This is a genomic window from Acetobacter papayae (genome assembly GCF_047721125.1).
Lineage (GTDB): Bacteria > Pseudomonadota > Alphaproteobacteria > Acetobacterales > Acetobacteraceae > Acetobacter > Acetobacter papayae.
In genome coordinates this window covers 1-51,403 of record NZ_JBDNWF010000016.1, presented here as the reverse complement: position 1 = coordinate 51,403, position 51,403 = coordinate 1, and the positions used below count along the sequence as shown (strand labels likewise).

Genomic DNA, 51,403 nt, shown 5'->3' with positions numbered 1-51,403 from the left:
CCCCCTGCCCGCCCGCCGTCATCCGACCTGACCGAAGCGGCGGAAGGCAGCCTGCGCCGCAAGATCACACGCCTGACCCATGAGCGCGACGCCATGGGGCCGGTCAACCTCCGCGCGGAGCTGGAAGCGCGCGAAGCCACGACACAGGCCGAAACTCTGGCCACCGAAATGGCTGATCTGGAAGCGGCAATAAACCGGCTGCGTGGCTCTATCGGCTCGCTCAATCAGGAAGGCCGCGAGCGCCTGATGGCTGTATTCGCGCAGGTGGATCACCATTTTCAGTCGCTGTTTACCCGCATGTTTGGTGGTGGGCGCGCGCATCTGGGGCTTGTCGGCAGCGATGACCCACTTGAAGCCGGGCTGGAAATTTACGCCCAGCCGCCGGGCAAGAAACTGGCCACCCTCTCGCTCCTTTCGGGCGGAGAGCAGGCTCTGACAGCGCTCTCCTTGATTTTTTCGGTGTTTCGCTGTAACCCCGCGCCGATATGCGTACTTGACGAGGTTGACGCACCGCTTGACGATGCCAATGTAGGACGTTTCAGCACCCTGCTTGCCGATATGGTTAACGAAGCAGGTACGCGGTTTCTGGTGGTGACTCACCACCAGCTTACAATGGCCCATATGGACCAACTGTTTGGCGTGACCATGCAGGAACGCGGCGTAAGCCGGGTTCTCTCCGTGGATCTTGCGCGGGCAGCCTCCATGGTTGGCCAGAATGACAAGGAAGCACCACATGTCGCATCCTGAACAGGAAGCTGACATTACATCGTCGCTCCGGATTACACCCCGGCGCGGGCGATGCCTGAAGAAAATGGCTCTGGTGATCTCGCTCTGCATGGCAGCGGGAACCGCCGTTATCGTTCAGCACGCCAAGGCTTACGGCGTCATGGCGAGTATTCACCATGGACAAGTCATCTGCCACGCCAGCGCCGGAACCGGCCCCTTGCAGGCAGATTTCGACCAGCGCCCAGCTATGGTGCGCCTGAGCGTGAACAGCATGCCTGATGGTCAGATCACCGTCGGCACTAACGGCAGAACACTGGCAGATGTGCTGAGCACGGCCTACCGGGCCAACACGCTGCTGATGATCGACCTGCACGGTGCAAGCCCCACCAGCGTCGTGCAGCTTGTGCGCAAGGCGCGCATGCGTGACCGGGTTATTCTCATGGCCTCGGACCGCCAGAGTCTGGAAGCCGCCCTACAGGCCGATTCCAAGGTAATGGTGGCCTTTGCCGTGCACTCAGCCCGCGAGGCGCATATCGTGCACAGGCTGGCAGGCCCACACCCCTATGCGGTGTATCTGCCCCCCACAGCGGAACCCAGCCTGTTCATGCAGGTTCACCATGATGCCGAAGCCATCATCAGCGAAAACCCGCTGACAGCACGCGCCGGTGGACAGGACCCGCTGGCTGAAAAGCCGGTCGATATCGTGATTACCCCCCTCGCCACCGCCGCAGCCCCCTTCCAGCACAGCAATAGCTGAAGCTCATGCTCCGGCATGCCGGGGTTGAGGCGCCTTGAAACAGAAAAAGGCCCTGCCTCCATTACGGAAGCAGGGCCTTTTTCTATACCCCACCGGCACCCGCAAAACGGGCACCGGTTAGGTTTGGGCGGTTCAGCCAGGCAGCATTGAGCCGGTTTCCACAAAACGCTGATGCCAGGCCAGCGCTTCGTTCAGCAGATGCGGGGTGTGCTTGCCAAAGGAATCCTTCAGCGCGCGATCCAGATAATCCTCCAGCATCGGGCGGTAATCCGGGTGCGCACATTTGGCGATAATGGTGCGTGCACGCTGCACCGGTCCCAAACCACGCAGATCGGCCAGACCCTGTTCCGTCACGAAAATCTGGGTGTCCTGCATGATGTGATCAACATGCGCCGCCATAGGCACGATAGCCGAAATCTTGCCTCCCTTGGCCGTGGAGGGCGAAAGGAAGATGGACAGATAGGAACTGCGGGCAAAGTCACCCGAGCCGCCAATACCGTTCATCATCTTCGAACCCATGACGCGGGTGGAGTTTACGTTGCCGTAAATATCCGCCTCGATCATGCCGTTCATGGCGATACAGCCAAGCTGGCGGATAACGCCGGGCGCGTTGCTGACATCCTGCTGACGCAGAATCAGCTTGTCGCGGAAGAAATCCATGCGGCGGTTGATTTCCTCAGCCGCTTCCGGGCTGAGAGAGAACGACGTAGCCGAAGCCACCCGCATACGGCCGTTATCCAGCATGGCCAGCATGCCATCCTGAATGACTTCGCTATACCCGACCAGATTTTCGAACGGCCCTTCGTTCAGGCCTTCCAGCACGGCGTTAGCCACATTGCCCACACCGGACTGAAGCGGCAGCAGCGAAGGCGGCAGGCGGTTCTGCTTGACTTCATGCTCGAAGAAATCGAGCAGGTAGCCCGCAATGGCCTTGGCCGAGGCATCTGGTGCCGCAAACGGGGCGTTACGGTCACTGTCATTGGTGCGGACAATGGCCTTGATCTTGGCGGGGTCTACCTTGAGGCTGGAACCGCCGATGCGCTGGTCAGCCCGGGCAAGCGGGATAATGTCACGCGTGGGCGTGGCGCTGGTATTTCCATGCCAGATATCATGCGTGCCCTCAAGGCCGGGGTGCTGCCACTCATTGATCTCAATAATGACCGTATCGGCCAGATCAAGGAAGGCCTGCGAGTTGCCAACGGATGAGGTGGGGACGATGCCACCCTCTTCCGTGATGGCCGTCGCCTCAACCACCGCGACATTAAAATGGCCGTAATTGCCCTGATAGGAGCGGCTGGCCACCTGACCCAGATGGTTGTCGAAATAGTCGGTCTCGTTGGCGTTGATACGGTTGCGCATGCCCGCATCGGTATTGAACGGCGAGCGGAAATACACACCGTTGACCTTAGCCAGTTCGCCATCAAGCTGCGGGCCGGTGGAAGCACCGGTAATCAGGCTGATGCGATAGCTTTCGCCACGGTCCTGAGCCGCCTGCATCCGCTCGGCCAGCGCCTTGGGCACGGCCTTGGGATACCCCGCCCCGGTAAAACCGCTGGTGCCGACAACATCCCTGTCCCGGATCAGCTCTGCCGCGGCCTCGGCCGGGCAAACCTTGCTACGCAGCGCGACGTTCCGAATGCGCTCTGTCATGAGAGGCTTTCCTGTTTCTTTTTGTAAACCGTTGCGAACACCAGAGTCGTAACACTGCGCACTGTCCTGCTTTCACCCCGTTTCAGTCCAGGATTTCTGCAGTCTTTCACGCAGCCAACACCCTCCGTGCCGTCCAGATCCGTTGCCGGGCCTGAATTTCACCCTAACCTATGCAGAAACATATGGTTCTGGCGCGTCACATACTTGTGCATGAATGAAAGGGCCGAAAAAAAACCATCCGTAGCGTTCCTGTTTGGACACGGAAAGCCTACATGAAGACAAGGAAGGAACAGGTAACAACGGAATGCACACACTCACCCGGCATGACGAAAACGTGAAGGAGACCATGGCCCACGGACTCCGCATTATTGGCGATGTCCATGGCGATCTGGACGCCTTCCGCCATGCCGTAGCCACCAGACGTTTTATCATACAGCTTGGCGATCTGGTGGATTACGGGCCGGACAGTGCGGGGGTGCTACGCCTGATGCTCGAAGTGATGGAGCAGGAGCGCGGGCTGTTCCTGATCGGCAATCATGACCGCAAGCTGGGCCGGGCCCTTATGGGCAAGCGGCTACGCTCATCCCCCCATCTGGAAGAGACGCTCGACCAGCTTGCTCGACCAGAAAATGCCGATCTCCACACGGCCCTCCTGCCCGCGCTGGCCAAGGCTCCGGCATGGCTTGTCATGGGGCGGACTGTGTTCGTGCATGGTGCCTTCGACCCACGAATGCTCATGGAAGCACCGCCGCCCCCCCTTGAACGGGTAACCTTCCTGCTCTCGCGCGCGATGTTCGGGGAGACGACAAGCCGCATCCAGCCCGATGGCTACCCCGAGCGCACGCTAAACTGGGTCAACCACATTCCCGCCGGCTACACCATTTACTGTGGACACGATCAGCGCTCCACCAATGGCTGCCCGCTCACCCTGCCCGGCCGGGCCGGTGGACAGGCGGTTTTTATGGATACGGGCGCTGGCAAGGGTGGCCATCTGGCTTGGCTGGACCTGCCCGCCCCGGCCATGGATGAAGTCGCGGCTTTCCTGTGAGAGAACAGGTCTGTAAAAGACCTGTGGGGCAAACCCCCGCCATGAACCCATAACCCGCACCCGCCAGCACAAAGAGTACCGACCGTGACAGAGCAGCCGCATCCCTCAGACATCCTTGCCGATCTGCGCCGCAGTATCGACAATATCGACGCGGCTCTGGTGTTCATGCTGGCCGAACGATTCCGCTGCACAAAAGCCGTCGGCGCGCTGAAGGCCCGCCACGCCATGCCCCCGGCAGACCCCGAGCGCGAGGTGCGCCAGATCGCACGCCTGCGCGGGCTGGCACAGGACGCACATCTCGATCCGGATTTCGCTGAAAAATTCCTCAACTTCATTATTCATGAAGTCATCCGCCACCATGAGGCCATTGCACGGGATGCAGTGTCGGAAACCAGTGAACCCTGATCCGTGCGCCCGGCGGCTGATCCTGCTGCGCCACGCTGAGGCCACACCAGCCCCCGCAGGCAATTTCAGCACCGAGGCCGATCTGGCCCGCCCGCTCAGCACGGCAGGTATGGCCGCGGCCATACGCTGTGGCCACTGGCTGCGGGATAACGCCCTGCTGCCCGACCTTATTCTGTGCAGCCCGGCCCTGCGCACCCGCCAGACCATGCAGGGCATGCTGGAAGGACTTGGCACGGCTACAGCCGACACCCAGCTCCGGCCCGATATTTACGAAGCCGAGCCCCCGGCCCTGCTGGCCTGCCTGCAAACTGCCCCGGCCAGTGCCATGACCCTGATGCTGATCGGGCATAATCCGGGCATTTCAAAGCTGGCGCACCAGCTCGACCCCCTTGCCCAGAGCCTTGATGAAGGATTCGCTCCGGGGGCTCTGGCCGTGTTCAACCCCCATGCTCAGGCCCCCGCATCCAGCCTGACAGACTGGCCAGGCTGTGTGCCTGATATGGTCTGTTTGCACACATTCACGCGACCCTGAGGCAAAAAAGCCCGGTTTTCTGCGGCAGGCGTGCATGATAACGTGCGGTTTATCAGGATCAACCTTCCTGTTTCCATATGAATGAGAGACAAGATGGAATTCAGGAGGCCGCAGCCGCGACCGAACCCACATAGCAAAAGGAAACACTATGAGCGTGTCGCAGAACGAAGGTAAGCAGACCACCGCTACCATTTCGATCGGTGGCAAAACCGCCGAGATGCCTGTCCTGTCAGGCGCTCTGGGACCGGACGTGATCGATATCCGCAAGCTGCCCGCGCAGTTGGATGTCTTTACCTTCGATCCCGGCTATGGCGAGACAGCCTCCTGCACCAGCAAGGTGACCTTCATTGATGGAGACAAGGGCATTCTGCTGCATCGCGGTTACCCGATCGCGCAGCTGGCGGAAGAAGCCTCTTTTGAAGAAGTCATTTACCTTCTGCTCAACGGCGAACTGCCCAACGCTGCCGAATACCAGCAGTTCCAGCAGACGCTGACCAACCACACCCTGCTGCATGAGCAGATTCGCAATTTCTTCAACGGTTTCCGCCGTGATGCCCATCCCATGGCCATCCTGTGCGGTACGGTTGGCGCGCTGTCGGCCTTCTACCCGGATGCCAACGACATTGCCGTGCCGGAAAACCGCCAGCTCGCAGCTATGCGCCTGATTGCCAAGGTGCCGACCATCACCGCATGGGCTTATAAATACACGCAGGGCGAAGCGTTCATTTACCCCAATAACGGGCTGAACTACGCTGAAAACTTCCTGTCGATGATGTTCGCGCGTGAAGTCGAGCCCTACAAGGTCAACCCGGTTCTGGCCCGCGCCATGAACCGAATCCTGATCCTGCATGCCGATCACGAGCAGAATGCCTCCACCTCCACCGTGCGGATGGCGGGCTCGACGGGGGCCAACCCCTTTGCCTGTATTGCTGCGGGCATTGCCGCACTGTGGGGACCCGCCCATGGTGGCGCTAACGAAGCCGTTCTGAAAATGCTTGCCAATATCGGCAAGAAAGAAAACATTCCGGCCTTTATCGCACAGGTGAAAGACAAGAACAGCGGCGTGAAGCTGATGGGCTTTGGCCACCGGGTTTACAAGAACTTCGACCCGCGCGCCAAAATCATGGAACGCACCTGCCACGAAGTGCTGGGCGAACTCGGCATCAAGGACGACCCGCTGCTGGAACTGGCGATCGAACTGGAAAAAATCGCCCTGAACGATCCCTACTTTGTCGACCGTAAGCTGTATCCGAATGTTGATTTCTATTCGGGTATCATTCTCAAAGCCATGGGCATTCCCACCAGCATGTTCACGCCGCTGTTTGCTCTGGCACGCACCGCCGGCTGGGTCAGCCAGTGGAAAGAAATGATCGAGGAGCCGGGCCAGCGTATTTCCCGCCCCCGTCAGCTTTACCTCGGCCCAGCCCAGCGTGATTTTGTCGCGCTCGACAAGCGCTGAAACAGCCAAAAATATTGTTTCAATAAAACTGGCCCGTTAAAAAGCGGGCCAGTTTTTTTATGCCATCCACCAACGCGGAAGGCACGGGCACACGCACCCTTTTTACCCGCCATGTCGGTAACACCTGACAGGGCAACGCAGATGGAATTGCTATAAAGGATTAAAATACATACTTATTGGAATTTACCGAGGGATAGCGTATTTGAAATCCCAAGTGGTTTTACAAGGTAATTAGTGATGATTCAGAAAACAAAAAATATATCACTGTATTTGATCATATGCTCACTAGTCGTCGCGGTCGTAATTCTTGGCGCCCAGTGGCATAGACAGCACGAGATTACACTTATCAAACAATGGGCAAAGGAACAGGGTCTGTCCACTTATACCTATTGCGATGACAACAGAAGCAAGTGCGAAGTTCTTAAAATAGACTGATTTTATTACATTCAAACTGGCACAATGCCTTCATACGCCAGCCGGTATGAAGGCAGGGCCTTACTTGGCCCGACCGATTACGAAGGGGGGCAGTCGCAACCCTTGGTGGGGCCGGAACGTTCGCGCACCACATGATGATCAATCCACTCGGAGACAAGCCGACGCGCTTCATTAAGCGACGCTTCGGGATGGTGGATGCGGTAGAGAGTCGTGCAGGCGTTAAACGCCGCAACATCCGCAGTACCAACATCGCGCAGTTCCCGGTAGGCCGTTACCACGGCCCGCTCACATGTACGCGAGATCCGGTTCGGTTCAGTAACCACAGCGCCCCATCCTCAATTGATAATTAATCTCAACTGCTTTTTATTTAACGCCACATTCCCCATTCTTGCAAGTCGGAAAAGAATTTCCTTACAACAATATAATCAACCCACGCAGAAAGTGCTTATACTCAGACACGAACAAGAAGCATGGATTTTCAACGCTACTGGGGGTATTGCAGGCCGGACTCCCTTCTCATGATCTCAAGGAATCCATCATGACCCTTCTTTCCGGCCTTTCAGCTGACAGCCGCGGCGAAAACAGCGAGTGGGACCGTGACGCCGCCCTGACAACAGCGCGCCTGCTGCTGGAAATCAAGGCCGTGAACTTCCGTCCCGAAGACCCCTATACCCTGACATCGGGCTGGAAATCTCCCGTTTACATCGATTGCCGCCGCATCATCTTCTTCCCGCGCGCACGTGCAAAGATTGTCGAACTGGGCGTGGAAAAAATCGGTCGTCATGTCGGCTACGAAAGCCTTGAGGCCGTTGTGGGTGGTGAAACGGCGGGGATTCCCTTCGCCGCATGGATGGCAGACCGTATGCTGCTGCCCATGGCTTATGTCCGCAAGAAGCCCAAGGGTTTCGGCCGCAATGCCCAGATCGAAGGTGATGTGCCCGAGGGCATGCGCACCCTGCTGGTGGAAGACCTGACAACGGATGGCGGCTCCAAAATCCAGTTTGCCAATGCCCTGCGTAGCGCTGGCGCACTGATCAACCATGCCTTTGTCGTTTTCTACTACGGCGTTTTCCCCGGTGCGCAGGACACGCTGGCGCAAATGGATGTTACGCTGCACTCGCTCTGCACATGGTGGGATGTGCTAGAAGCCTGCTCCACCCGCCCCTATTTTTCAGAAGAAGCCGCAGCCGAAGTGCGCCGCTTTCTGGAAGACCCGTGCGGCTGGTCCGCCCGCCATGGCGGCGTAGGCAGCATGGAAGAGGCTATCGCCTTCAAAGCCAACAAGGACAAATAACACGGTGCTGCAGGCCCGTTCCGTACCGGACTCCCCGCACCATGTCCTTGCATTTGATTCGGGCATAGGCGGGCTAGGTATCGTACGGGCACTGCGGGCACATGCCCCGGCGGCCAGAGTGGATTATCTGGCCGACACGGCGGTTTTTCCTTACGGCGAGCAGGAAGACCAGTTTCTGGTCAACCGGATCGTTACCCTCATTGGTGAGGCCATTACCCGCCACCGTCCGCAGGTTGTCGTTATTGCGTGCAATACGGCCAGCACGCTGGCGCTGAGCGCCTTGCGCGCCGCCTATCCGGCAACACCCTTTGTAGGCTGTGTGCCGCCCATCCGCTGGGCAGCACGCCAGACCAAAACAGGAGTGATTGGCCTGCTGGCCACACGGGCCACCATTCGTCGCCCTTATCTTACGGAACTGCACGCCCAGTATGCGCCACGCTGCACATTGCTGGCGCATGCGGCCCCGCTTCTGGCGAGCTATGCGGAACGGCTTTTCCGGGAAGAGACCGTGCCCGACCAGCTTATCGAGCAAGAAATCAGCGGGCTATTTGCTTCTCCAGCCGCTACCGAGCTTGATGCCATAGGCCTTGGCTGCACCCATTACACTTTTGTGCTGGAGCGATTGCGCGCACTCACACCGCCGCATATCGCATGGCTGGACCCGGCAGATGCCGTGGCACGGCATACCTGCACGCTGCTGCAGACACTGCCTACAGCCCTTCCGGCACCGCCCTCACCCGCCCATGCGTGGTTTACGGCCATGCCGGAAAACCCGGCAGCACTGGCGGCACATCTGCCGCCTTTTGGTTACGATGAAATAGAAGTCTGGTCAGCCCCGGCCCCTCTCGACGCGCTGGGCTGACCGGCTTCAGTTGCTGTATCAGTGTTCCCGGCTGACGGAATAACTGGCCGTATCCAGCAGCAGGGTCTTGATTTCACATTCGGCGAACCCGGAGAGCGCCTCACGTGCCTTGGCCGCGTAATCTTCCGCACGGGCAAGGGTAATGGCTATGGCATCCGTGTGCGCAATACGCTCCAGAGCCGCAGGCAGGTCATCAGGGGTTTGTTCGCTGTCTTCAATCACCCGACGCCAGAAGGTGCGATCCGCCTCATCTCCGGCTGCATAGGCAGCCAGAACCGGCAGCGTGACCTTACCTTCGCGGAAATCGTCACCCACTTCCTTGCCCAGCACGGCCTGATCCGCCGCGTAATCCAGCGCATCGTCCACAAGCTGGAACGCCATGCCCAGATTAGCACCATAAAGCCGCAGGGCTTCACGCTGCTCCGGCCCGCATGCGCCAATGACAGCCCCGGCCTCGCAGGCAGCGGCAAACAGAGCCGCTGTCTTGCCATAAATGACCTGCAGATACTGATCGACCGATGTGGACAGATCGTTCTGCGTTGTCATCTGCATGACTTCACCCTCGGCCAGCGTGGCGGAGGCGGCGGAGAGAATCGCCATGATGTCCAGCGAGGCATCTGCTGTCAGAATCTGGAAAGACCGCGCGAACAGAAAGTCCCCCACGAGAACGGAGGCCTTGTTGCCAAAAATGGCGTTGGCGCTGGCCAGACCGCGACGTAACTGGCTTTCATCCACCACATCATCATGCAGAAGGGTAGCGGTGTGAATGAATTCGACGCAGGCAGCAATTTCAACATGCCGCATCCGCCCGTCCTGATTATCATACCCGCACAATCTGGCGGCTGCGAGCGTCAGAAGCGGGCGAAGGCGCTTGCCACCGGCTGCGACCAGATGGGCCGCAAGCTGTGGAATAAGCGCCACCGAGCTTTGCATTCGCTCGACAATCACCCGGTTGCAGGCGCTCATATCAGATTCGAGATAATCAGCCAGGCCCCTAAGGCCGGCTTCTCCTGGTTTGCTCACGAAAACTCCAGATCCATCCTGGCTTGTGGCTCTGCCCGACTCTGGCAGGCTGACTGCAACGTCCAAATGCTATATCCCCCCGCCGTGGGATGAGTTGACGATCCCTTATATGCGAGTCACCAGAAAAACGGTCAAGCACCAACAAATTCAAGCCTGCCTGTATAGCAAAGATGCCCCCTGCACTGCCCTCTCCTGCCGCTCCCTCCGCTCCCCCCACCACGCAGGGCTTTCTGCTGCGTGGCAGGGTCAGCTACACGCAATTCGCCCAAGGCTACCGCACTGGGCTGGAACCCGTGCTGATGGCCGCGGCGGTTAATGCACGCGCAGGCCAGAACGTACTGGAAATCGGCTGTGGCGCAGGAGCAGGCCTGCTCTGCCTGATGCACCGCGTGCCGGGCCTTGCCGCCACGGGAATGGAAAAAGACCCCCAGACAGCGGAGCTTGCACGCCAGAACCTGCAAGCCAACAGCTACCCGCACGCCACAATCCTGACCGGCTCGTTTCCTGAGGACTGGCACCGTGAAGAAGGAGTTGAAGCCCCCCGCTTCGATCACTGCATGGCCAACCCGCCATGGCATGCGGATAATGGTGCCCCTTCGCCCGAACCCCGGCGCGATCTGGCGCGCAGGCTCGGCCAGCACACCCTGCGCCGCTGGATAGAAGGCTGCGCCACCGTACTGCGCCACAAAGGCAGCATAACACTGGCCCTGCCCACCAGCCTTGCTGATCAGGCTCTGGTGGCCCTAAGCGCATCAGGTTTTGGAGGCAGTACGCTGTACCCGTTCTGGCCCAAAAGCGGGCGGGAGGCACGTATCATGCTGGTGCAGGCCCGGCTGGGTGTCAAAAGCCCGGCACGGCTTCTGCCCGGTCTGGTCCTTCATGAGGCGGATGGCGCATTCACCACCGCCGCCCGGACCATCCTTGAAGACGCCGCGCCGCTGGGTATTGGTTAACCCGCGCGGCGCGGCCCTGCCTGTTTACTCGAATACCGAGCTTTCAAACGCCTCTTCCCATGTCCCCACGGTGGAAGCGCGGCTGTATTCGGTAGAACGGTTTTCAAAGAAGTTTGCGTGTTCGACCGCGTTGAGCATGTCATCCAGCCATGGCAGCGGATTGACAGTGGTGTTGTAGATCGGGTCAAGCCCGAGCTGACCAAGCCTGCGGTCCGCAATGAAGTGGATGTAGGTCTTGACCTGATCGGCATCCAGCCCTTCCACCGCGCCCATTTCAAAGGCGAGGTCGATAAACGCTTCCTCATGCTCGACAATGGTGCGGCAGATTTCCGTCAGTTCATTGCGCAGCTTATCTGTCCAGATTTCCGGATTTTCCTGCACGAACACACGGAACAGGCGGATGACGGACAGGCAGTGCAGCGTTTCATCACGCACCGACCACGATACGATCTGCCCCATGCCCTTGAGCTTGTTGAAGCGCGGGAAGTTCAGCAGAATGGCGAATGAAGCAAAAAGCTGAAGCCCTTCGGTAAATGCCCCGAAAGCAGCCAGCGTTTTGGCGATTTCATGCTTACTGTCCACAGAGAACGTCTGCATGTAATCGTATTTGTCCTTCATTTCCTTGTATTTGAGAAATGCGGAATATTCGTCCTCAGGCATGCCCAGCGTATCGAGCAGATAGCTGTAGGCCGCGATGTGGATTGTCTCGATATTGGAAAAAGCCGAGAGCATCATCAGCACTTCAGTGGGTTTGAACACCCGGCTGTAGTGCTTCATGTAGCAGTTGTTCACTTCCACATCGGACTGCGTGAAAAAGCGGAAAATCTGGGTAACCAGATGGCGCTCGCCCTCATTCAGCACCCGGTGCCAGTCCTTGACGTCGTCAGCCAGCGGCACTTCTTCGGGGAGCCAGTGCAGGCGCTGCTGCGTCAGCCACGCATCATAAGCCCATGGATAGCGGAACGGCTTGTAAACCGGATTGGCTGTCAGCAGGTCAAAATGCTGTTCCTGCGGCTCCTGCCCCGTTGCGTTTTCGCTCATACTGCCCTCCCAGGCGCATTACTGGCGGCACCCGGGCCAGCCTTGGCCTCGGGGTTCCACCTTATACCTGATTGAAAAAAACCGTTGTGCAGGCCTGCCTGATTACTGGCAGGCCAGACATTCCTCGTAATTGCCACTGCCAGCACCCGTATCTGTCCGGGGGGCATCGACCGAAGGGGTCATCACATCATTCTTGTCCAGCACGTTGCTGACCGTATCGGCCCGCTGGATGGACAGGCTGCGGCAGTAGTAAAGGGATTTGAGGCCCTTTTTCCATGCCTGAAAGTGAATCTGGTGCAGGTCGCGCTTATGCACGTCCGCAGGCAGGAACAGATTGACCGACTGCGCCTGGCACACATAGGGCTGGCGATCTGCCGCGTGTTCCACAACCCAGCGCTGATCAAGCTCGAACGCGGTCTTGAACACGTCCTTTTCCTGCTGATCCAGAAAATCCAGATGCTGGACACTGCCTTTGGTGGTGGTGATGGACGACCAGACCTCTGGCGTATCGTAGCCCTTTTCCTCCAGCAGTTTCTGCAGGTGGCGGTTGCGGACGGTAAATGAACCGGACAGCGTTTTTTGCAAGAAGACGTTGGCCGCAATCGGTTCGATACCGGGGCTGGCATTGCCCGCGATAATGGAAATGGACGCGGTGGGGGCAATCGCCATCTTGTTGGAGAAGCGCTCCATGAAACCGTATTCTTCGGCATCCGGGCAGGGGCCGCGCAGTTCGGCCAGATGGCGCGAGGCCGCATCCGCCTGCTCGCGGATATGCTTGAAAATCTTGCGATTCCAGACCTTTGCAATCACGCTTTCAAACGGAACGTTCTTGGCTTGCAGGAAGGAATGGAAGCCCATGACCCCCAGCCCCACCGAGCGTTCACGCATGGCGGCGTATTTGGCGCGCTCCATGTCCTCGGGAGCCCGATCGATGAAGTCCTGAAGCACGTTGTCCAGAAACAGCATCACGTCTTCAATGAACTGTTTGTCGTCGCACCACTCATCCCATGTTTCGAGATTGAGAGAGGACAGGCAGCACACGGCCGTACGAGCCTTGCCGTGATGATCGACCCCGGTAGGCAGGGTGATTTCCGAACACAGGTTGGAAGTCTTGACCTCCAGCCCTGCCAGCTTGTGGTGTTCCGGCCGGGCGTTATTCACATGATCGGAATAAACGATATAGGGCTCGCCCTGCTCCATGCGGGCTGTCAGGATTCGGATCCACAGCGCACGGGCCGACACCTTGCGAACGACCGCGCCATCCTTGGGGGAAAGCAGCGCCCATTCATCGTCCTTTTCCACCGCGCGCATGAAAGCATCTGGCACCAGCACGCCATGGTGCAGGTTCAGCGCCTTGCGGTTGGGGTCCCCCCCGGTGGGGCGACGGATTTCAACAAATTCCTCGATTTCGGGGTGCCAGACCGGCAGATACACCGCCGCCGAACCGCGCCGCAAAGACCCCTGAGAGATGGCAAGGGTCAGGCTGTCCATAACGCGGATGAACGGAATAACGCCCGAAGTCTTGCCATTGCGCCCGACATTTTCACCGATTGAACGCAGGTTCCCCCAATAGGAGCCAATGCCACCGCCCTTGCTGGCCAGCCACACATTCTCGTTCCACAGATCGACAATGCCCTTGAGGCTGTCATTGGCTTCGTTCAGGAAGCACGAAATCGGCAGGCCGCGCGTGGTGCCACCGTTGGACAGAACCGGCGTTGCGGGCATGAACCAGTGGCGGCTGATATAATCGTAAATGCGCTGGGCGTGGGCAGCATCTGCCCCGTAATAGGACGCCACACGGCCAAACAGATCCTGATAGCTTTCATCAGGCAGCAGGTAGCGGTTATCCAGCGTCGCTTTGCCAAAGGGCGTCAGAAGGGCATCGCGGCTGCGATCCACCCGCACCTGATGGTGGCCGGGGAGTTGCACCATATCTTCCATCCGACCGCCTTCAAACAGGTCGGGCTCGCCTTCGGCGGTGGGTGCCCCGGTGAGCGGGCGACGGCTTTCATTTTCATGCACGTCGATCAGACTCATGACCAGGGCTCTCCATTTTCCATGTTTTTCTGTGTCTGGTTATACCCGCTACCTGAGTAGCCTCAGGGGTGTATCGGGGTCACACCATATGTCGTGTTTCTGCTCCATCTGACACACCATATCTAGTGAAATTTATCCTCAAATCTCCAAAAAAATACTTGATTTCGTGAAACTACCTGTTTTCTCTGGTTTTTCAGCCCGCACCGATAAGCCCGGACAGTTCCATCCGCTCGCGGGAGTCGGTAATGCTCTGCGCCACCGCCAGTGCCGCCGCCAGCGCCCGCCGCCCCGCCATGGCATCCACCACCACAGGGGCGCCCTCAAGGCAGGAGGCGACAAAGGCCTGATGCTCGGCAAAAAGCGAATCCTGTTCGCGCCATGTAATATGCTCACGCCGGAATCCGTTGGTGCCCGGCAAGGGCAGGCCGCGCTCGCGCCCGATCAGAGTCAGTTCACGCTTCATGAAATCGGCCGACAGATAGCCTTCCTGCGAAAACAGGCGCATGCGCCGCTCGGTCTTGAGCGAAATGCGGCTGGCGGTAATGGTGGCAACGCAGCCGTTCTCAAACCGCACGCGAGCATTAGCGATATCCTCATGCGCGGAGCTGACCGCCGCCCCCAGCGCATCCACCTGCGCTATGGGGCTGTCCACAATGGCCAGAACCAGATCCAGATCATGGATCATCAGATCCAGAATAACCGAGACATCCGTACCGCGGGGCTTGTACGGCGCAATGCGCGTTGCCTCGATATAGAGCGGGCGCGACATGCGCTGGGTAATGGCCGCATGCTCGGCGGAATAGCGCAGCAGGTGCCCGACCTGACAGACAAGCCCGCTCTCACGCGCGAGGGTAACAAGAAAATCCGCCTGCTCCAGCGTGGCGGCCACGGGTTTTTCCACCAGCACATGCCGCCCGGCCCGCAAGGCCCTGACTGCAAGCTCGAAATGAAACTCGGCAGGAGCTGCCACCACCACCGCGTCTGATACCGCCAGCAGCGCGTCCACATCCTCCATTACGGGGCACCCGGCCTCACGCGCAACTTCCGCTGCACGCGCGCTATCGGGGTCGAACAGGCCAGACAGTGTCTCGTTCGGCACATCGCGGATTTTCAAAGCGTGATAGCGCCCGAAATGCCCGGCACCGATAACCCCTACGCGCAAAACTCCGGCCATGCCGTCCACTCCCCGCAAACAACCCGGCCCGTAACGCCGGTTCCAGCAGGGGTAGCAGTCCTGCCCCTGAATGCAAACCACCGGCCATATCGCGCCGTACCGCCCCTGCCACAAACCCCCGCCAGAGCCCCCTGCGCGCCCGTCTCCCACGCACAATACGCGCACAACGGTTGCATCGCGCGCACTTGACCGGCATGTTCCGGGCAACAGAACTGCAAACGATCAGGTAAGAATGTATTACAGCCGCCTCAAACTGGCCTCGGTACTGGGCGTGTGCCTTTTGGGCCTGCTGTTGTGCCTGCCCAACGGCATACGCAAGCCCGCCCTTTCCATTCCGTGGAGGCAGATCCATCTGGGGCTGGATCTGCGCGGCGGTTCATACCTGCTCATGCAGGTGGACCTGCCCAGCCTGACCCATGACAGGTTGCAGACCCTTTCGGAAAACATGCGTGAAGCCCTGCTCAAGAACCATCTGGGCTATCAGGACTTCCGTATTGATGCGGATAAGGCCGTTGTGTCCTACCTGCCCCGCACACCGGATGAGGCACAGGCAGGCCTGACGGCACTCGATGCCCTGCCGCGCCTTTCCGCGGGGGAATTCACGGTCACGAAGCTTGAGGATGGGCGCATTGCCCTGACCCTCTCGCCCGAATCCATTGCGGCCCATGCGCGTGAGGCTGTTACGCAGTCGATCGAAATCGTGCGCCGCCGTATTGACGGCACGGGCGCTATCGACCCGGAAATTACCCGGCAGGGTGATGACCGTATCGTGGTAGAACTCCCCGGTATCAGCGATCCCGAGCGAATCAAGGCGCTGCTGGGCACCACAGCCAAGATGAGCTTCCGGCTGGTCGATTCCAACCCGCTCCACGCCACCTATCCGCCTACGGGTGTCAGCCTGCTGCCCATGGCCAACCCGGCCGACGGCCCTGCCCTACCTGTTTACGACCATGTGGATGTAGACGGTGCCGACCTGACGAATGCCGGGGCCACACTCGACCAGAAAACCGGCGAATGGGCTGTCAGCTTCACCTTTGATTCGGTTGGCACGCGCTCCTTTTCCAGCGTGACGCAGGCCAATGTCGGCCAGCGCTTTGCCATTGTGCTGGATAACAAGATTATTGAAGCGCCGGTTATCCGCACCCCCATTACCGGGGGAGAAGGCCAGATTACCGGTGGCTTTACCGCCCAGAAGGCCACTGACCTCGCCCTTATGCTGCGCGCGGGCGCGCTGCCCGCCCCACTGGCTGTGGTGGAACAGCGCAGCATCGGCCCCTCTCTGGGGGCGGATTCCATCCGCGCAGGCATGATCAGCCTTGGCGTTGGCTTTGCTCTGGTGGTGGTGTTCATGGTGCTGTTCTATGGCCGATTCGGCTGGTACGCGGATATCGCGCTGCTGGCCAATCTGGTGCTGATGGCCGCCATCCTCTCGCTGTTTGAAGCCACGCTGACCCTGCCGGGCATGGCGGGTATGCTGCTGACACTGGGTATGGCGGTGGATGCCAATATCCTCATCAATGAGCGTATCCGTGAGGAAGTGGCCCGTGGCCGCACACCGCTGGCTGCCATGCAGGCTGGGTTTGAGCGCGCCACCTCCACTATTGTGGACAGTAACGCAACCGCCCTGCTGGCCCATGTCATGCTGTTCGTATTCGGCACTGGCCCGGTGCGTGGCTTCGCGCTCACCATCACCATCGGTATCGTGACAACCCTGTTCACGACCCTTCTGCTCTCCCGCATGCTCATGGCCCGCTGGTACGCGCTCACCCGCCCCGCCAGCCTGCCCGTCTGAAACGAGGCGCATATGCTTGGACGTCCTCTTCTGCGCTTTGTCCGCAAGGATACGCACATTAACTTCATGCGGGGCCGCTATATGGGCCTGCTGGTTTCGGCCGTGCTGTCACTGGCCTCCCTTATCCTGTTCATCCACCCTGGCCTGACGCTGGGGCTGGATTTCAAGGGCGGGATTGTGGTGGAAGCCAAAACCCCTGCCCCGGCTGATTTCGGCACCCTGCGCGCGGCACTGGCTGCCCATGGCCTACCGCATGCCTCCATCCAGTCCTTTGGCGCACCCGATGATGTCCTGATCCGGCTGGATGCGGGAAGCGGCAAGGAAACGCAGACCCTTGTGGACACCGTGCGCCATACCGTGGCCGATGCCCTGCCCGGCACCACCATCCTGCGCGCCGATGCGGTTGGGGCCTCGGTTTCAGCCGAGCTGTTCCGCAACGGCATGCTTGCGCTGGGCATCAGTCTGGCGATGATTCTGGGTTACATCTGGGTGCGCTTCGAATGGGAGTTCGCACTCAGCGCCGTGGTGACCCTGATCCTTGACCTGACAAAGACCGTTGGCTTTCTGGTGCTGACCGGCTTTGAGTTCGATCTGGTCATGGTTGCGGCTATCCTGACCATTCTGGGCTATTCCACTAACGACAAAGTGGTGGTGTATGACCGCGTGCGTGAAAACCTGCGCAAATACCGCACCATGCCGCTGATGGAACTCATTAACCTCTCCATCAACGAAACGCTCAACCGCACGCTGGGCACATCTTCCACGGTGTTTCTGGCAGCCCTGCCGCTGGCCCTGTGGGGCGGCGCCACACTGTCGGGTTTTGCATGGACCATGCTGTTCGGCATTGTGGTGGGCACTTCTTCCTCCATCTTCATTGCAGCACCACTGCTGCTGTTCATGGGGGAAGGCCGCCTCAAGCGCGGCGCTAAAACAAAAACAGGAACGGCCACCGCCTCCTGAAAAAAAAGCTCTGCCGGGCTGGGAAAAACTCCCGCCCCGGCAGGGCTTTTTTAGGGTGCCACTAGCACCCTGCCTCTCTCTGATTATACGGCCCTAATGCACGATCCGCATGACCGGCCCCGGCTCCGGTGGGGCTGATGCCTGAATATTGTCGGGCGTTACGACCGCTGGCGGGCTGTTAATGAGGCTAATGAAGTCCTCAACCCTTTGCCCTGCCTTGTTCAGGTTTTCATTACTCGGCCTGTCGCGCAGCTGCATAATGGCTGTCAGGGCCTCCCTGTCCGACTGGAGAATACGCATATATTCCCCAACCGTAACCCGGTCTGACATCAACCGCCCACGCGCCATGCCATTGGCAATGACGTAGCTATAAAGGACGGTCTTGGGGGTTGGGCGGACAACCAGCCCGCCACTATGGGACTGGCACCCCGCCAGCAAACCGAGCAGGGCAACAGCCCGCACGCCCATACCCGCCAGACGGACAGAGCGCCTATCCTGCGACTTCGTGCGTAAAGCGGATAAAAAAAGGAATGCCGGACGACTCATGACCGGCATTCTATTCCACATTCCACGCCACATGGACAGAGCGTGCATGCTCAGGCTGCGGGTGGAGCCTTGGCGGCCAGTTCATCACGGATCTGCTCCAGCAGTTCCTCCGTGCGGGTGGGCGCGGGCGGTGCCTTGGGCTGTTCGTCTTCACGGACATGCAGGCGGGTAAGCGCCTTCACAACCCAGAAGATCACCAGTGCGACAATAACGAACTGGATGACCGCATTCAGGAACAGGCCAATGTTCATGGTGACAGCCCCGGCCTTCTGGGCTTCAGCCAGTGTCGCCAGATGCGGCCCCTTGAGGGTGATGAACAGGTTGGAAAAATCGATCCCCCCGATCAGCAGCCCCAGCAGCGGGTTAAAAACGTCCTTGACCAGACTGTTGACGATGGAGGTGAACGCCGCACCGACGATCACACCAACCGCCAGATCAACCACGTTGCCACGCATAATAAAGGCGCGGAATTCCGCTACCCAGCCAGGAGTATGAAGGGGAAAACCCTGCTCGGCCATTTTGATGTTCCTCTTTGTTATCTGGAATATAGCGCCTGAGTATGGCGCCAATTGCCGATCTGTCACAGCCTCAGAACGCACGGGAGCAGCAAAAAGCACCAGCAACCGTAGGCATTCGGGCCTGATCGAGCATAAAACACACATAGGAAATGAAGTGTTGATCCGATCTCCATGGATCGCTATATGCTGCCCACAAAAGCCCGGTCGGCATCGGGCCATCCTGTGACAGAGAAAGATTGACAGCCATGAAGCCCGGCATTCACCCCGACTATCACGAAATCACCGTTGTCATGACCGACGGCACCGAATACACGACGCACTCCTGCTACGGCAAACCCGGCGATACCCTGCGTCTGGACGTGGACACCAAGTCCCATCCCGCATGGACCGGCGTGCAGCGTATGCTCGACACGGGAGGCCAGGTGGCCAAGTTCAACAAGCGCTTTGCCGGTATCGGCACGCGCACGAAGGGCTGATTCTGCCCCGGCCGGGCCATGTAGGGTCCGGCTGGCTGGCGCGAGCCTTTTCGGGACGAACGAATGTGAACCCCATCCCCTTGAAAAAGGGGGTGGGGTTTTCCACGTTCAGGGGTGGCAGATGCCCGCAAACCGGGGTTTGCCGCACAGACTGTCGGGCGGGGTCGCCATAACGGGGCCCGGGCCAGCACGACAGGACCTTGCCAACAGAGAAGGTTCCCTGATCATGACATACGATTTCTCCCCCCTTTTTCGCACAGCCATTGGTTTTGACCGCTTGGCGCAGGTGATGGATAGCGCTGCACGCGCCAATGGCGCCCCCAGCTACCCGCCTTACGATATCGCCAAGACAGGCAGTGACAGCTACGCCCTGACCATGGCCGTGGCCGGTTTTGGCCCTGAAGATATTGAACTGATTGTGCAAGATAGCACGCTGGTTGTATCGGGCCGTGTTGGCGCACCAACGGCGGAAGGCGAAGTGCTGCACCGTGGCATTGCCCGCCGGGCGTTCGAGCGCCGCTTTGCTTTGGCGGACCATGTGGAAGTTACGGGGGCCGACATGCATAACGGGCTTTTGCGTATCACGGTACGCCAGATCGTGCCCGAAGCGCTCAAGCCACGCCGTATTCCAGTACGCAGTGCCGAAAGCGGCGCGGTACAGCTCCACAACCGCTCGGCTGAAGCCGGACAGACCAACGCGCCGGAAGAGACACCCCCCGTGGCAAGCGCTGCCTGAACCACAGGCAGGTAAAGGGCCTGAGGAGAGCCGCCGTAACACGCGGCCTCTCCAAACGGCCTTCCGGCCTGCCTGTCGGGCACAAAAAGGGGAAAACACGGGTGTTCCCCTTGCCTGTTGTGCATTTGCGGCTTGACCTGCGTGGGTTGCTCCCGCCATATCGTGCCCCATATGCGCGTCGGCAGGCACGCAGGGTTTGGGAAGCCACGACTCTTCCAGGCCGTCAACTTACGGGTGCCTGCGTAACGCGGCCCGAATGACAGGATGGAAGCCATGACAACCTTACCGCTTATGCCCAAGGCGACCGCCGTGTGGCTGATTGAAAAAACCGCCCTCAGCTTTGAGCAGATCGCTGCATTCTGCGGCATGCACCCGCTGGAAGTGCAGGCTATCGCGGATGGTGAGGTCGCTCAGGGGATTGTCGGTTACGACCCGATTGCCAACCATCAGGTAACAGCCGAGGAAATCCGCCGCTGCGAGGCCTCGACCACGGCACGGCTGAAGATTCTGACGGTCAATAATCCGGTGCGCCGCCGCTCCAAGGGCGCGCGTTACACGCCTATCGCCAAGCGCCATGACCGGCCGGATGGCATTGCCTTTCTGCTGCGCAACTACCCGCAGCTCAATGATGTGCAGATTGTCAAACTGCTGGGCACCACCAAGGACACCATTGCCAAGGTGCGTGACAAGCAGCACTGGAACACGCCCAACATCAAGCCGCGCGACCCGGTGACGGTTGGCCTGTGCAGCCAGACAGACCTGAACGCCGCCATTTCGGAAGCGAATACCCGGCTTGAGCGGGAAGGGGCGGAAATTCCTACCCCCACCCTTGAAGCTGGCGATTTCAATTTTTCAGAAGAATAACGCCACCCACCCCCGGCGCCTGTGCGCCGGGGGTATGGTTATGTCGCGAGCTTCTCTATTTCTTCCTTGAGTCGCAGCTTCTGCAACTTCAGGCACATGAGCACGCGCTCGTCCGGTCTGGGTCTTCCACCTTCGTTGACAATCTGCTGGTCAACACGGAAATGGCGGGTCTTGAGACTTTCAATCCTTGTAAGGCGCGTCATGGCGGCCTCCATTCGGTTGTGGACCTGACAACGGTAACGTACTGTCGGCCGTTAATTTCATGCTAATTTCATTATTCACGACATGATGTCATGCGCTGGGTTCATGGAACTTTTTTGTATCTGTGGGCTGGCCTGATGCGCCGGGTTGGTCAACACTGCTGGAAATACGTGCGCGGGCAAGGCCCCGATGCTACGCAGGTTCCTACCTTGGTGTAAGGAGAGTAACAGAATGCTGCATGACCGTGATTCAGTGCTTGGCCAGCTTCATGAACTCCGCAGCGAACACCGCGACCTCGATACCGTCATCAACCGCATGACATCCGAAACGGCTTTTATCGACCAGCTTTACCTCCAGCGCCTCAAAAAACGGAAGCTTCAGCTCAAGGACCTTATCACAAGGCTTGAAAGCAGGCTGATCCCGGACAATATTGCCTGACCTTTTTCAACCGGCCTGCCGGCCTTTTGCCAACCTCCTTGCCAACCGGCCTGAACGCGTGGCCCGCGCATCTGGCCAGACCAAGTGGATAGACCGCCCCCGTGAGCACGCAAGACCAGTTCCCACCCGACGCCCCGTACGATAACGAGACGGATACCCGTTCCGCATCCGAACAGACCAGCACCATCATGGCAGATGGCGCCAAGGTGCGTGTCGGCATTATTATGGGCAGCCAGTCCGACTGGGAGACCATGCGCCATGCGGATGCAATCCTGAACGAACTGGCCATCCCGCATGAGGTGAACATCGTCTCCGCGCACCGCACGCCAGACAGGCTGGCGGATTATGCCCGCACGGCGGCGGATCGCGGCCTGCATGTCATTATCGCCGGTGCGGGCGGGGCAGCCCACCTGCCGGGCATGTGTGCGGCATGGACCCGCCTGCCCGTGCTGGGCGTGCCGGTGGAATCCCGTGCGCTCAAAGGCATGGACAGTCTGCTCTCCATCGTTCAGATGCCCGGTGGCGTGCCCGTGGGCACGCTGGCCATTGGCGCGCCAGGGGCCAAGAATGCGGGCCTGCTGGCCGCCTCCATTCTAGCCGTGCAAGACGCGGCCCTCGCGGCCCGGCTGGAAGCATGGCGCGCCTTGCAGACCGCCTCTGTTCCCAACACCCCCATGACCGAACTGCCATGAACGACACAGCCGCCCTGCCCCCCAACGCAGTCATTGGTATTGTCGGCGGTGGGCAGCTTGGCCGCATGTCGGCCATTGCCGCAGCCCAACTAGGCTACCGCACCCATATTCTGACACAGGATGCCAGCGGCCCCGCGGCTCAGGTGGCCGACGCCATAACCCTCGGCGCCTATGATGACCCTGCGGCACTGGAGGCCTTCGCCCGCGCGGTGGATGTTGTCACTTTCGAGTTCGAAAACATCAGTGCAGATGCGCTGGACCATCTCTCCCGCCATTGCCCGGTGCGTCCCTCGGGGCATATCCTGCGTATCAGTCAGGATCGGCTGGCAGAAAAAACCTTCCTGTCCGAGGCGGGTATTCCCCTCGCCCCGTGGCATGCCGTGCTCAACCGGGCTGACCTGCATGACGCGGCCAAAAGCCTCGGCCTGCCACTCATTCTCAAAACCACCCGTAATGGCTATGACGGCAAGGGCCAGATTCGCGTGCATGACGCGGCGGAACTGGACAACGCCTTCGATACGCTGGCCCCGCACCCGCTGGTGGCCGAAGGTATGGTGGATTTCGCCAGCGAACTCAGTGTGATGGTCGCACGCGGCACGGATGGCACCATCCGCTGTTTCGATACGGTGCAGAACAAGCACTGGCAGGGTATTCTGGACCTAACGCTGGCTCCCGCCCCGGTGATGGATGCCATCGCTCAGGATGCCCAGACTCTGGCGACAAATATCGCCCAAGCCCTCGACCTGGTCGGGATCATGGGTGTGGAGATGTTTCTCTCACGCTCTGGCACGTTGCTGGTCAATGAAATCGCGCCCCGCCCGCATAATTCGGGCCACTGGACGATGGATGCCTGCCCGCAGGACCAGTTTGACCTGCATATCCGCGCTGTGGCGGGCCTGCCCCTACCCCCGGCCGTGCGCCATTCCGACGCGGTGATGAAAAACCTCGTCGGGCCGGAAGACATGGCACTGTGGCCTGATATCGTAGCGACACCGGGCCATATCCCCCATCTGTACGGTAAGGAACAGGCCCTGCCCGGCCGCAAGATGGGCCATGTGAACCTGCTCTTTCCGTTCGGTAGCCTGCCCGGTGAATTCGGAATCCGTGCGGCGCTTGGGTCTCTGGCCACACGCTGCGCTGCTCCCGATCTGGCTGAGCAGGATAGCTGAGCGCTACAGCAACCCCTCCGCCTTGAGGCTGAATATCCGCCCGCCGCCAACAATCACATGGTCAATGACAGCCATGTCGAATACGGCGGCGGCGGCGATCACACGGCCCGTCATGATAATATCGGAATCGGACGGAGCCGGATTGCCGCTGGGGTGGTTATGCACAAGAATCAGCCCGGCAGCCTCCAGCTCCAGCCCGCGCCGCACGACCTCGCGCGGGTAAACCGGCGCATGATCCACCGTGCCCTGCCCCATTAGAACATCTTCGAGCAGATAGTGCTCCTTATCCACATACAGCACGCGAATCTGCTCCACACGCTCATGCGCCATGACAGTGTGCAGATAGGCATGAAGCTGCGGCCCGCTGGTTAACAGGCGCTGGGCGCGCAAGGAGGCCTCCTGCACCCTGCGGCGCGCTTCATGCACAACCAGCAGCATAACCCTGAGCGCATCTGGCCATTGCTGCCACGCCTCCCCCGCACTACCCGCCGCCGCGAACACGCCTGCCAACGAGCCATGTGCGGCCAGCAGGCGCTGGGCCACGGCTTCGGGGCCTGCAAGCCGGGGCACTGCGAGGCTAACAAGACGTGCGAGCAGACCCACTTCATCCGCGCCAACTGCCAGCAGCGGCTCTCTTGGTGGGAAAATTTCCGCCCCTTGCGGCCCACCGTGCCCGAAACGGAAGAACGCGGCATCATCCAGTTCGCCTGAGGGGTTTCGCCGTGCGGGATCGGCCGATTTACGCCGGTTCACGCTTCATCCCCGTCGTAGCTGAAGCTCAGCCACTGCGCGCGCCCCACTGCCAGATGCCCATGCGCACTTAAAGCAAGCCGTGGAGCCGCCTGCCCTATGGCAACCGCCAGCGGTCTGGCCTGCGCCAGCGCCAGATCGAGCTGGGTATCATCACGCACGAGATGCACCGTCAGCACCGCGCAGGCATGCAGCGCCACGGCCCGGCGCATAAGGGTGGCCACAGCCTCCGCAGCATCCTGAAACGGCTGCCCCGGCAAAGCTTCATCGGCCAGAAGGTTGTTATGGCTATCCAGAAACAGGGCCCGAACCTGCCCCGGCGGACTGAGTGCCAGACAGGAATTGGCGTATAAAAAAATACTGCCCCAGCTATCGAGCATCAGCCGCTCGGCTTCGGCCGCACGCGGCGCTGTAGCCGCAAGCTGCGCAACACAGCCGAACACCCCGGCACCCCGCTCAGGCGCGCCGGCTGCCCGCAAGGCTTCCGGTGGAGCCCCCAGCACAGCGGATAACGAGCCAAACTGGTTTATAAGCGCTTTGGCCAGTGGCTTGGTGTCGCGCCGTGGCACACCTGAAAACAGCAGCATTTCAATAATTTCGTAGTCAGCCAGACCGGCGGGACCATGCCGCAGTACGCGTTCGCGCATGCGCTGCCTGTGCCCCTGTGGGCCAGTGCTGTCAAAAACGCTCCCGCTCCGCCCCTGCCCCGTAAGCCTGCCACTCCGCCGTCTTTCAGCCTGTTCATCCGGCGGCCCGTTATCCATGATCCTGCTCCGATTGGCCTAATGCCCGACATCATTATATAAGGGTCTGGTGACGACATCCGAACCCCCTTCCTCACCGCTTTTTGCGTCCCTGCCCTCTGAGGGCGAGTCCTATCTTGCACGGCTCAACCCCGAGCAGCGTGCGGCCATTGAAACAACGGATGGCCCGCTGCTGGTGCTGGCCGGGGCTGGCACGGGCAAAACCCGTGTCCTGACAACCCGCTTCGCCCATATCCTGCTAACAGGTCGGGCAAAGCCGTGGCAGATTCTGGCGGTAACCTTTACCAACAAGGCCGCGCGGGAAATGCGCGAGCGCGTGGGCACCCTGCTGGGCAGCCCGGCGGAAGGGCTGTGGCTGGGTACCTTCCACGCCCTGTGCGCACGCATGCTGCGCCGCCACGCGGAAACGGCGGGCCTGACATCCAGCTTCACCATTCTGGACACGGACGACCAGTTGCGCCTGCTCAAGCAGGTCATGGAGCCATGGCGGATCGATACCAAACGCTGGCCGGCACCGGGGCTACTGGGCGTGATCCAGCGCTGGAAGGATCGGGGCCTGACACCCGCGCGCGTAACCCCGGCGGAAGACACGGATTTTGCCAACGGCCATGCTCGCGCCATTTACACGGCCTATCAGCAGCGCCTGATACAGCTCAACGCCTGCGATTTTGGCGATCTGATGCTGCATGTAACGGAAATCCTGCGCACCCACCCTGATATTTTAGCCCAGTATCACCGCCTGTTCCGCTATATTCTGGTGGACGAATACCAAGATACCAACACCGTCCAGTATCTGTGGCTGCGCCTGCTGGCCAAGCAGCCTGACGGTTCGGCCAATATCTGCTGCGTGGGAGATGACGACCAGTCGATCTACTCATGGCGCGGGGCTGAGGTTGAAAACATCCTGCGGTTTGAAAAGGATTTTCCCGGCGCGCAGGTAGTCAGGCTGGAGCGTAACTACCGCTCCACCCGGCATATTCTGGGAACCGCCGCCGGACTGATCGCCCATAATGGCGAACGCTTGGGCAAGACCCTGCGCTCTGGCCGTGAGGATTCCGAAGGCGAGAAGGTGCGTGTCATCGGCGTATGGGATTCGGATGCTGAGGCCCGGAGCGTATGCGAACGCGCCGAATCCCTGCGCCGGCAGGGGCATTCACTGACGGAAATGGCCATTCTGGTGCGCGCCGGTTTCCAGACCCGCGCTTTTGAAGAACGTCTGGTACAGACCGGCCTGCCCTACCGTATTGTTGGCGGTGTGCGTTTTTATGAGCGGGCCGAAATACGCGACACCCTCGCCTATCTGCGCGTGCTCAACCAGCCTGCGGATGATCTGGCGTTTGAGAGAATCGTCAACACGCCCAAACGGGGTGTAGGCCCTGCGGCGTTGCAGAAACTCCATGCCAGCGCACGCGAGCACAACCAACCCCTGACCGCCGCCGCACGTATTCTGACCGAAAACGGCACGCTCAAAGGCAAGCTAGGAGAGCAGGTCAGCACCCTGCTGGCCACGCTGGAAGCCACGCGCGAACTGCTCGCGCGTGAAGGCCATGTTGTCGCCACCGAACACCTGCTGGAAGAAAGCGGCTATCTGGACATGTGGCGGCAGGACCGCTCGCCCGAGGCGCCGGGCCGTCTGGAAAACCTTAAGGAACTGGTGCGCGCACTAGCCGATTTCCCGACATTGGGGGATTTTCTCGAACATGTAGCCCTTGTCATGGAACAGGATGAAAACGCGCAGGAAGCGCGCCTGTCCATCATGACCCTGCACGGCGCCAAGGGGCTGGAATTCGATATCGTGTTCCTGCCCGGCTGGGAGGAAGGCGTGTTTCCCTCGCAGCGCACGCTGGATGAAGGCGGGCTGAAAGGGCTGGAAGAAGAACGCCGCCTTGCCTATGTCGGTATTACGCGCGCGCGCAAGCTGGCCCTTATCTACCACGCAGGCAGCCGCCGGATATACGCGAACTGGCAGCCTTCCATGCCCAGCCGCTTTCTGGATGAACTGCCTGAAGAGCATATTACCCGCAAGAACGAGGGCGGCACGCGCCAGCACGGCCTGCGCAGCACCGAATCCCTTTTTGCCGCCGGGCCGCTCAACGCCACACCCGGCCTGTCCTCGCCGCGCAGAACACCCGCCACCCGGCCTGTAGCCACGGCCCCCGCATTCTCGCTGGGCCAGCAGGTGCGCCACCCCCGCTTTGGGGAAGGCACCGTCATTGCCGTTGACCGACACCATGTTGAGGTCGTGTTCGAAGGCGTTGGCACCAAACGACTTCTTTCCTCCTTTATCGAGAAACTCTAATGGCCCCCACCACCCGCCGCCACGCCACCAGTCTGGAAACGATTGCTGTCACCGTACCCGAAGCCGCCGTGCCGTTTTTTGAAAACGCCATTGGCAGTGTGTGCACCACGGTCGGCATTTTCGAGGCCAACCCGGAAGGCACGCTCTGGCGGGTTGAAGGCGTGCGCGACCATGGCCACCGCGATGATGAACTGACCACCGCCCTGCTTCTGGCGCAGCTCGCCAGCGGCGAAAATGCTGAGCTTGAGCGTAGCCCCACCGAGGCAGAAGGCTGGCTGGCCCGCACGTATGAAGCTTTTCCCGAGCAGGCAGTCGGTCGCCGTTTCGTCATTCGTGGCACGCACCTGCCGGAACAGGCTGATAGCACACGCATTGCCCTGACCCTGGATGCCGGGGTTGCGTTCGGCTCGGGCGAGCACGGCTCCACCCGTGGGTGCCTGCGTGCGCTGGAACGGATCGCCCACCGTGCGCCCCGGCGCATTCTTGATCTGGGCTGCGGCACCGGCATTCTGGCCATGGCAGCAGCGGCCCTGCTGCACAGGCCGGTTCTGGCCGTGGATATCGAGCCGTGGTCGGTGCGGGTTTCAGCCCATAACGCCCAGCGTAATCAGCTAAGCCGCCTGCTCACCTGCCGACTGGGCAATGGCTGGAACACGCCTGCCATCCGCCGTGCGGCTCCGTATGATCTGGTGTTTGCCAATATTCTGGCCCGCCCGCTCTGCCTTATGGCCAAAGACCTTGCGCGCAACCTGAGCCCCGGCGGCACTGTCATTCTGGCAGGGCTTCTGCGCACGCAAATCCGCATGGTGCTGTCTGCCCACAGGCGGCAGGGGCTGGTGCTTGAACAGGTTCTGACCGAAGGCGACTGGGCAACGCTCGTGCTCCGCAAGCCCAACCGCCCGACACTTCGCGCCAAAGGACAATAAGCATGGCTCCTGCCCATCCTTTTCCCCACCGCCTTGCCGCCCTGCGCGCAGCGCTGACAGAAAACGGACTGGATGGGCTTCTGGTCCCCCATAGCGATGAATATCTAGGGGAATACACCCCGGCCTGCGCCGAACGTCTGGCCTGGCTGACCGGCTTTACCGGCAGTGCGGGAAGCGCTGTGGTGCTGGCCACCAAAGCCGCTGTTTTTTCCGATGGCCGCTACACAACCCAGATGGCGCAGGAGGTTGATTCAGTACTCTGGTCATGCCTGCACAGCCTGAACACGCCGCCCGCCACATGGCTGGCCACCACCGCAACGCCGGGCAGCCGGATCGGTTATGACCCACGGGTAATGAGCCAGTCGGCCCTCAGGCCGTTCCTGTCCATACCGGACATCACGCTGGTACCAACCGACCACAACCTTATCGACAGCCTGTGGGCCGACCGCCCCACCCTGCCCACGGCCCCAGCCTTTATCCACCCGCTAGACTATGCGGGCGAGGAATCCGCCACCAAGCGGGCCACCATTGCAGCAGAACTGAAAACGCTCGGGCAGAGCGCCGCCATCCTGAGCGACAGCGCCTCCATTGCGTGGCTGCTCAACATCCGTGGCGCGGATATTCCCTGCACGCCTGTCGTGCTGGCATTTGCCATGGTCCATGCGGATGCCACGGTCGATGTGTTTGTCTCTCAAGCCAAAATACCAGCAGATGTAAAAACATGGCTCGGGCCGGATATTCGCCTGCATGAGCCAGAACACATGCAGGCAGTACTGAGGCGCATGAGCGGCGCACGCATCGGGGTAGATCCGGCCTCTAATGCAGTCTGGTTCACGCAGGTTCTTGAAAATGCCGGGGCCACCGTGTGCCCCACGCCAGACCCGTGCCTGCTGCCAAAAGCCCGCAAGAACGCTACCGAGCAGGCTGGTATGCGCGCGGCCCATCTGCGCGACGGCGTGGCCGTATGCCGCTTCTTGCACTGGCTCGACACGCAGGGACAGGGCTGCACGGAGCTTGAAGCCGCCGACCGACTGGAGGCCTTCCGGGCTGAGCATGCGCTTTACCGGGGCGCATCTTTTCCCACCATTTCCGGCTCCGGCCCTAACGGGGCCATTATCCACTACCGGGTAACCCCGCAGAGTGATCGCAGGCTGGGCGAAAACGAAGTCTATCTGTGCGATAGCGGCGGCCAGTATCCTGATGGCACTACCGACATTACCCGCACAATCTGGACCGGGCCGGGCACACCGCCCGATGCCCTGCGCGCCACGTTTACCCGTGTGCTCAAAGGCAACCTGACACTGGGCCATGCGCGTTTTCCCGCAGGCACCACCGGCACGGCGCTGGATGCGCTGGCCCGCTACGCTCTGTGGCAGGACGGGCTGGAATACGACCACGGCACCGGGCATGGAGTCGGCTCTTTCCTGTCCGTGCATGAAGGGCCTGCGCGGATTGCCAAGGCGCCTTCCGCCATTGCACTGGAAGCGGGCATGGTTCTGTCGAACGAGCCGGGCTTTTACCTGCCGGGTGCGTATGGAATCCGTCTTGAAACACTGGTTCTGGTACGCCCCGCACAACGGGTACAAACCGAACGTGTCTTTTTGGAATTTGAAACACTGACGCTGGCGCCCTTTGACACGCGCCTGATCGACCCTGCCCTGCTGGGTGCGGAAGATACGTCACGACTGAATGCCTATCATGCGCAAATTCTGGGGCAGATCGCACCATTTCTGCCTCAGGACGCGCAAAACTGGCTAGAAAACGCCTGTGCGCCTCTCAACTGCCCGTGAAGACGAAACCCGACGCGGATTGTCACGCAAATGGGAATCGCCTGACCGGCGAAAGAGGCGCAGAACAGGCAGCGAAGTGAAAGGGAGCTTCTCAGAATGACAGCAGACAGCAAGACCATTCCCGCCACTCTTATCGCTGGCGATGGAATTGGCCCTGAAATTGTTGAATCGGTAATCGAGATTCTGGATGCGGTTAACGCCCCATTCGCATGGGATCCCCAACTGGCCGGCATGGCTGGCGTTGACGCCGTAAACGATCCTCTGCCCAAGCAGACGATCGAAAGCATCCGCCGCACCGGCCTCGCCCTGAAAGGCCCGCTGACCACGCCGGTCGGGGGTGGTTTCAAGTCCATCAACGTGACGCTGCGCCAGGAATTCGGGCTGTTTGCCAACCTGCGCCCCACCAAGACCATCGTGCCCGGCGGCAAGTTCGAAGATATCGATCTTGTGCTCTTCCGCGAGAACCTTGAAGGGTACTACGCGGCGATGGAACACTACATTCCGGTGGGTGAAGACCCCAAGGGCATCGCCCTCAGCTCGGGCTTTACCTCCCGCGCGGAATGCCGCCGTATCGTCAAATACGCTTTTGAATACGCCGTGCAGAACAACCGCAAGACGGTTACCATCGTGCACAAGGCAAACATTCTCAAGCTGCTGACCGGGCTGTTCCTTGAAGAAGGCCGCAAGGTGGCCGAAGAATACAAGGGCCGCATCGAGTTCAACGAACGGATTGTCGATGCCTGCGCCATGCAGCTTGTCATCAACCCGTGGCAGTTTGACGTGATCGTCACCACCAACCTGTTCGGCGATATCCTGTCCGACCTCACGGCTGGTCTGGTCGGCGGTCTGGGTATGGCACCGGGTGCTAATATCGGTGAAAAGGCTGCTGTCTTTGAAGCCGTGCACGGCTCTGCCCCCGATATCGCAGGCAAGGGCGTTGCCAACCCGCTGGCCCTGCTGCTGGCCGCCGTGATGATGCTGCGCCATGTCGGCCGTGGCGATCTGGCAGACCGGATCGACAGCGCCATTGCCAATGTCATCACCAAAGGTTCCGTGCGCACGCGTGATCTGGGTGGCAAGGCTGGCACCAAGGAACTGACGGCTGCTCTCAAGCAGGCACTGGTCTGATACCACTTTCGCTTTCCCGCCGTGGCAACAGGGCGGGAAACAGAAAAGGGAGCCTTTCGGCTCCCTTTTTTTATGCCCAAACGGCCATGGGCCTTAGCCCACGCCAATACCAATCTGCTTGATGTCATGAAAGCGGATATCGGGGTTCTGTTCTTCCGTACGCCGCATCATGAACGAAGACGTAGCGAGAAACACCGGATCGTCATCCAAATCATCCGCCATGGCAGCACGGTTGGCCCCGGCAAAGGCTTCGATTTTATCGCGCGGGCCGGTAATCCAGCGCGCGAGCGAATAAGGCGTTGAGTCAAAGCCAATACCAACGCCGTATTCCGCCTTCAGCCGCGCCTGTAGCACGTCAAGCTGGAGGGTACCCACCACCCCCACAATCGGCGGCGCGCCATCCTGAGGGCGGAAAAGCTGTACCACGCCTTCTTCCGCAAGCTGCACCAGAGCCTGCTTGAGCTTCTTGGCCTTCATTGCGTCATCAAGGCGAACGCGACGCAGGATTTCAGGCGCAAAATGCGGCACGCCGGTAAACTGGATGTCTTCACCCTCAGTCAGCGTATCGCCAATGCGCAGCGTGCCGTGGTTGGGAATACCCACCACATCGCCCGCAAAAGCTTCCTCTGCCAGATGCCGGTCCTGCGCGAAAAAGAACTGCGGCGTATGCACGGCAAAGCTCTTACCCGTACGAGTATGCTTGAGCTTCATGCCCCGCGTCAGACGGCCCGAGCAGACACGCGCAAAGGCAATACGGTCGCGGTGGTTGGGGTCCATATTCGCCTGAATTTTGAACACCAGCGCCGTCATGCCAGTTTCATCCGCCGTAACGGTGCGGCTTTCGGCTGCCTGCGCACGAGGGGAAGGCCCAAAGGCCACCAGCGCATCCAGCAGGTCCGTGACCCCGATTTCCTTGATCGCACTCCCGAAGAACACTGGGGTAAGGTGCCCCGCATCAAAGGATTCGCGCTCGAAAGGCGGCAGGGCGGCGCGGGCCAGTTCCAGTTCCTCTTCCAGTTGTGTCAGGCGCGGGTCGTCCTGCGGCAGAGGCGTTGGGGTGTGCAGCGTATCGTTCAGCAGGTCATACGTGCCTGCAAAATTTGCCGCACGGCCAACCGGCCATGTCGCGGGCGATGTATCGAGCGCCAGTGACGAGGCAATTTCATCAAGCAGTGCAAAGGGGTCCTGCGCTTCACGGTCCATCTTGTTGATGAATGTGACAATGGGAATATCGCGCAGGCGGCAGATTTCGAACAGCTTGCGCGTCCGGTCCTCGATCCCCTTGGCGGCGTCGATCACCATCACGGCGGAATCCACGGCTGTCAGGGTGCGGTAGGTATCTTCCGAAAAGTCTTCATGTCCGGGCGTATCGAGCAGATTGAACACGCAGCCGCCGTAATCGAACGTCATGACCGAGCTGACAACCGAAATGCCACGATCCCGCTCGATTGCCATCCAGTCAGACCGTGTCCGGCGGCGCTCGCCCTTGGCGCGCACATTGCCCGCAAGCTGAATGGCCCCACCTGCACGCAGGATACGCTCGGTCAGCGTCGTTTTACCGGCGTCAGGATGGGAGATAATGGCAAAGGTGCGCCGACGGGCAATTTCCCTGCCCAGTTCGGCCATGGCGGGATCAGACATGCGAAAACCAGTTCCAAGACGGTGCGCGCAATAAAGGCTGGCACCGGTAAAAACGGCAAACGCCGGGTGGAGAGCAGGCCCTCCACCCGGCGTAGCACAAACCGAATCTGTACGCCCGGATTAGCGGGAGTAGAATTCGACCACCAGATTGGGTTCCATCTGCACCGGGTACGGCACATCGGAAAGCTGCGGGCCACGCAGGAACGTGCCCTTCATCTGGCGATGATCGACTTCCATGTATTCCGGCACGTCGCGCTCAGCGGACTGTGTTGCATCCAGAACGATGGCAAGCTGCTTGGACTTTTCGCGCACTTCAATCACGTCACCATCTTTAACGATGTAGGACGGGATGTTCAGCTTGCGGCCGTTGACCAGAATGTGGCCATGGCTGATGAACTGGCGAGCCGCAAACGGAGTGATTGCGAACTTCATGCGGTAGATCACCGCGTCCAGACGACGTTCGAGCAGGTTGATCAGGTTTTCAGACGTATCGCCTTTGCGACGCACGGCTTCCTGATAGTAGCGGCGGAACTGCTTTTCCGTGATGTTGCCGTAGTAGCCCTTGAGCTTCTGCTTGGCCATCAGCTGCACGGAGAAGTCGGAGGGCTTGCCCTTGCGGCGCTGGCCATGCTGGCCGGGGCCGTATTCACGACGGTTAACCGGGGACTTCGCACGGCCCCACAGGTTGACGCCGAGGCGACGATTGATTTTGTACTTGCTCTCGAGGCGCTTGCTCATAGTGCGCTCTTACTCTCAACAGGCGGGCGGCGGCCTTGCGGTTGCCTGTCCCGTCATTACACCGGTAGTCTCCGTCCACCGCGGACTGGAGCGGGCGCGAAACGCATTACCAGCCGTAGCGTGCTGGCCGTTTCGTCCTCATTCCCGGCAATGGTGGCAGCCTTTACGGAAACTGCCGCGTTCTGTCAAGAAACCGACACACTCCCGATGGAGCGGCATGCAGGAACAGGGCTGTGCATTTTTCCCTTTCTCCTTACCCCAACACCATATTATGCCCAAAGGGGCATGACCGGATACCGCATGCCGCTGCCATCATTCCGGCCAAGATCAGGCCACCGACCGTATTCAAGGAAAATATTTCATGCCGTTTGCACGCAAATGGGGCCTGTTCGTAGGTATAGGCGCCCTGCTGATCGCTCTGGGCTTTGTCTCCTGTGTGGAGGCTGTCGCCGTAACGCTGGCCAGCACTATCTTTATTGGCGCCCTGCTGATTTTCGCAGGGTTCATGCAAGGCGCGCACGCTGTGGCCGTGCGGGACTGGGGCGGCTTTCTGCTGGCTCTGCTCTGCGGTGCGCTTTACGTTATCGCCGGAGGTATCCTGATTGCCGAACCCGTTTCCGGCTCTGCGGCCATAACCCTGTTTGCGGCGGCCTGCTTCATGGTGGTGGGCATCAGCCGCGCTATCATCGCCCTCCGGCACCGTGCGCTGCCGGGCTGGGGCGTGATCCTGTTCAGCGGGCTTATCAGCTTTGTTGTGGGGCTGTGCCTGTATCTGACCCTGCCTTGGTCGGGCCTGTGGCTGATCGGCACGTTCGTGGCCGTGGAACTGATTGTCAGTGGCGTAAGCTGGGTGCAGTTTGGCCTCGCCCTGCGCGCCACACAGTCATAACGCCTCTCTAAGCCACAACATGGCAGCCGGAAGCAGCCCTGTGCTTATAGGGCCTCGCCTCCGGTTGCCGGTGCGTCCAGCAAGGGCGGTGTGGGATTACCCTCGATAGCCAGTGGCGCGGGGTCTTCCTTCGGCTCAGGCGGCGCACCATTCAGGCCCGGCTTGCGGCGTGGCAGCAGGCTGAGGGGACGCTCCCCCGTTTCGCGCTTGCGCAGGTTGGCCTGAATATTCTCCAGCACCACCGGATAATCCTCCACCAGCCGCCGAAAGCGTGAGGCACGGATTGCCATAAGGTGTCCGAACTGCACGGCCCTGACGGTGCCAGCACAGCGCCAGCGCTTGAGCGCCTCCTGTGCACCAATCAGATCGCCCGCGCCAAAATGCATGTCTTCACCCACCACATGCGCTTCCGCCAGACCGGCACTGATGAAATAGACATATTTCACCTTGCGGCCCTTGCGGCAGATCACTTCCTGCGGGGTAACAAAGCGCAGGGATGTGGTGGTTGCCAGATCATGCAGTTCTGCCCCTGACAACCCCTTGAAGATAGTGGCGTTTTTGATCCGCTCCTCAATCCCGCTACGCAGGTCGAAGCTCAGGCGCTTGTCCAGCCGGTGGCGGCGGCGTTCGACTTCCTTGATCAGTTCCCGGCTAAGTTCTTCGCTCACCAGAGATTCCGACAAAAGGGCATCATATTCCTCACCCTCAAGGCGTAGGACAATCTGGCGGAAAATGCGGTTTTCCAGCGCTTCGGCATAGCCATGGTAATGCAGGCGCATGGTTTCCAGCGCCTCATCCAGCAGCTTGCGCTGGCGCGACAGCACCTCGGCCACGATCTCGCCAATACGGCTGCCCAGCGTGGGCTCCAGCCGCACACGCATGAAGCGGGTGAGCGAGATGGAAACAAAATGCGCCACCATGAGCATTTCAAACCGTTCGGCCATGCTCAGCATCAGCGGCCGGTCGAGTTTGAGATAGTTATGGATCGCCTGCGCCATTTTGAAACGCAGCGTGGGGCTAAGCCTGCGGCGGATAGCCCGCACATAACCCAGACGCCCTTCCAACCGCGCTCCATCAACCGCTGCCTCGGCCGAGCGCAGCAGGTTTTCCATCACCCGGCGCGAAAGCCCTTTCATGCGGAACAGATCGAGCAGCAAGGAGCGCTCCTGACTGGCGATGGTAATCAGCGCCAGATTGATGCGCTGCGTATCAGACAGGGCATTGTCGAACTCGTTAACCGCCTGCTCCTCTTCCGAGCGGCGGGCCACCTGTTCCAGCACGGAGCGAGTGGCATCGGCGGAAAAGCCAAGCTCATCGCCCAGCGCTTTCGCCCGTCTCTGCACATTGCCAAGCCCGATCCCCAGAACCTGATGGCGCATGGCCTCATCAATGGGAGAAAGCTGGTCGAGCTTGAGAAACAGCACGAGCGAGCGCAGCGTGGTGCCGTTGACCAGCAGCGTGATCAGCACGAAGCCAGTGGCGATAATCCCGATAAAATGGGCCGTAGGTGTGGCTACGTGGTCGTTTTCCGTCACGGCCAGCGCCAGTGCCAGCGTAATGGCGCCACGCAGACCGCCCCACACCATGGTAACCTTGAAAGGTGTGGGAACGGGGGGCGACAGGCGGCTCCATGCCAGAAGCGGCAACATACCAAACACCACAGCGGCACGCGCGGCCATGCCCGCCACACTGGCAATAAGGATCAGCACCCAGTCCCAACGGTTCATGCCCACCAGCAGATGCGGCACCAGCATGGAGGCCAGCACGAACACCAACGACCCCGCCCAGAACACAAGCTGTTGCCAGAGCTGGTTAAGGAATAGCCATGTCTGTGGTCGGATGGTCGAAGGCCCGTAAACCGAAACCGTCAGCCCGGCGGCGGCTGTCGCCACCACACCGGATACGGACAGGAACTCGTCCGAAACGATATAGGCCACGTAAGGCAGCGCCACCGTAAGCGTAATTTCGGCGGCGGAACTGCCGATAGCCGACATCATGGCCAGTGTCAGCCGCCCCAGTACCATCCCGACAATGACCGCACCGCCAAAGGAGATGAAGAACGAGATAACCGCCTCACCGGGGTGGATGGCCTTATGCAGCGTGACCGAGGGCAGCAGGATGGAAAAGATCGAAATAGCCGCTGCATCGTTCAGCAGCGCCTCGCCCTCCACCAGACGGGTCAGGCGCGTGGCGGCCCCGATATCACGGAATATCCCTGCCACGGCTGAAGGGTCTGTCGTAGCCACGATGGAGCCGAGCAGCAGACACACCACAAGCGGCATCTGCGCAAACGGGTGCAGGGCAAAACCGATCATGGCGGTGGACAGCACCACCGCCACCACGGCCAGCAGCAGAACCGTGGCTGCTTCATGCGCAAGACGCCGCACGTCAATGGCCAACGCCCCCTGAAACACCAGAACGGGCAGGAAGATCAGCAGAAACGCTTCGCTGTTAATGGGAAAATCAAGCAGGGTTTCGGCAATGCCACTCAGGGCCGAGGCATGGGAAGAACGCAGCGCAAAATCCGCCACCGAACCGATAATGATCCCGACAATGGCGAGCAGAACGGTTTCGGACAGCTCCAGCTTGCGGGCCAGAGGCTGCACCGCGCTCACGACAACCAGCAACAGTGCAATAACCAGCAGCGCTGCTGCCAGACCCGTTAACGCCATACCCGTCCACTCCCCCGTTCCAGACACGCCCGCCAGTCAATTTTACTTAATAGACAGAACGGTAAGGCAAAGACATGGCAACTCACGCAGCCAGTGACCGTGTGGTCTTCTAGCAGACGGCTTGCTGCCACACCATCGAAGAACACGCACACAAGGCAGACTGGCGGGGCAGCCCCTCTCGGCAACGTGACTACAAACAGACCTGCCGGGGCTGCATCGCGCGCCCTGCTGTTCCCATGTTCATACAGGAACGCTTACGCATCCGCCACCGCACGCGCCCTGTTATGGACGCCCGGCACCACGCGCCCGGAGAGACACGCAGATGACCGACACCGCAGCCCAGCCCCCCATGCCAGACACCACCCTGCCCGTAGGCATTGCCGCACAGGGCACCCGCACAGAACAGGATTCCATGGGGTCGATCGCCGTTCCCGCCGACCGCTACTGGGGTGCGCAGACACAGCGCAGCCTTGTCCATTTTTCCATTGGCACGGACCGCATGCCCCTGCCGCTTTATCATGCCTATGGTATTGTCAAGAAAGCGGCGGCTCTGGTCAATGCCGCCGAGGGCCGCATGCCACAGTGGAAGGCCGAACTGATTGCCCGTGTAGCAGACGAAGTCAGCGCAGGCGCGCTGGATGCGCATTTTCCGCTCTCGGTCTGGCAGACCGGCTCAGGCACCCAGACCAACATGAATGTCAATGAAGTCATAGCCAACCGGGCCATCCAGCTTGCGGGGGGAGATATTGGTAGCAAAACCCCGGTTCACCCGAATGATGACGTGAACATGGGGCAGTCGAGCAATGATTCCTTTCCCACCGCGATGCATGTCGTAACCCTGCTGGAAATAGAAGACCGCCTGCTCCCCCGGCTGGAAGAACTGGCCGATGCGCTGGACGCCAAAGCCGCGGAATGGAAAGACGTGGTCAAGATTGGCCGCACCCACCTGCAGGATGCGGTGCCCCTTACTGTCGGGCAGGAATGGTCGGGCTGGGTGCAGATGCTGCGCGATGCGCTGGACGTGCTGAAAAACGCCCGTCTGGGCCTGTTTGAACTCGCTGCCGGTGGCACAGCCGTTGGCACGGGGCTGAACGCGCCCCCCGGCTTTAGTCAGGCTATTGCAGAGCGCATTGCCTCGCTGACCGGCAGGCCGTTTGTAACGGCCCCTAACAAGTTCGCAGCCCTTGCCGGGCTGGACGCCATGGCCCGAGCCTCTGCCGGGTTGCGGGCCGTGGCCATTGTCTTGCTCAAGATCGCCAACGACATGCGCTGGCTGGCCTCTGGCCCCCGCTGCGGTCTGGGCGAACTGCTACTGCCTGAAAACGAGCCAGGCTCCTCCATCATGCCTGGCAAGGTCAACCCGACCCAGTGCGAGGCACTGGTCATGATTGCAACGCAGGTGCTGGGGCATGACAACACCATCGCCTTTGCCGCCAGTCAGGGTCAACTGGACCTGAACGTCATGCGCCCGGTTATTCTGGCCAACTGTCTGCACAGTATCCGTATTCTGGCCGATGGCTGCCATAATTTCCGTATTTTTTCAGTAGAGGGAACGCGCCTCAACCACGCGCGGATCGAACGCTACGTGGCGGGCTCCATCATGCTGGTAACCGCGCTCAGCCCCGCCATAGGCTATGACAAGGCTGCAGAAATTGCCCATATCGCACTACAGGACGACCTGAGCCTGAAAGAGGCGGCGCTGAAATCCGGCTATGTTGACGCCCCCACCTTCGAGCGGCTGGTCAACCCGCTGGATATGGTCGGCCACGGCACCGCTGGTGCCTGAGCCCCGTAGGGCCGAAAAGCCCACAGCCTCTTGCGCCCGGCAGGATTAGGGGTAGAAGAAAACAAAGGCTCCGTGGCCCGGTTTCCGGCTCGCATAACCAGCAGATGGCAGGTTTTTTCCGATGAATGAGAATGCAACCCGTATCGGTATCATCATGGGCGCGATCATGGTCGGCATCGTCGTCTTTTGCACCATGTTCCAGAATTTCCGTGCACTTCTGCTGAACAAGCCCGAGCCTACCGCTATCAGCCGGAACGCGGGTGAGTAACGGCACAACCGGATTATCCGCCCTCCCCCTTGGCGGGCGCTGCGTCAGGCTGTGGGCATTACTGGCGGGGTTGCCGCTCGCACTGGCGGGCCAGCCTTCCCTCTCCATGGCGCAGGCTGTCGCTCAGAAAGAACCGGAGCAGGCCGTAGCCTCGGACAGCCCAGCCGACGACACCCATAAAGGGGGCACTCTCCGCCTTGTGGCCTCGGCCTCCGGCGGCACGCTGGACCCGCAGATCAATTACGGGGCGCGCTTCGTCAACCTATTTGCCAATGTGTATGACGGGCTGACGGCCTTCCGCAAAGTAGCCGGGCCAGAGGGTGCCCAACTCGTGCCGGATCTGGCGGAAAGCCTGCCAACCCCAAGCAATGGCGGGCTGACCTACAGCTTCACCCTGCGGCCGGGACTACGTTTCTCCAACGGCCAACCCGTGACCGTGCAGGATGTGCGCGCCTCTTTTCAGCGGCTGTTCAAGGTGGCCTCCCCCACGGCTGGTGCGTTTTACGGCACCATTGCCGGGGCCGATGCCTGCCTGAATGCCCCCGCCACCTGCACGCTGGAAAAAGGGCTGGAAATCGACCCCGCACAACGGCGCATTACCTTCCACCTGACGGAACCCGACACCGAATTCCTGCACAAGCTCGCCTTTATTCATGCCGTGATCCTGCCTGCCTCAAGCCCCCCGCACGATACCGGCAATACGCCCCTGCCCGGCACCGGCCCCTACCAGCTTGAAACCTATGACCCCGCCACCCGTCTTGAACTGGGCCGCAACCCGTATTTTGCCCCATGGAACCCGCAGGCCCAGCCCCAAGGTTTTCCCGACAGGATAACCTATACTTTCGGTATTCCTGACGAGACCGCCGTAACGGCCGTGGAAAACAACCAGTATGACTGGATGGCTGACCCCATCCCCCTCGACAGGCTGGGCGAAATTGGCAGTCGCTTTACCAGCCGCACCCATGTCATGCCGCACCCGTCCATCTATTTCCTGTCCATGAACATGCAGGAGCCACCCTTTACGGAACTGGCTGCCCGGCAGGCGGTCAATTACGCGCTTAACCGCAAAGCGCTGGTTATCCTGTATGGGGGGCCGGGTATTGCCCGCCCGCTCTGCGGTATGGTGCCAACCTCCCTGCCCGCTTCCGATATCGGGTGCGACTACACGGTTGGTGCCTCGCCCGAAAACCCCGCCCCCCAATGGCGTGGGCCAGACCTTGAGCGCGCCCGTGCGCTTGTACGCGCCAGCGGCACCGCTGGGCAGAAAGTAACCCTCATTACCGCCAACACCAGCACCGATATCGCCATGGGAACATGGCTGCGCGACATGCTCGAAAGCATTGGCTACAAAGCCACCGTGCGGCCATTGAACGGTAATATCGCTTTTCCCTACATGCAGAACACCGACAACCATGCACAGATCGGGCTGACAGGCTGGTCGGCGGATTATCCCTCTCCCTCCAATTTTTTAGATGCACTGTTAGGCTGTGAGAATTTTCACCCTCACTCAGACAGTTCGATCAACCTGCCCGGTTTCTGCGACGGGCCGACACAGGCCCTGATGGATCGCGCCCGCTCCGATACAAGCCTGAGCGATGAAGCACGCAACGCCATCTGGCGTCAGGTCAATGAGCGTGTCATGGCGCTTGCCCCCATGGCTCCGGCATTTGAAACCGAAAGCGTGGTGCTGACCTCCGAGCGGGTAAAACACTTCATTTACACTACCATCAATCAGGTTCTGTTCTCGCAGGTCTGGCTGCACTAGCCCTTCAGCCCTGCCCCCTGCACCGGGGACAGAATGGCTGTCATGCCTGATCTCTCTACCCACAGGCTCATCCACGCCGTAAAACGCGGCCTGATACACTGGGGAGGATAAGCCGGAATGGCCGTGACATGGGGTGATTTTCAGGCTGTGGTGCAGCTTTCAGCCGGGCTTAACGTCGCCATTCTGAGCTTTGTGGATATCAGCCTGCCCGCCATCAAGGAGCGTCGGCGTGTTTTTGCCAAGGCCCGGCAGGAACTCGAAATTCACCGAAAAAACCCGCACAAACGCACTGCCAAGGAAAAAGAGGCCCATGCCGAGGCCGTGGGCGATGTGGACCGCAAACTATTCGACCTGTGGCAAGAAACATCGGCCTTCGAAAACATCGAAGATTCCCTGATGAAATCCACCGGCGTGTTCGGTTTTTTTGGCGCGGTGCTGAGCGTCACCCTGCTGTGGTATTCAGCCCTGTACTATAACGACACCATTCGCGTGACGGGCGAGATGCTGATTATCGTTTCCTTCTGCTCGCTCATAGGCGCGTTTCTGATCAATTTCTTTACTGCCTCCAAAGCATCGCATTATGCCAAGCGGTGTAACGACCTGCGCGAGCATATGCGCAAACACCTGTAACGTGGCATTTTCCAGCGCCTTACCAACGCTGGGAAATGGTAACGAACATGGCGCGGCCCGGCGCGTAGGCACAAGCGACCGAACGCGTACAGACAGACACGTATTTCTGGTCCGTTATATTGGTGCCATTAAACTGCACGCGCGTTTTCCGGTAATCGAGATGCGCCACCAGATCCCCCACCAGTTGCGATGGCACGGTAAAGGTTTCAGGCAGCGCGCCCGCCGTATTGCCGGTATAGCGAAGCCCCCCGCCCACACCGGCTGACCAGTTCTGCCCGAACCGGAAATCCCGCTTGAGAAACAGCGATGCCATGTGCGACGGCACGGCCACAGGCCGCTGCCCAAGCTGTGCCTCTTCCGTTGTGCGGGTAATGCGCGGGTCCTGATACGTGTAGGACGCAATAAAATCGATCCGCCCCGGCAGCCGCCCTATCCCTTCAAACTCGAAACCGCGGGTTCTCTGCTGCCCTGTCTGGATATCAAAGGCTGTATGATTGGGGTCAGAGGTGAGCACATTATTTTCAACAAGATTGAAAAAATCTGCCGTGAGCATGAAATTTTCCAACCCCGGTATCTCTTTCACCGGTCGGTATTTAACCCCTGCCTCGATCTGCTTGCCCGTAGTGGGCACATAGGGGGTGTTATCATAGGTCTGCCCCACCTGCGGCTGGAAGGATGTTGCATAGGCAACATACGGGTTAAGCCCGATGGAAGACGCGTAAAGCAGCCCCACGCGCCCGGTAAAAGCATTATTATTCTGCGGTGTGCTGCCTCGGGTCAGATTATTGACCGTAAGGCTCTGCGTAAAATCACCACGGCCGGACAGGGTCAGATAGATATGTTTCCACTCTGCCTGTTCCTGCAAATACAGGCCTGTATCTGTCTCAGTCTCGTTGGTGTTGCTGTATGTGCCTGCCTTTGGCCAGGTAATGGCGGTATAGACCGGGTTATAAAGATCAAGCGTAGAGGCTTTGGTCTGCCCACGCCGGTTGGCCATGAAATCGCTTCTGAAATCAACGCCAAACAGCAGTTCGTGGTGCACCGGCCCGGTTGTGAGCTTGAGGTTTGAGCGGGTATCGAGCGTTACGTTGTTATAATTTGCTGTCTGCAACAGGGCTGTACGGGAAATCGTGCGCTGGTCCGCCGCCAGTGCAGAGGTGGTGACGAACCGGTAATCCAGATCAAGATGCGCGTAGCGCATGTTTTGCGTAATGGTCCAGTTAGGAGCAAGCTGGCGGGTAAAGCTATAGCCAATCGCTACCTGACGCTTTGAATACACATCGAAATTCGCATTGCTGCTCAGGAAATTACGGGCAATATACCCATAGGGCGATGCGTAAACGGTTCCATCCGCTGGCAGGAACTGGGCGGTTGATCCGGCATCAAGCTGTTCGTAACTTGCCAGAATGGTAAAGTCGGTTTTGCTATCGGGACGCCAGCGCAGAGACGGGGCCACATAAATTTCGTTATTCTTGATATTGATGGCGTATGTATCAGACTTGCGTAGCAGACCGTTAAAGCGCCAGAGCAACGTCTTGTCCCTGTTCAGTGCTCCGCCAACATCCGCGGCCCCCTGTATGCGTGAGTAGGAACCGGTTTGGATATTGACCTCGTTCTGCTGTTGCAGGGTCGGGCGTTTGCTGACCGCATTGATAATACCGCCCAACTGCCCTGACCCATACAGTGCCGAGGAAGCCCCACGCAGCACATCCATGGCCTCCAGCCCCCATGGTTCAATGCTGAAAGACTGAGAGGACGAGGCATCGGGCGTGCGGGTGCCATCAAGATAGATATCCGGGTTGAACCCGCGAATTGTCCCGAAATAACCACGCGGATCATCCTTGGAGCCATAATCGGACACACCGGCAGAATAACGAATGGCCTCGGACACGCTCCGCGCGTTGAGGATTTTCATTCTTTCCTGTGTAATGACCGTAATATTCTGGGGGGTGAGTTCCAGCGGTGTCTGCGTTTTTGTGGCGGATTGGGACGCATGTGGCAGAAAACCCGAGCGCAGCCCTGCCACCGTGATGTCTTCATGCTCCGTCGCGGGCTTGCCCTGTGCCGCAGGTGCGGGGCTTGCTCCGTGGGGCTTTACTCCTGCCTCGGCTTTTCCGTGAACAGGCCCCTGCGCCTGTGGCGGCACGGTATCCGGTTGGGTCTTGGCATGGGCAGCCGTAACGTGCAGCCCCCCTTCAAGAACCAGAAGCATGGCACACGGTACAGAAGTAAGACGACGGGTCATAAGGACAGACAGGCTCCTGAGCGGTTTTTTTGCGCAACCCTGCAATTGCGAGTTATTATCAATTTTTGCTCATAGCCAATGCGTAAACCTTTTGTAAAGAAGTTCGGCACATTCCCGTTGAAATAAGCAAAAAACGCTGCGGCCCGGCGTGCCTGTCAGGCCTCAGCCCGTGGTTTGCGAGCACGAACCGAAGCCACTGTCAGCACGCCTCCGGCCAACAGCCCCCCTAGCGAGAACATGCCCAGCCAGATCATCAGCCCCAGAGGCTGGGTCAGCCACATGCACAGGACTAGTGCCGCCAGCGGCAGCACTAGCCTTGCCACCCGCAGCGCAGTCGCATGCGTGTTCCCGATCAGCAGCAAACGCTGGATTTTAGACTGCAACAGGCCGTGGCTCAGCAAGGCAAGCGTCCAGCATACCAGTGCCATAAAAGCGATCATCGGCTTCGCGCAATCATGGACTGCCCCCAGACTGCCAGCAGGCCGAACCCAAGGGCGCAGGCATCCACCACCCCATAAACATCCAACCGGGGCGCAAAAGCTGTGCCACTGCGCGATACAACGTCAAGCACCGGCAAACCGCAGCCAAGCACCGCAATACCCCATGCCTGCTCGCGCCAGCCTGCGCGCACATGCCCCGTACAACTGCGCACCGCCGCATGCACCAGTGTGCACAGCCACAGCAGGAAAAAGACTTTCGCCTCCAGCAGATCACGCTGCGGTAATGACGGCGCTATCAGCCGGTTGCTCCACAAAAAACCCAGAGCAGAAAAAGGCAGACCAAAAGTGACCGTGAGCGTAAAGGCCTCCGCCACCGCCAGCCGTACCGTGCCACCATGGTTGCGCCGGTGCTTGATTACAAACAGCACAAGCCCGGCCGACATCATGGCGCTGCCAACCGCACCGCAGATAAAATACAGCCAGCGCAGCCCCGATGTACCCCAACGGGCATAATGCAGCCCGCGCATGACGCCCCCAAGGCTCTGCACGCCACGCTCCCCCGGTTTGACGGCAATCTGCTGTCCATCACGCGGAGAGAAATCGACATGATCGCGCGTGATCACAAAATTCGTCGCATCCGACCGATAGAAAGAAACCGCGCGGGGCTCGAACCGGATAAAGCCGATATTGCCTTCTCCATAAACCGCCTCGGCCTGTTTCCACATCGGCCCCAACGGTGCGGACGGAGCCATGCCATGTGCCCTGTCATGGCCGGAGCGGTTGGCGGCCTTTCCACCATGTCCGTTACTGATCATGGGAAACAGCCGGGGCGCATGAATAACAGCCCCGGTATAGGTAATCATGATGATAAACGGCAGCATCAGCACGCCCGCCATCAGATGCGCATCAAGCCATGCTCGTCCGGGGGCTGCAAAGGGCCGGAACAGCAGCAGGTCTGGCACCAGATTGCGAAAATGGATGACAATACCGGAAAAAACAGCAACCAGCAGGCCAATCGCCACCAGTTCCGTTACCATATTACCCCATACCGGCCCGCGATAGAGCGACTGGTGCAGGTCAAAAAATAGCTGCCCACCCTGTGTCTGCCGCACATTCAGGTCTGAGCCGTCACGCGGGTTGAGTGCGGGGCCTACAAATGCGTGGCCGTCATAATGGAGAATACGCAGCACCGGGTCTCGGGCTGAAGGCATGTTCAGAAAAACCGTCTGCCCCGCATCGCGCAGGGCCTGCACCTGTTCGCCCGCGCGGTTCAGTCCCTCTTCCGTCAGGGTTAGCTGCGACAGCCCTGACAGTTCCGGCTGCATCCAGCGCGTAATTTCCGTATCGAACATAGCCAGCGTGCCACCGGTGAACACAACCACCAGAATGACACCGCAGACAAACCCCACCCAGGCATGAAGCCAGCCCATGCGGTTACGCAGAATATCGCGCATTAGAGCACGCCCGCCTGTAACAGCGGCACCGCCAGCACAACCAGCCCGGCCCCACCTCTAGGGAGCGCAAACAGCACCACAATCAGCAGTGGCATGACAGCCAGCCCAATGCTCTGGAACAGCATGGCATCTGGCCGCCCTGCCGCCAGAAAGAAAAGGCCGAGCGTGCAGAGATAGGCAAAGCCCACGATCCAGGCCCCACGAACAAGCCATCGTTTCCACAAGGCCCCCTTGGCGGCGGCTTTTCGGGGTCCACGGGTCATGCGCAGGTGACTTTCAGGCTTTCATCCGCTCGCCGTGTGTCTGGGAGAACAATCGGCATGGCTTTATGTGTTGAGAGAGATTCTCATCTTCACACATGTATCCGCATCCCGGCCCGTTTTGTCAATTGAGCCCGCGTGCCTGAAGCTGAAAGAACATGAACAAGACGGGCGGATAATCCGCCCCGAATGGCTGCCTGTGCGGTGCCCTGCTTATCCCGGCTCTGGTTTATCCACAGAATCTGTGGATGAAACACAGGACAACTTCATAACAAGTGCCGGATAACATTGTACAACTTTGCGCCTAATGGCGTTCAAGCCGCTCTATGACGGCACTCGCAACCTGAGGCGGCAGGGGTACATAATCCAATGAGCGGCCAATAGTGCCGCCATCCTTCACCGCCCAGCGGAAAAAGCGGCGCACCGCCTCCCCCTTGTTATCTTCCGTGGCGTGAGCGGGCAGCAGCACATAGGTGGTGGTAACAATCGGCCAGCTTTCCGCACCCGGTGCATCGCACAGGGTTGCGGTCATGTCCTCGGCATCCCAATGGGCGGATTCCGCAGCGTGGCTGAAAGTCTCAACCGTCGGCCGCACAAAGCTGCCTGCCTGATTACGAATTTGTAGACCTGTCAGGTTATTATGCGCGGCATAAGCGTATTCCACATAGCCTATGCTGCCTTCCGTATTGCGGACATAAGCCGCAATGCCGTCATTACCCCGAGCCCCCGCCCCGGTTGGCCAGTCCACCGACATGCCCCGGCCCACGCCATTATGCCATGAGGAGGAAACCCGGCTCAGATAATCCGTAAAAACATAAGTCGTGCCCGACCCGTCAGCCCGGTGCAGCGGGGCTATAGCCAAGTCAGGCAGGGTCACGTCAGGGTTAAGCGCCACCAGTTGCGCATCGTCCCACTGGGTAATGCGCCCGGCATAGATATCGGCCAGAACCGGCCCGGTCAGGCGCAGCGCGCCAGCGGGAACGCCCGGCACATTGGCCGTTACGACAATGCCGCCAATGGCGGTCGGAACTTGCAACAGCCCCGTGCTGACCAGCCGCTCATGCGCCATGGGTGCATCGGATGCCCCAAAATCCACTGTGCCGACACTGACAAGGTTCTGGCCTGCCCCCGAGCCGATCGCCTGATAATTGACCCTTACACCAACAGCTTTCTGCGCTGCTGTTGACCAGCCACCATATAGGGGGGCCGCAAAACTCGACCCGGCTCCGGTAATAATGACATCATCAACCGGGTCAGCCGCCGTATCCGCATGCGCGGCAGAAACAGGGAGTGCGGCCATAAGCAGTGCGGCCAGACCGCAGGCCACCCCGACACGCTGAAAGCCATAAGCGGCCCTACCGAAAGATTGCCCGTAGCCCATGGTCTTTCCCTCTTCCGTCACACAGCGGATACGCATCCTGCGCGCCTAGCGCAGGACTGCACCCGTAGCCTTGACAACTGCGGCAACGATCTTGTCCGAAACGGCTTCCAGTTCCGCATCCGTCAGGCTGCGCTCATCGGGCTGCAAGGTCACTTCCACCCCGATGGAGCGATGTCCTTCAGGCACATGCGGCCCGGCATAGACATCAAACAGGCTAACACCCGCGACAAGCTGGCGTTCCGCACCACGCACCGCACGCAGGACATTTTCGCCCGCCACGTCGTCCGACACCACAAACGCAAAGTCACGCCGCACGGGCTGGAACGCGGAAAGCTGCGGCGGTGTCTTTTTACGGCGTTTGGGTTCAGGCACCGTATCGAGCAGCACCTCAAACGCGACCACCGGCACGTCTATGCCCTCGGCCCGCAGCACGGAGGGATGGAGTTCACCAAAGCGGGCCAGAACCAGCTTTGGTCCCTGCCGCAGCACACCGGAACGACCGGGATGATACCAGCTCGGCGCATCCGCAGTGGTGGTCACGGCATCAGGGTTCACGCCAAGCTGGCGCAGGATTTCAAGTGCATCCGCCTTGGCCGCCCAGAGCGAGACCGGCTCCGCAGCCACGCCGGGGGCCCGCGCCGTATGGCCCGCGCGCATACCTGCCGCAATGCTCTGCTGCGTCTGCTCAGCAAAAGCCGGGCCGATTTCAAACAGGCCGATATCCGACCAGCCCCGCGCGCTATTGGCGCGAATGGCCGCCGCAAGGCTGACAAGCGGCGTAGGGCGCATCTGATCCAGATCAGAGGCAATCGGGTTCAGCAGCCGCAGGCTTTCGGGCGCGCCGCCAAACCGGGCAGCGGCGTCGCTCGATACGAAAGAAAAGCCGACCGTTTCCGTCAGCCCGCGTGCGGCCAGCACACGCCGCGCCAGAGCATGGCGGGCAAGGCGCGGTTCCATCGCCGCTCCCGGCACTGCACCCAAGCGCGGCAGCGAGACAGGTGGCACGGCATCCAGCCCCTTGAGGCGCAGCACTTCCTCGACCAGATCTCTCTCGGCCTCGATTTCGGCAACACCCTGCGCCGCCTCGCGGGCAATATCGGCAGGCAGCATGTCGCCCTGCGCCAGAACCGGGGTCTGAGCTACATCATTGCGCCATGCGGGCACGGCCACATCCACCTTCTCGGCGGTGCGGTCACGCACTTCAAAGCCCAGTTTTTCAAGCAGCCCCACGCTCTCATCTGCCGGAACAGGCAGGCCGCCAAGGGTTGCGAGGCTTTCAAAACGCAGGCTGGCAGTGCGCTGCCAGTGCGGCGGCTCACCAGCAGACACAACCTCGCTCGCCTCGCCACCACACAGATCGATAATCATGCGTGTAGCCGCTTCCAAGGCCGCAACCGGCAGAGCCTGATCCACCCCGCGTTCGAAACGGTAGCTGGAATCGGATGACAGGCCGAGCCTGCGCGCGCTGAGCGAAATCCTCACGGGGTCGAACAGCGCGCATTCAACGAACACATCGGTTGTCGTGTCGTCCGCGCCCGAGGCTTCGCCCCCCATGATACCGGCCAGAGACTGCACGCCCGCCTGATCGGCAATCACACATTCTTCCGCCGTTACGGTGTAATCACGCCCATCCAGCGCGCGGAACGTCTCGCCCGAGCCCCGGCAGACCGTCAGCCGCCCGCCTGCAATCCGTGCCGCATCGAACACATGCAAAGGCCGCCCCAGATCGAAGCAGAAATAATTGGTGATATCCACCAGAGCCGAAATAGGCCGCAGACCAATGCTTTCCAGCCTGTTGCGCAGCCATTCCGGGCTGGGGCCATTTTTGACACCACGGATCGTGCGCCCCAGCACCCACGGGCAGGCCTCGGGGAAGGTGTTGGCCCATTCCACCGGCGAGGGGAAATGCCCCTCCACCGCCTCGGCCAGCCATGGCCGCAGCGTGCCAAGCCCGGCCGCAGCAAGGTCACGCGCAATCCCGCGCACACCCAGCGCATCGCCCCGGTTGGGCGTGATGGCGATATCGATCACCACCTCGTCCAGCCCGGCGAAGTCCGCATAGGACTGGCCCGGCAGCGTGTCTTCGGGCAATTCGGCAATGCCGTCGCTTTCAGCACCCAGCCCCAGTTCACGCAGCGAGCAGAGCATGCCGCCACTGGCCTCGCCCCGGATCGCGCCCTTTTTAATGGTGATATCGAGCCCCGGCACATAGGTACCCGGCTGCGCGAAAATAACCGCAAGCCCGGTACGCGCGTTTGGCGCGCCGCAGACAACCTGCACGTTTTCAAAACCCGGCCCCGCATCCACGCGGCATACCCGCAGGCGGTCGGCATTGGGGTGCGGCACCGCCTCGACAATGCGCGCGGTCAGAAACGGCTCAAGCGCCGCGCCACGGTTTTCAACACTTTCGACCTCAAGGCCGATACGGTTCAGGGTTGTGCAGATTTCGGCCAGTGTCGCCTGGGTTTCCAGGTGCTCATACAGCCATGACAGCGTGAATTTCATTGTCTACACCCCCTCGTGCAGCATGGCGGGCGCGAGCGGATCAGAACCGTAATGCCGCAGCCAGCGGATATCACTTTCATAGAACGACCGCAGATCAGGAATGCCGTTCTTGAGCATGGTCAGACGCTCCACCCCCATACCGAAGGCAAAGCCCTGCCACGTGCGCGGGTCCAGTCCGCAATTGGCCAGCACGCGCGCATGCACCATGCCGGCGCCCAGCACTTCCAGCCAGTCCTCTCCCGCACCGATTTCACCCGTCTTGCGCGACCAGCCGATATCCACTTCCAGCGACGGCTCGGTAAAGGGGAAATAGGAGGAGCGAAAACGCACAGGCATATCCGGCTTGGCAAAAAAGGCGCGCAGGAAGTCGATCAGGCAGCCCTTGAGGTGCCCCAGCGTAATATCCTGCCCGACAACAAGCCCTTCGCACTGGTGGAACATGGGCGAGTGTGTCGCGTCATGGTCGGCACGGTACGTGCGGCCGGGAGCGATGATCCGGATAGGCGGCTTTTGCGCCAGCATGGTACGGATCTGCACACCAGAAGTCTGGGTACGCAGCACACGCGCCACATCCAGCCCCGGCACGGGCGGCAGGTAAAACGTGTCATGGTCCGTACGGGCCGGGTGGTGAGCAGGCGTGTTGAGTGCTGAGAAATTATGCCAGTCGGTTTCGATATCCGGCCCTTCCGCCACCTGAAAGTCCATGGCGCCGAAAATGGCGGTCATTTCCTCGATCGCGCGGCTGATAGGGTGGATATAACCCTGCTGGGCAGGCGCAGGCGGCAGGCTGACATCGACCCGCTCGGCCACAAGCCGCGCCTCAAGGGCTGCGGCTTCCAGCGCACGGCCGCGTTCTTCCACGGCCTGTGTCAGTTCATCACGCAGGCGGTTAAGGGCAACGCCACGCTGCTTGCGTTCCTCCGGCGCCATTTTGCCCAAAGCCTTGAGCAGCCCGGTCAGGCGACCGGACTTGCCAAGCGTGGCGACACGCACGGCATCCCAGGCTTTCAGGTCAGACACGGCTGCCAGTTCAGACAGAACTTCGTGCCGAAGAGTATCAAGATCGTCGCTCATGGAACCCCACACGAGGAGAAAACGCTACCCGGCGGATACAATTTCCTGCCCGCCGAGGAAAGCCCCGATACCCAAAAACCCTCCATTCCCTTCGATTAAGCATGAACCCGCCCCCTGCGCCCCCCCCCGATGGCGCACAGATTTTACGCTCAGAACGCAAAAAAGGCCGCCCGGAAACCCGGGCGGCCTTTCTCGTTAAAGCCGTAAAAG

Annotated in this window: 46 protein-coding genes and 1 pseudogene; 26 read left to right on the top strand and 21 right to left on the bottom strand. The window is 60.2% G+C overall.

The window, feature by feature from the left end:
- Together ABF757_RS06930 and ABF757_RS06925 are read left to right on the top strand one after the other, a co-directional pair.
- Positions 1-747 (top strand): annotated as a pseudogene (locus ABF757_RS06930) (AAA family ATPase); the annotation flags it as partial.
- Entirely contained in the window at positions 734-1,483 is a 750-nt protein-coding gene (locus ABF757_RS06925) for a PI-PLC domain-containing protein (RefSeq protein WP_025861747.1), read from the top strand. The pseudogene ABF757_RS06930 and the gene ABF757_RS06925, both read left to right, overlap by 14 nt.
- Before the next feature lie 132 nt (positions 1,484-1,615).
- Here the strand turns inward: ABF757_RS06925 and ABF757_RS06920 are convergent, their stop codons facing one another.
- Positions 1,616-3,133, bottom strand: coding sequence for a succinate CoA transferase (locus tag ABF757_RS06920; protein ID WP_415481502.1), 1,518 nt, complete (start codon positions 3,131-3,133; stop codon positions 1,616-1,618).
- A gap of 304 nt (positions 3,134-3,437) precedes the next feature.
- On the opposite strand from ABF757_RS06920, the gene ABF757_RS06915 reads away from it, so the two are divergent.
- The 4 genes from ABF757_RS06915 (at position 3,438) to ABF757_RS06900 (ending at position 6,577) form a co-directional block, all read left to right on the top strand.
- Entirely contained in the window at positions 3,438-4,181 is a 744-nt protein-coding gene (locus tag ABF757_RS06915) for a metallophosphoesterase (protein ID WP_415481501.1), read from the top strand.
- A gap of 84 nt (positions 4,182-4,265) precedes the next feature.
- The gene (locus tag ABF757_RS06910) at positions 4,266-4,586 is read left to right on the top strand and encodes a chorismate mutase (RefSeq protein WP_025861113.1); all 321 of its coding nucleotides are present in this window, start codon (positions 4,266-4,268) and stop codon (positions 4,584-4,586) included.
- Complete coding sequence (locus ABF757_RS06905; protein WP_415481500.1) at positions 4,576-5,118, top strand: SixA phosphatase family protein; 543 nt, start codon at positions 4,576-4,578, stop codon at positions 5,116-5,118. The genes ABF757_RS06910 and ABF757_RS06905 overlap by 11 nt, the downstream gene beginning before the upstream one ends.
- Before the next feature lie 148 nt (positions 5,119-5,266).
- Positions 5,267-6,577, top strand: coding sequence for a citrate synthase (locus ABF757_RS06900; RefSeq protein WP_415481499.1), 1,311 nt, complete (start codon positions 5,267-5,269; stop codon positions 6,575-6,577).
- A gap of 512 nt (positions 6,578-7,089) precedes the next feature.
- Here the strand turns inward: ABF757_RS06900 and ABF757_RS06895 are convergent.
- Entirely contained in the window at positions 7,090-7,335 is a 246-nt protein-coding gene (locus ABF757_RS06895; RefSeq protein ID WP_035370998.1) for a hypothetical protein, read from the bottom strand.
- A 215-nt stretch (positions 7,336-7,550) separates the two neighbouring features.
- On the opposite strand from ABF757_RS06895, the gene ABF757_RS06890 reads away from it, so the two are divergent.
- The gene (locus ABF757_RS06890) at positions 7,551-8,306 is read left to right on the top strand and encodes an orotate phosphoribosyltransferase (RefSeq protein WP_415481498.1); all 756 of its coding nucleotides are present in this window, start codon (positions 7,551-7,553) and stop codon (positions 8,304-8,306) included.
- Between the two features lie 4 nt (positions 8,307-8,310).
- On the top strand, positions 8,311-9,168 hold the full coding sequence (locus ABF757_RS06885) for a glutamate racemase (protein WP_415481497.1): 858 nt from the start codon (positions 8,311-8,313) through the stop codon (positions 9,166-9,168).
- 18 nt (positions 9,169-9,186) lie between these two features.
- Here ABF757_RS06885 and ABF757_RS06880 read toward each other — a convergent pair whose 3' ends face one another.
- Positions 9,187-10,257: a polyprenyl synthetase family protein gene (locus ABF757_RS06880; RefSeq protein WP_415481496.1), complete on the bottom strand. Its 1,071-nt coding sequence runs from the start codon at positions 10,255-10,257 to the stop codon at positions 9,187-9,189.
- A gap of 104 nt (positions 10,258-10,361) precedes the next feature.
- Here ABF757_RS06880 and ABF757_RS06875 point away from each other — a divergent pair, with 104 nt between their 5' ends.
- Positions 10,362-11,144: a tRNA1(Val) (adenine(37)-N6)-methyltransferase gene (locus ABF757_RS06875; protein ID WP_025861119.1), complete on the top strand. Its 783-nt coding sequence runs from the start codon at positions 10,362-10,364 to the stop codon at positions 11,142-11,144.
- Positions 11,145-11,168: 24 nt separating this feature from the next.
- Here the strand turns inward: ABF757_RS06875 and ABF757_RS06870 are convergent, their stop codons facing one another.
- From ABF757_RS06870 to ABF757_RS06860, 3 genes are all read right to left on the bottom strand, one after another.
- A complete protein-coding gene (locus ABF757_RS06870; protein ID WP_025861120.1) occupies positions 11,169-12,185 on the bottom strand; it encodes a ribonucleotide-diphosphate reductase subunit beta in 1,017 nt (338 codons plus the stop codon).
- Between the two features lie 102 nt (positions 12,186-12,287).
- Positions 12,288-14,222 carry a ribonucleoside-diphosphate reductase subunit alpha gene (locus ABF757_RS06865; protein ID WP_025861121.1) on the bottom strand — a complete coding sequence of 645 codons (1,935 nt, stop codon included), beginning with the start codon at positions 14,220-14,222 and terminating at the stop codon, positions 12,288-12,290.
- A gap of 193 nt (positions 14,223-14,415) precedes the next feature.
- On the bottom strand, positions 14,416-15,396 hold the full coding sequence (locus tag ABF757_RS06860; RefSeq protein WP_415481495.1) for a Gfo/Idh/MocA family protein: 981 nt from the start codon (positions 15,394-15,396) through the stop codon (positions 14,416-14,418).
- A 232-nt stretch (positions 15,397-15,628) separates the two neighbouring features.
- On the opposite strand from ABF757_RS06860, the gene secD reads away from it, so the two are divergent.
- Positions 15,629-17,188: a protein translocase subunit SecD gene (gene secD / locus ABF757_RS06855; protein WP_025861123.1), complete on the top strand. Its 1,560-nt coding sequence runs from the start codon at positions 15,629-15,631 to the stop codon at positions 17,186-17,188.
- A gap of 12 nt (positions 17,189-17,200) precedes the next feature.
- Positions 17,201-18,148 (top strand): protein translocase subunit SecF, encoded by a 948-nt coding sequence (gene secF, locus ABF757_RS06850; RefSeq protein ID WP_415481494.1) that lies wholly within the window; start codon positions 17,201-17,203, stop codon positions 18,146-18,148.
- Between the two features lie 93 nt (positions 18,149-18,241).
- Here secF and ABF757_RS06845 read toward each other — a convergent pair whose 3' ends face one another.
- Positions 18,242-18,694, bottom strand: a complete 453-nt coding sequence (locus ABF757_RS06845; RefSeq protein WP_415481493.1) for a hypothetical protein — start codon at positions 18,692-18,694, stop codon at positions 18,242-18,244.
- Positions 18,695-18,744: 50 nt separating this feature from the next.
- Entirely contained in the window at positions 18,745-19,212 is a 468-nt protein-coding gene (gene mscL / locus ABF757_RS06840; protein ID WP_025861126.1) for a large conductance mechanosensitive channel protein MscL, read from the bottom strand.
- A gap of 245 nt (positions 19,213-19,457) precedes the next feature.
- On the opposite strand from mscL, the gene rpmE reads away from it, so the two are divergent.
- From rpmE to ABF757_RS06825, 3 genes are all read left to right on the top strand, one after another.
- Positions 19,458-19,688: a 50S ribosomal protein L31 gene (rpmE, locus tag ABF757_RS06835; protein ID WP_025861127.1), complete on the top strand. Its 231-nt coding sequence runs from the start codon at positions 19,458-19,460 to the stop codon at positions 19,686-19,688.
- Positions 19,689-19,914: 226 nt separating this feature from the next.
- Positions 19,915-20,424: an Hsp20 family protein gene (locus ABF757_RS06830; RefSeq protein ID WP_415481492.1), complete on the top strand. Its 510-nt coding sequence runs from the start codon at positions 19,915-19,917 to the stop codon at positions 20,422-20,424.
- 273 nt (positions 20,425-20,697) lie between these two features.
- Entirely contained in the window at positions 20,698-21,288 is a 591-nt protein-coding gene (locus tag ABF757_RS06825) for a DUF1013 domain-containing protein (RefSeq protein ID WP_025861130.1), read from the top strand.
- Positions 21,289-21,326: 38 nt separating this feature from the next.
- Here ABF757_RS06825 and ABF757_RS06820 read toward each other — a convergent pair whose 3' ends face one another.
- Positions 21,327-21,491 (bottom strand): YdcH family protein, encoded by a 165-nt coding sequence (locus ABF757_RS06820; protein ID WP_081773558.1) that lies wholly within the window; start codon positions 21,489-21,491, stop codon positions 21,327-21,329.
- 229 nt (positions 21,492-21,720) lie between these two features.
- Here ABF757_RS06820 and ABF757_RS06815 point away from each other — a divergent pair, with 229 nt between their 5' ends.
- The 3 genes from ABF757_RS06815 (at position 21,721) to ABF757_RS06805 (ending at position 23,788) form a co-directional block, all read left to right on the top strand.
- Positions 21,721-21,927: a YdcH family protein gene (locus tag ABF757_RS06815; RefSeq protein WP_025861131.1), complete on the top strand. Its 207-nt coding sequence runs from the start codon at positions 21,721-21,723 to the stop codon at positions 21,925-21,927.
- A 188-nt stretch (positions 21,928-22,115) separates the two neighbouring features.
- Positions 22,116-22,619: a 5-(carboxyamino)imidazole ribonucleotide mutase gene (gene purE, locus ABF757_RS06810; RefSeq protein ID WP_415481507.1), complete on the top strand. Its 504-nt coding sequence runs from the start codon at positions 22,116-22,118 to the stop codon at positions 22,617-22,619.
- Entirely contained in the window at positions 22,616-23,788 is a 1,173-nt protein-coding gene (locus tag ABF757_RS06805; RefSeq protein ID WP_415481491.1) for a 5-(carboxyamino)imidazole ribonucleotide synthase, read from the top strand. Before purE ends, ABF757_RS06805 begins: the two co-directional genes overlap by 4 nt.
- 3 nt (positions 23,789-23,791) lie before the next feature.
- On the opposite strand, the gene ABF757_RS06800 is transcribed toward ABF757_RS06805, so the two are convergent.
- Positions 23,792-24,541, bottom strand: a complete 750-nt coding sequence (locus ABF757_RS06800) for a JAB domain-containing protein (RefSeq protein ID WP_415481490.1) — start codon at positions 24,539-24,541, stop codon at positions 23,792-23,794.
- Entirely contained in the window at positions 24,538-25,302 is a 765-nt protein-coding gene (locus ABF757_RS06795; RefSeq protein WP_415481489.1) for a UPF0758 domain-containing protein, read from the bottom strand. Before ABF757_RS06795 ends, ABF757_RS06800 begins: the two co-directional genes overlap by 4 nt.
- A gap of 46 nt (positions 25,303-25,348) precedes the next feature.
- Here ABF757_RS06795 and ABF757_RS06790 point away from each other — a divergent pair, with 46 nt between their 5' ends.
- The 4 genes from ABF757_RS06790 (at position 25,349) to ABF757_RS06775 (ending at position 31,445) form a co-directional block, all read left to right on the top strand.
- Positions 25,349-27,601, top strand: a complete 2,253-nt coding sequence (locus tag ABF757_RS06790) for an ATP-dependent helicase (protein ID WP_415481505.1) — start codon at positions 25,349-25,351, stop codon at positions 27,599-27,601.
- Complete coding sequence (locus ABF757_RS06785) at positions 27,601-28,527, top strand: 50S ribosomal protein L11 methyltransferase (protein ID WP_025860386.1); 927 nt, start codon at positions 27,601-27,603, stop codon at positions 28,525-28,527. Before ABF757_RS06790 ends, ABF757_RS06785 begins: the two co-directional genes overlap by 1 nt.
- A 2-nt stretch (positions 28,528-28,529) precedes the next feature.
- Positions 28,530-30,317: an aminopeptidase P family protein gene (locus ABF757_RS06780; protein ID WP_415481488.1), complete on the top strand. Its 1,788-nt coding sequence runs from the start codon at positions 28,530-28,532 to the stop codon at positions 30,315-30,317.
- 96 nt (positions 30,318-30,413) lie between these two features.
- The gene (locus tag ABF757_RS06775; RefSeq protein ID WP_415481487.1) at positions 30,414-31,445 is read left to right on the top strand and encodes an isocitrate/isopropylmalate dehydrogenase family protein; all 1,032 of its coding nucleotides are present in this window, start codon (positions 30,414-30,416) and stop codon (positions 31,443-31,445) included.
- A 93-nt stretch (positions 31,446-31,538) separates the two neighbouring features.
- Here the strand turns inward: ABF757_RS06775 and ABF757_RS06770 are convergent, their stop codons facing one another.
- Positions 31,539-33,086: a peptide chain release factor 3 gene (locus ABF757_RS06770; RefSeq protein WP_415481486.1), complete on the bottom strand. Its 1,548-nt coding sequence runs from the start codon at positions 33,084-33,086 to the stop codon at positions 31,539-31,541.
- A gap of 120 nt (positions 33,087-33,206) precedes the next feature.
- Positions 33,207-33,824 (bottom strand): 30S ribosomal protein S4, encoded by a 618-nt coding sequence (gene rpsD, locus ABF757_RS06765; RefSeq protein ID WP_025824941.1) that lies wholly within the window; start codon positions 33,822-33,824, stop codon positions 33,207-33,209.
- Positions 33,825-34,185: 361 nt separating this feature from the next.
- On the opposite strand from rpsD, the gene ABF757_RS06760 reads away from it, so the two are divergent.
- Positions 34,186-34,713, top strand: coding sequence for an HdeD family acid-resistance protein (locus ABF757_RS06760; RefSeq protein ID WP_415481485.1), 528 nt, complete (start codon positions 34,186-34,188; stop codon positions 34,711-34,713).
- 44 nt (positions 34,714-34,757) lie between these two features.
- Here ABF757_RS06760 and ABF757_RS06755 read toward each other — a convergent pair whose 3' ends face one another.
- The gene (locus ABF757_RS06755) at positions 34,758-37,385 is read right to left on the bottom strand and encodes a cation:proton antiporter (protein ID WP_415481484.1); all 2,628 of its coding nucleotides are present in this window, start codon (positions 37,383-37,385) and stop codon (positions 34,758-34,760) included.
- Between the two features lie 322 nt (positions 37,386-37,707).
- On the opposite strand from ABF757_RS06755, the gene fumC reads away from it, so the two are divergent.
- From fumC to ABF757_RS06735, 4 genes are all read left to right on the top strand, one after another.
- Positions 37,708-39,171: a class II fumarate hydratase gene (fumC, locus tag ABF757_RS06750; protein ID WP_415481483.1), complete on the top strand. Its 1,464-nt coding sequence runs from the start codon at positions 37,708-37,710 to the stop codon at positions 39,169-39,171.
- A gap of 121 nt (positions 39,172-39,292) precedes the next feature.
- Positions 39,293-39,439 carry a hypothetical protein gene (locus tag ABF757_RS06745; RefSeq protein ID WP_415481482.1) on the top strand — a complete coding sequence of 49 codons (147 nt, stop codon included), beginning with the start codon at positions 39,293-39,295 and terminating at the stop codon, positions 39,437-39,439.
- Positions 39,432-41,204: an ABC transporter substrate-binding protein gene (locus ABF757_RS06740; protein WP_462897825.1), complete on the top strand. Its 1,773-nt coding sequence runs from the start codon at positions 39,432-39,434 to the stop codon at positions 41,202-41,204. Before ABF757_RS06745 ends, ABF757_RS06740 begins: the two co-directional genes overlap by 8 nt.
- 117 nt (positions 41,205-41,321) lie before the next feature.
- Entirely contained in the window at positions 41,322-41,834 is a 513-nt protein-coding gene (locus tag ABF757_RS06735; protein ID WP_415481480.1) for a hypothetical protein, read from the top strand.
- A gap of 19 nt (positions 41,835-41,853) precedes the next feature.
- Here the strand turns inward: ABF757_RS06735 and ABF757_RS06730 are convergent, their stop codons facing one another.
- The 7 genes from ABF757_RS06730 to pheS all read right to left on the bottom strand — a co-directional run bounded on the left by ABF757_RS06730 (position 41,854) and on the right by pheS (position 51,193).
- Positions 41,854-44,079, bottom strand: a complete 2,226-nt coding sequence (locus ABF757_RS06730) for a TonB-dependent siderophore receptor (protein ID WP_415481479.1) — start codon at positions 44,077-44,079, stop codon at positions 41,854-41,856.
- 155 nt (positions 44,080-44,234) lie between these two features.
- Positions 44,235-44,519: a hypothetical protein gene (locus ABF757_RS06725; RefSeq protein WP_415481477.1), complete on the bottom strand. Its 285-nt coding sequence runs from the start codon at positions 44,517-44,519 to the stop codon at positions 44,235-44,237.
- Entirely contained in the window at positions 44,516-45,973 is a 1,458-nt protein-coding gene (locus ABF757_RS06720; RefSeq protein ID WP_415481476.1) for a PepSY-associated TM helix domain-containing protein, read from the bottom strand. The genes ABF757_RS06725 and ABF757_RS06720 overlap by 4 nt, the downstream gene beginning before the upstream one ends.
- Positions 45,973-46,236, bottom strand: a complete 264-nt coding sequence (locus tag ABF757_RS06715; RefSeq protein ID WP_415481475.1) for a hypothetical protein — start codon at positions 46,234-46,236, stop codon at positions 45,973-45,975. Before ABF757_RS06715 ends, ABF757_RS06720 begins: the two co-directional genes overlap by 1 nt.
- Positions 46,237-46,537: 301 nt before the next feature.
- A complete protein-coding gene (gene pstS / locus ABF757_RS06710) occupies positions 46,538-47,533 on the bottom strand; it encodes a phosphate ABC transporter substrate-binding protein PstS (RefSeq protein ID WP_415481503.1) in 996 nt (331 codons plus the stop codon).
- 126 nt (positions 47,534-47,659) lie between these two features.
- Positions 47,660-50,119, bottom strand: coding sequence for a phenylalanine--tRNA ligase subunit beta (gene pheT, locus ABF757_RS06705; RefSeq protein ID WP_415481474.1), 2,460 nt, complete (start codon positions 50,117-50,119; stop codon positions 47,660-47,662).
- A gap of 3 nt (positions 50,120-50,122) precedes the next feature.
- Complete coding sequence (gene pheS / locus ABF757_RS06700) at positions 50,123-51,193, bottom strand: phenylalanine--tRNA ligase subunit alpha (RefSeq protein WP_415481473.1); 1,071 nt, start codon at positions 51,191-51,193, stop codon at positions 50,123-50,125.
- Positions 51,194-51,403 lie beyond the last annotated feature (210 nt).

Excerpts from the sequence above, each read along its gene's own strand:
- ABF757_RS06925 (WP_025861747.1), top strand. The coding sequence starts at position 734 with ATGTCGCATCCTGAACAGGAAGCTGACATTACATCGTCGCTCCGGATT.
- ABF757_RS06920 (WP_415481502.1), bottom strand. The coding sequence starts at position 3,133 with ATGACAGAGCGCATTCGGAACGTCGCGCTGCGTAGCAAGGTTTGCCCG.
- ABF757_RS06915 (WP_415481501.1), top strand. The coding sequence starts at position 3,438 with ATGCACACACTCACCCGGCATGACGAAAACGTGAAGGAGACCATGGCC.
- ABF757_RS06900 (WP_415481499.1), top strand. The coding sequence starts at position 5,267 with ATGAGCGTGTCGCAGAACGAAGGTAAGCAGACCACCGCTACCATTTCG.
- ABF757_RS06890 (WP_415481498.1), top strand. The coding sequence starts at position 7,551 with ATGACCCTTCTTTCCGGCCTTTCAGCTGACAGCCGCGGCGAAAACAGC.
- ABF757_RS06875 (WP_025861119.1), top strand. The coding sequence starts at position 10,362 with ATGCCCCCTGCACTGCCCTCTCCTGCCGCTCCCTCCGCTCCCCCCACC.
- ABF757_RS06870 (WP_025861120.1), bottom strand. The coding sequence starts at position 12,185 with ATGAGCGAAAACGCAACGGGGCAGGAGCCGCAGGAACAGCATTTTGAC.
- ABF757_RS06865 (WP_025861121.1), bottom strand. The coding sequence starts at position 14,222 with ATGAGTCTGATCGACGTGCATGAAAATGAAAGCCGTCGCCCGCTCACC.
- ABF757_RS06860 (WP_415481495.1), bottom strand. The coding sequence starts at position 15,396 with ATGGCCGGAGTTTTGCGCGTAGGGGTTATCGGTGCCGGGCATTTCGGG.
- secD (WP_025861123.1), top strand. The coding sequence starts at position 15,629 with ATGTATTACAGCCGCCTCAAACTGGCCTCGGTACTGGGCGTGTGCCTT.
- secF (WP_415481494.1), top strand. The coding sequence starts at position 17,201 with ATGCTTGGACGTCCTCTTCTGCGCTTTGTCCGCAAGGATACGCACATT.
- ABF757_RS06845 (WP_415481493.1), bottom strand. The coding sequence starts at position 18,694 with ATGAGTCGTCCGGCATTCCTTTTTTTATCCGCTTTACGCACGAAGTCG.
- mscL (WP_025861126.1), bottom strand. The coding sequence starts at position 19,212 with ATGGCCGAGCAGGGTTTTCCCCTTCATACTCCTGGCTGGGTAGCGGAA.
- rpmE (WP_025861127.1), top strand. The coding sequence starts at position 19,458 with ATGAAGCCCGGCATTCACCCCGACTATCACGAAATCACCGTTGTCATG.
- ABF757_RS06830 (WP_415481492.1), top strand. The coding sequence starts at position 19,915 with ATGACATACGATTTCTCCCCCCTTTTTCGCACAGCCATTGGTTTTGAC.
- ABF757_RS06825 (WP_025861130.1), top strand. The coding sequence starts at position 20,698 with ATGACAACCTTACCGCTTATGCCCAAGGCGACCGCCGTGTGGCTGATT.
- ABF757_RS06820 (WP_081773558.1), bottom strand. The coding sequence starts at position 21,491 with ATGACGCGCCTTACAAGGATTGAAAGTCTCAAGACCCGCCATTTCCGT.
- ABF757_RS06815 (WP_025861131.1), top strand. The coding sequence starts at position 21,721 with ATGCTGCATGACCGTGATTCAGTGCTTGGCCAGCTTCATGAACTCCGC.
- purE (WP_415481507.1), top strand. The coding sequence starts at position 22,116 with ATGGCAGATGGCGCCAAGGTGCGTGTCGGCATTATTATGGGCAGCCAG.
- ABF757_RS06805 (WP_415481491.1), top strand. The coding sequence starts at position 22,616 with ATGAACGACACAGCCGCCCTGCCCCCCAACGCAGTCATTGGTATTGTC.
- ABF757_RS06795 (WP_415481489.1), bottom strand. The coding sequence starts at position 25,302 with ATGGATAACGGGCCGCCGGATGAACAGGCTGAAAGACGGCGGAGTGGC.
- ABF757_RS06785 (WP_025860386.1), top strand. The coding sequence starts at position 27,601 with ATGGCCCCCACCACCCGCCGCCACGCCACCAGTCTGGAAACGATTGCT.
- ABF757_RS06780 (WP_415481488.1), top strand. The coding sequence starts at position 28,530 with ATGGCTCCTGCCCATCCTTTTCCCCACCGCCTTGCCGCCCTGCGCGCA.
- ABF757_RS06775 (WP_415481487.1), top strand. The coding sequence starts at position 30,414 with ATGACAGCAGACAGCAAGACCATTCCCGCCACTCTTATCGCTGGCGAT.
- ABF757_RS06770 (WP_415481486.1), bottom strand. The coding sequence starts at position 33,086 with ATGTCTGATCCCGCCATGGCCGAACTGGGCAGGGAAATTGCCCGTCGG.
- rpsD (WP_025824941.1), bottom strand. The coding sequence starts at position 33,824 with ATGAGCAAGCGCCTCGAGAGCAAGTACAAAATCAATCGTCGCCTCGGC.
- ABF757_RS06760 (WP_415481485.1), top strand. The coding sequence starts at position 34,186 with ATGCCGTTTGCACGCAAATGGGGCCTGTTCGTAGGTATAGGCGCCCTG.
- ABF757_RS06755 (WP_415481484.1), bottom strand. The coding sequence starts at position 37,385 with ATGGCGTTAACGGGTCTGGCAGCAGCGCTGCTGGTTATTGCACTGTTG.
- fumC (WP_415481483.1), top strand. The coding sequence starts at position 37,708 with ATGACCGACACCGCAGCCCAGCCCCCCATGCCAGACACCACCCTGCCC.
- ABF757_RS06745 (WP_415481482.1), top strand. The coding sequence starts at position 39,293 with ATGAATGAGAATGCAACCCGTATCGGTATCATCATGGGCGCGATCATG.
- ABF757_RS06735 (WP_415481480.1), top strand. The coding sequence starts at position 41,322 with ATGGCCGTGACATGGGGTGATTTTCAGGCTGTGGTGCAGCTTTCAGCC.
- ABF757_RS06730 (WP_415481479.1), bottom strand. The coding sequence starts at position 44,079 with ATGACCCGTCGTCTTACTTCTGTACCGTGTGCCATGCTTCTGGTTCTT.
- ABF757_RS06725 (WP_415481477.1), bottom strand. The coding sequence starts at position 44,519 with ATGATCGCTTTTATGGCACTGGTATGCTGGACGCTTGCCTTGCTGAGC.
- ABF757_RS06720 (WP_415481476.1), bottom strand. The coding sequence starts at position 45,973 with ATGCGCGATATTCTGCGTAACCGCATGGGCTGGCTTCATGCCTGGGTG.
- ABF757_RS06715 (WP_415481475.1), bottom strand. The coding sequence starts at position 46,236 with ATGACCCGTGGACCCCGAAAAGCCGCCGCCAAGGGGGCCTTGTGGAAA.
- pstS (WP_415481503.1), bottom strand. The coding sequence starts at position 47,533 with ATGGCCGCACTCCCTGTTTCTGCCGCGCATGCGGATACGGCGGCTGAC.
- pheT (WP_415481474.1), bottom strand. The coding sequence starts at position 50,119 with ATGAAATTCACGCTGTCATGGCTGTATGAGCACCTGGAAACCCAGGCG.
- pheS (WP_415481473.1), bottom strand. The coding sequence starts at position 51,193 with ATGAGCGACGATCTTGATACTCTTCGGCACGAAGTTCTGTCTGAACTG.